The following is a 56731-nucleotide window of genomic DNA, read 5'->3' as shown; positions in this document are numbered from 1 at the left end:
TGGGCGTACTCACCGACGAGGGCGCGGCGGCCCTGCTCGGCGGACGGCCCCTCACCCACCTCGCGCGCCTCGACCTCTCGCACCACTACCTCTCGGAGGCGATGCAAGAACGCGTGCGGGCCGCGCTCGTCCCGCACGGCGTGACCGTGGTCCTCGACGAGGCGCAGACGCCGGAGGACTACGGCGACGGCGAGGTCCACCGGTACGTCGCGGTCGCCGAATGACCTCCGGCCCGCGCCCCGTGGTCGTCGGCGCCCCGGCGGACCGCCGCGTCGCGTTCTTCCAGGACGCGCTGCGGCGCGCCGGGCTGCCCGGGGCACGGGTCGTGCCCTGGTCCGACGTGCTGCGGGGCCGGGCCCGGTTCGCGGCGGGCGAGACCGTGCGCCTGGACTCGCCCGGCGGGGAGCCGGAGACCGACCGGCTGCTGCGCGGGACGGACGACCCGGCCCGGGTCGAGGGCACCGGCCGCTGGTACGGGCGGTTCACCGCCGCCGTGGCGGACCTCGCCCGGAGCGTGACGGAGGCGGGCGGGGTCCTCGTCGACGACCCGGCGGAGCTGCCGGTCCTGTTCGACAAGCGGCTGTGCCACGGCCGGCTGCGGGCGGCCGGCGTGCCGGTGCCCGAGTCGCCGACCTCGGGCGCCTCCGCGCCGGCCGTGCGCGGCTGGGCGGACCTCCGGACGCTGACGGCCGGGGCCGGGATGCGCCGGGTGTTCGTGAAGCTCGCGCACGGCTCCTCGGCCTCGGGGGTGCTCGCGGTGGAGACGAACGGCGCGGGCCGGGTCCAGGCCACCACCTCGGTGGAGCGCGGGCCGGACGGCCGGCTCTTCAACTCCCTGCGGGTACGGCGCTACACGAGCGAACGCGAGGTCGCCGCGATCGTGGACGCCCTCGCCCCCGACGGCCTGCACGTCGAGCGGTGGCTGCCGAAGGCCACCCAGAACGGGCGGGCCGCCGACCTGCGGGTGGTGGTGGTCGACGGGCGGGCCACCCACGCGGTGCTCCGGACCAGCCGCTCCCCCCTGACCAATCTGCACCTGGGCGGTGCCCGGGGCGACCTGGGCGCGGCCCGTGCCGCGATCGGCGCTGCCGGGGGGCGGTGGGCGGACGTCCTCGGGGTGTGCGAGCGGGCCGCCGCCGCGTTCCCCGGCACCCGGTGCGTGGGCGTCGACCTGCTGCCCTCGTCGGGGTGGCGCCGCTTCGCCGTGGGCGAGGTCAACGCCTTCGGCGACCTGCTGCCCGGCCTCACGGGCCTGCCCGGCGGCGGGGCCGAGGGCCTCGACACCTACGCGGCCCAGGTGGCCGCGCTGTTCCCCCGTACGCCACCCGCCTCACGCACGACAGGCACCGCCCGCACCACAGGAACGAGCACCCCGTGAACCAGCCCGACATGAACGCGATCGTCGGCAGCCACGACCTGCTCCTGGTCACCCTCGACACGCTCCGGTACGACGTGGCCGCCGAGCTGGCGGCCGAGGGGCGCATACCGAACCTGGCCCGGCACCTGCCCGGCGGGGCCTGGGAGCGGCGGCACGCGCCGGGGAGCTTCACCTACGCCTCCCACCAGGCGATCTTCGCCGGTTTCCTGCCGACCCCCGCCGCGCAGGGGCCCCATCCCCGGCTGTTCGCGGCCCGGTTCGCGGGAAGCGAGTCGACCGCCGACGGCACCTGGGTCCACGACACCCCGGACTTCGTCTCCGGCCTCGCGGCCGAGGGCTACCGGACGGTCTGCGTGGGCGGGGTGGGCTTCTTCAACAAACAGCCGCCGCTCGGCTCCGTGCTCCCCGGGCTCTTCCGGGAGAGCCACTGGGAGCCCTCCTTCGGCGTCGCCTCCCCCACCTCGTTCGAGTCCCAGGTGGCGTGCGCCGAGGAGGTGGTGGCCGGGCTGCCCCGGGAGGAACGGCTCTTCCTCTTCGTCAACGTGTCGGCGCTGCACCAGCCCAACTGGTTCCACCTGCCGGGGGCGACCCGCGAGGCGGGCGACTCCCGGGAGACGCACGCGGCGGCCCTGGAGTACGTCGACCGGCACATCGGGCGGCTCTTCGCCGCGGCGAGCCGCCGGCGCCCCTGTTTCGCGATCGTCTGCTCCGACCACGGCACCGCGTACGGGGAGGACGGATTCACCGGCCACCGGCTCGGTCACGAGGTCGTGTGGACGGTGCCGTACGCGCAGTTCGTCCTGCCGGGTCCCGACGGGGAGGGCGCCGCGTGAACACCTCCGGCGTCCCCGCCCCCCGTCCGTACCGGAGCTACGTCTACGCCTACCCGCACAAGACGGCGTACCGGAGGCTTCCCGAACGGCCCGGACTGGCCGCGCTCTGGGCCGGGGAGCCGAAGGACGCGCTCTCGCTCTACGCGCACGTGCCGTTCTGCGAGGTGCGCTGCGGCTTCTGCAACCTCTTCACCCGGATCGGCGCGCCCGGCGAGCTGACCACCCGCTACCTCGACGCCCTCGACCGGCAGGCGGTCGCCGTGCGCGAGGCCCTGGGGGACGGGGCTCCGGTGCGGTTCGCCACGGCGGCGTTCGGCGGCGGCACGCCCACCTTCCTCACCGCCGCCGAGCTGGAACGGCTCTGCGACATCGCGGAGGAGCGCACGGGGGCGGACCTGCGGGCGGTGCCGCTGTCCGTGGAGACCTCGCCCGCGACCGCGACCGCCGACCGGCTCGCGCTGCTCGTGGAGCGGGGCGCGACCCGGCTCAGCATCGGGGTGCAGAGCTTCGTGGAGGCCGAGGCGCGGGCGGCGGTCCGGCCGCAGCGCCGGCCGGACGTGGAGGCGGCGCTCGGCCGCATCCGGGACACCGGCGTCCCGGTGCTCAACATCGACCTGATCTACGGGATCGACGGGCAGACCGAGGAGTCCTGGCGCCGCTCGCTCGACGCGGCCCTGGCCTGGCACCCGGAGGAGCTGTACCTCTATCCGCTGTACGTGCGGCCGCTGACCGGGCTGGGGCGCTCGTCCGCCGCGGACGACCGGGAGTGGGACGAGCGGCGGCTGCGGCTGTACCGGTGCGGCCGGGACCACCTCCTGGAGCGCGGCTACGAGCAGGTGTCGATGCGGATGTTCCGGCGGAGCGGCGCGGCGCCGCTCGGTCCGGACGACCACGCGTGCCAGACGGACGGGATGATCGGCCTGGGCTGCGGGGCCCGTTCGTACACCTCGAAGCTCCACTACTCCTTCGACTACGCCGTGGACATGCGGGAGATCCGCTCGATCGTCGACGCCTACACGGAGACCGGGGACTTCTCGCGCGCCGAGGTGGGCCGGTGGGTCGACGCCGGGGAGGCCCGGCGCCGTCACCTGCTCCAGTCGCTGCTCCAGGCGGAGGGCATGCCGCTCGCCGGGTACGAGGAGCGGTTCGGGTCCTCGCCGTTCGCGGACTTCCCCGGCGAGCTGGCCCGGTTCGAGGCGCTCGGATGGCTGGACGGGGAGGCTCCGGAGGGGCTGCTGCGGCTCTCGCCGGAGGGCCTGGCGCACTCGGACGGGCTCGGCCCCGAGCTGTTCTCCCCCGGGGTACGGGCCGCGATGGCCGCGTACGAGCCGAAGTAGGGGGCGGTCGTGGACCTGACGCTGCTCTACCGGGGGCCGCTCTCCTCCTGCGACTACGACTGCCCGTACTGTCCCTTCGCCAAGCGCCGGGACAGCCGGGAGCAGCTGCGCGCGGACCGGGCGGCGCTCGAACGGTTCACCGGGTGGGCCGCCGCGCAGACCGGGGACCGGCTGCGGATCCTGTTCACGCCGTGGGGCGAGGGGCTGGTGCGTTCCTGGTACCGGCGGGCCCTCGTCGAGCTGTCCCGGCTGCCGCACGTCGAGCGGGTGGCGATCCAGACCAATCTGAGCTGCCGGACCGACTGGCTGGCGGAGGCGGACCGGGAGGGCGTGGCGCTCTGGTGCACGTACCACCCCGGGCAGACACCGTACGAGCGCTTCCTCGCCAAGTGCCGCGACCTGGCGGAGCGGGGCGTCCGGTTCAGCGTCGGCGTGGTCGGTCTTCCCGCGCACCTGGAGGAGGCGCGGCGGCTGCGGGACGCGCTGCCGCCGCACGTGTACCTGTGGGTGAACGCGGCCGAGGGGCACGCGTACTCCGACGCGGAGGCCGCGCGGTGGACGGAGCTCGACCCGCTCTTTCCGTACAGCCGGCATCCGCACCGTTCGGCGGGGCTGCCGTGCCGCACCGGCGAGTCGGTGATCTCGGTGGACGGCGGGGGGACGGTGCGGCGCTGCCACTTCGTCAGGGCGGAGCTGGGGAACCTGTACGACGGTTCGTACCGCGCCGCCCTGCGCCCCCGCGCCTGCCCCCTCGCCGTCTGCGACTGCCACATCGGCTACGTCCACCTGGAGACGCTGCCGCTGTACGACGTGTTCGCCGGCGGGGTCCTGGAACGGATCCCCGCCGTGCCGCCCGCTACAGGGGGATGAGGTCTCCCAGGGGCATCAGGTCGGGGCGCTTGGCCGCGACGCGGTCCCCGGAGCTCTCGCCGCGCAGCCGGCGCCCGATCCAGGGGACGAGGTGCTCCCTCGCCCACTGGATGTCGTCGCGGCGCACTTCGAGCGTGCCGCGCGGCGGGACCGGCGGCCACGCCTGGTCGGGGTCGGCGGGCACCGGGATGCCGAGGACCTGGGCGGCGCGCAGGGCGACCCGGGTGTGTCCCTCGGGCGAGAGGTGCAGACGGTCGCCGTCCCAGGCCCGCCGGTCCTGGACGGACCTCAGGGACCACAGGTCGAGGACGGGGCAGCCGTGGCGGTCCGCGATGGCGCGGACGTGCGCGGTGTAGGTGGCGATCTTGCCGCGCAGGTGCCGGAGCACGGGGACGTCGCGGGTGTCGAAGCCGGTGGTCACCATGACGGTTCCCACGGCGGAGGTCAGGTCGGCGACGGCGCGCTCGAAGCGCTCGGCCACGTGGTCGGGGTCGCTGCCGGGGCGGATGATGTCGTTGCCGCCCGCGCAGAAGGTCACCAGGTCGGGGGCGAGTTCCTTCGCCCGGGGGACCTGTTCCGCCACGATCTGGTCGAGGAGCCGTCCGCGTACGGCCAGGTTGGCGTAGCGGAAGGTGTCCTGCTCCGGCAACCGGTCGGCGAGCAGGACCGCGAAGCGGTCCGCCCAGCCGACGTACGTCCCGTTGGGGCCGGGGTCTCCGACGCCCTCGGTGAAGCTGTCACCGATCGCCGTGTACGACCCGAATGCGTTCTTGTCTCTTGATCTCGAATCGTCTGCCACGGGCGCCCATCCTTCCTTCTCGCGTGTGACCTACGCGACCGTAAGGAGGGGTTGACGACGGGTGAGATATGCCACCGATAAAGATTCCGCCAAGACGGAATACGCCGGCGGCCCGGCATTTTCGTGCCGGGCCGCCGGAAAGGGGTTTCGCCGTTGCGCGTCAGACGGAGACGCCGTGTCCGCGCAGATAGGCCAGCGGGTCGATGTCCGAGCCGTAGCTCGGCGAGGTGCGGATCTCGAAGTGCAGGTGCGGGCCGGTGGAGTTGCCGGTGGAACCGGAGAGGCCGATCTGCTGGCCGCCGGTGACGGACTGGCCGGCCGAGACCGCGAGGGAGGAGAGGTGGGCGTACTGCGAGTACTTGCCGTCCGCGTGCTTGATGACGACCTCGTTGCCGTACGAGCCGCTCCAGCCGGCGGAGACGACCGTGCCGGCGCCGACGGCGCGGACGGTGGTGCCGGAGGAGGCGATGAAGTCGACACCGGTGTGATAGCCGGAGGACCACATGGCGCCGGAGGCGCGGTACGGGGTGGAGAAGCCGCCGGTGACGGGGGCGACCCAGCCGGAGGAGGAGGCGGTGGAGGAGCCGGACGGGCCCTCGGGCGCGTCCGCGGTGGCGGCGGCCGGGGCGGCGGCGCGGCGGGTCTCGCGGGAGGCGCGCGGGGTGTCGTCGCCCTTGCCGGAACTCCGGGTGCCCGGGGCGCTCTTCGGGCCGGTGGGGGCGGAGCCCTCGGCGCCGACGGTGAGCTTCATGCCGGGCATGATGAGGGAGGGGTCCGCGCCGATGGTCCGGCGGTTGTCCTCGTAGAGCTTCCGCCAGCCGCCCGTGACGTGGTGGTCGGCGGCGATCTTCGACAGGTAGTCGCCGCGGACGACGGCGTACGTCGTCGGGGCGGCCTTCGCGGGGACGGCCTGCACGGGGGTGGCCCGCACCTGGGCGGCGGCCACGACGGCCGGGGCGGGGGCGGCGGCCGGGGCGGCCTGCTCGGCGGCGTGGGCCCCCGTGGCGCCGATGAGCGGGAGGGCCACGACGGCGCCTCCCGTACCGGCGGCGGCGAATCCGCGGGTGAGGAGGTTGTTCTTCGGGCGGCGGTGCTTACCCTTCGCGGGCATGTCGAATTCCTCTCCGGCGCCTGCGAGGTGAGCTGTCGGGTTCGGACTGGAGATGTCCGGCCGCGTTCTCACGCGACTTCACCCCGAGCCGTCCTGTGTCACGGGACCGGCGTACTTCCTGGGTCCCCCGCTCCTGCCACGCATGGGATGGGTGGAATTCCGGACGGTGGCAGGATTCGGCGGTCCGACCGGATTGACGGTGACGCTAGACGAGCGGAGTCGGCGTGAACAAGCCGTTCTTCGGTCCCGGGGATTCCGCGCTAGATCATCACGAGGCGATCACGGTCACCCTCCGTGGATGACGGTCCTTCGATTTCCCTGTGCCGTACGGAAATCACGCCGGCCTCCCGGCCACGATCCGTCACTTCTATGACGCTGCTCACGCGCCTTTCCCCATCTCACCCCAACCGGGGCTTGTCATAACCAAGGCCCTAATTCGGACAGTTCACCCATTACCGTCCGAGGGGGTGCGCCGCGCGCCTCCCGCCCGGATGATTGCCCCAGGAACCCGTCCCGCGCCGGACACCCGAACGCCGACCCCAGGAGCATCCGTGACGCAGCAGCTGCCGCAGGTCCCGCCCGCCGAAGCCGTCGAGCCCGAGCTTGCGGGGGTCCGCAACTTCCGGGACGTGGGCGGCCTGCCGACGACGGACGGGCGTGCCGTCCGCCCCGGGCGCCTCTTCCGCAGCGGCCACCTGGCCCACGCGACCGAGGCCGACGCCGCCTTCCTCGCCTCGCTGGGCCTGCACACCGTCTTCGACTTCCGCAACGAGGCCGACCGGCGGATCGAGGGCGCGGACGTCGAACTGCCCGGCGTGCGCAACGTGAACATACCGCTCAACGACCCGGCCGACGGCAAGGAGTTCTGGAGGCTGGTGCGCGACGGCGGGGTCGCGCAGCTGCGGGAGGTCCTCGGTGACGGCAGGGCGGCCGCCCGGATGTCCGATTCGTACCGGCGGATGGTGGTCGAGCGGACCGCGGAGCACAGCCGGATCCTGCACTCCATGGCGGAGGAGAGCGTGCCGGCGCTCATGCACTGCGCGGCGGGGAAGGACCGCGCCGGGCTCGCCGTCGCGATCACCCTGCTCGCCGTCGGGGTCGACCGGGCGGCGATCGAGGCCGACTACGTGAAGTCGAACGAGCCGCACCGCCGCTACAAGGTGCGCCGCGGCTCCACCGCCCCGGACGCCATGGGGCCCGAGGTGATGGAGCTGCTGAGCCCGCTCTTCGACGCGCGGGCGGAGTACCTGCGGGCCGCCTTCGAGACGATCGACACGACCTGGGGCTCGGTGGACGCCTACCTCGCCGAGGGGCTGGGCCTGGCTCCGGAGACGCGCGAGCGGCTGCGGGAGCGGCTGCTCACGGAGGCGTAGGCCGGGACCGGGCGGCGCCCGCCCCGCCGGGTTCCGTCCCCGCCGGTTCCGCCGCGCGGCCCCCGCCCTACTGGTTCTGTCCGCCCAGCACGAAGAGCAGGTAGAGGAAGCCGGCGAAGAGGTGACCGGCGATCAGGTAGGCGAAGAGGCGGAGCACCAGGCCCTTGGGGAACTTGCCTTCCCCGCGCTCCTCGCCGGTGACGGGTGCGGACTTCTCGGACATGTCAGTCCTTTCCTTGGAATGCGTCACGAAGGGCGGCGTCGGTGCGGGGTCCCGTCGCCGAGGCACAGCTCGGCGTCGGGGCTCTGCAGGAGGGTGTGGACGAAGAGCAGCTCGGCCCCGCCGGGAGTGGCGGCGCCGATCCGGTGGGGGGTGAGCGAGTCGAAGTGGGCGCCGTCCCCGGGGTCGAGGACGTGGACCGCCTCCCCGAGCGCGAGCCGCACCCGGCCCTCCAGGACGTGGATCCACTCCTCGCCCGGGTGCACGCGCACGATGTCGCCCCGGGTGGCGTACGGCACGTGGACCCGCAGGCACTGGAGGGCGCGTCCGGCGCCGCCCGCCTGGCGGTAGATCCAGCCGTCGGCCTCGACCGGCTCGGAGCGGCCGGCCCGGATCACGGGGTCCCGCTCGGGAGGCGCCTCCCCCAGGAGTTCGGAGACCGTCGTACCGTAGGTACGGGAGAGGGCGAGCAGCATCGGCAGCGAGGGCTGCCGGTTCCCCGTCTCCAGGCGCGAGAGGTGGGCCGGCGAGAGACCGGCCCGCCGGGCGGCGGCCTCCAGGGTGAGCCCCCGGCGGCGGCGCAGCGCCCGCAGTTGCGGGGCCACGTCCGGCAGGGCGTCGGGAGCGGCGGGGTCCGGGGAGGGCTCCCCGGGGACGTGGTCCATGCGTCCATTCCGCCAGGATCATGCCTCTGAGGCAAGTTTATTGCCCCGGAGGCAAAACCCGGGCGGCGCGCGTCAGCGCTGCGCGACCGCCTGCCTGACGAGCGTCCTGCCGAAGTCCCACATCAGCCCGCTCCCGCCGTGGGCGTCGTCCATGACCGCCGTGAAGGCGGTGACGAACCGGTCCACGTCCGCCTCGTCCACGACCAGCGGCGGGATCAGCTTGATCACCTCCAGGTGGTCCCCGGAGACCTGGGTGAGGATGCGGTGCCGCTGGAGCAGCGGGACGACGACCATCTGGGCGAAGAGGCCCTTGCGGGCCGCCTGGAGCATCGCCCAGCGGCCGCGGAGGCCCAGCGAGGACGGCCGGCCGAACTCGATGCCGATCATCAGGCCGCGTCCGCGGACCTCGTGGAGCAGTTCGTACCGGGGCACCAGCTCCCGCAGGCGCCCGGAGAGCAGGTCACCGATCCGGCGCGCGTGGGCGACCGTGCCCTCCTGCTCCATCACGGCGAGGACGGCGAGCCCGGCGGCCATGGCCTGCGCGTTCGACCCGAAGCTCGCGGAGTGGACCAGGACCCGGTCCATCGAGGAGTAGACCTTCCTGAAGATCCAGTCCTTGCCGAGGGTGGCGCCGACCGGCACGTAACCGCCCGAGAGCGCCTTCGCCACGCAGACCAGGTCCGGCTCGACGCCCTCCTCGTGCTGGTACGCGTAGAAGTCGCCGGTCCGGCCGAGGCCGGTCTGCACCTCGTCCGCGATCAGCAGGGCGCCGTGCCGGCGCAGCAGCTCCTGGGCCCCGCGCAGGAAGCCGGGCGGGGCCTCCTGGACGCCCTTGCCCTGGATCGGCTCCACGAGGAAGCCGGCCACGTCGCCCTTCCGCAGCTCGCGCTCCAGGGCGTCGAGGTCGCCGAGGGCGATCGCGGTGTCCGGCAGGAGCGGGCCGAAGCCGTCCCGGAAGCCGCGCTCGCCGTTGACGGAGAGGGAGCCGGTGGTGAGCCCGTGGAAGGCGTGGGCGCAGTAGACGATCCTGGGCCGCCCGGTGGCGTACCGGGCGAACTTGAGGGCGGTCTCGACGGCCTCGGTGCCGCTGTTGCCGAAGAAGACCCGGTCGAGGTGGGGGCTGTGGGCGAGCAGCCGCTCGGCGAGGAGGCCGGGCAGCGGCTGGCAGTCGAAGCGGGTGAGGTCGGCCAGCTGGGCGTCCAGGACGTCGTGGAGGGCCCGGCGGACGACGGGGTGGTGCCGTCCGAGGCCCATCACGCCGAACCCGGCGAGCATGTCGAGGTGGTCGTTCCCCTCGGCGTCCCAGAAGTGGGCCCCCTCGGCCCGCTCGTACACCTTGTCGAAGCCGAGGGTGTGGAGCATGCGCGGGAGCTGGGGGTTGAGGTGGGCGGCGTGCAGCTCGTACCGCTCGCCGCCGCGCTCGGCGAGCAGGGCCCCCAGGTCGAAGTCTTCCGTCATGCGCCGCTCACCGTCCCCCTCCGGAGACGGTCTCCCTGACCGCGCGCAGCGACTCCTTGAGGGAGCCCATGGTGGCGAGGACGGCGGTGGGTTCGTAGCCGCAGTGCGCCATGCAGTTGGCGCAGCGCGGGTCCCTGCCCCGGCCGTACTTCTCCCAGTCGGTCTCCTCGACCAGCTCGCGGTACGTGGGGACGTAGCCGTCGCTCATCAGGTAGCAGGGGCGCTGCCAGCCGAAGAGGGAGTAGTTGGGGATGGCCCAGGCGGTGCAGGGGAAGTCCGCCTTCCCCTCCAGGAAGTCCAGGAAGAGCGGCGAGTGGTTGAGCCGCCAGCGGCGCCGGTTCCCGCCGGAGAACGCCTTCCTGAAGAGTTCCCGGGTCTGCTCGACGCCGAGGAAGTGCTCCTGGTCGGGGGCCTTCTCGTAGGCGTAGGCGGGCGAGATCATCATCTCGTCGACCCGGAGGTCGTCGTTCAGGTAGTTGAGCACCTCGATGACGGTCTGCGGGGTGTCGGTGTTGAAGAAGGTCGAGTTGGTGGTGACCCGGAAGCCGCGCCGCTTGGCCTCCTTGATCGCCGCGACCGCCTCGTCGAAGACGCCCTCCTTGGCCACGGACTCGTCGTGCCGCTCGCGCAGGCCGTCGATGTGCACGGCGAAGGCGAAGTACCGGGAAGGGGTGAAGTCCTCCAGCTTCTTGCGCAGCAGCATGGCGTTGGTGCAGAGGAAGACGTACTTCCTCCTGGCCACCAGCTGCCGCACGATCTCGTGGATCTGCGGGTGCATCAGGGGCTCTCCGCCCGCGATGGACACCATGGGCGCGCCGGACTCCAGGACGGCGCCGACCGCCTGGGCGACCGGCATGCGCTGCTTGAGGACACCCGCCGGGTGCTGGATCTTCCCGCAGCCCTCGCACTTGAGGTTGCAGGCGAAGAGCGGTTCGAGCTCGACGATCAGCGGGAACTTGTCGCGCTTGCGGAGCTTCTGTTCGAAGAGGTAGGTCCCGACCCGGACGGACTGACGGAGCGGCATGGCCATAACTCGTTCACCTCCTGGGGAGCAGCAAAGAACGGTGCCATTCGAAGAAAGCGGGAAGAATGGCACGAAGGACGCGAAAGGCCGATATTCCCCCGCGAACCGTGCCAATACGGACCAGCTCATGTTCTGGAGCGTCCACGACCACCCGGACGGCCGCAACCGGGCGCGCTCCCGGCCCCTCGCCGAACGCCCCGGCGGCCCGCGCGGTGCGCAGGGTCGCCGCGGACTCCATGTCGACGGCGATCGCGCCGGTGCCCCGCAGCGCGGCCCGCTCGGGACCCCGCACCACATGGGCGGAGCCGGTCAGCGGACCGACGTGGACGGCCCGGCCGGGCACCGCCCGGGCCAGGGCCTCCACCAGCAGGTCGGTGCCGGTGCACGCGGTCGTGCCGTCGGGGCCCCGGGTCTCGTCGGCGACGATCAGGTCCCCGGGGTGCATGCCCGGGGCGAGCCCCGCGCAGAACCCGGAGGCGATCACGGCCGCGTCCCACCAGCGCCGCTGCCCCAGCGCCCGGGAGACCGCGCCGCGGGCCCGGTCGGGCCCCATGCCCGTCCGCAGCACGGTGACCGGGCCGGGGGCGCCGCCCCGGCCGCCGCTGCGCAGGGCGGCCTGCTCGATGCCGAGCGCGCAGGCGATCAGCAGCGGCGGGGCGGCGGGGCCGGGACCCGGCTCGCCGCCCATCAGCCCTCCCGGAGGAGCGCGGGGTCCCCGTACACGTAACGGCCCAGCGCCGTGAGGGGGAAGACCAGCCGGTAGAGGTGGTAGTTGATGGAGAAGTCCCAGGGGAAGCCGGTGCCGGTGAAGTACGGCTCGTCCCACGAGCCGTCCGGGAGCTGGGTCGCGGCGAGCCAGGCGACGCCCCGGCGCACCGCCTCGGACTCCCGCTCGCCCGCCGCGAGGAGGGCGATCAGCGCCCAGGCGGTCTGGGAGGCGGTGGAGACGCCGTGCCCGATCCACTCCGGGTCCCGGTACGAGCGCAGGTCCTCGCCCCAGCCGCCGTCCTCGTTCTGCACGGAGCCGAGCCAGGCGACGGCGCGGCGGACGGCCGGGTGGGAGGAGGGGAGGCCGGCGGCGGCGAGCGCGGGGAGCACGGAGCCCGTCCCGTACACGTGGTTGACGCCCCAGCGGCCGAACCAGGCACCGTTCGGCTCCTGTTCGGAGAGCAGCCACTCGATTCCCCGGCGGGTGCGGGGGTCGTGGGCCAGGCCCTCGTGGGCGAGCATCTCCACGACGTGGGCGGTGACGTCGGCGGAGGGCGGGTCGATCACCTCGCCGAAGTCGCAGAAGGGCAGCTTGTTGGGGAGGGCGCTGGTGTTGTCGGCGTCGAAGGCGCCCCAGGCTCCGTTGCGGGACTGCATGCCGAGGGTCCAGCGGACGCCCCGGGCGACGGACGCCTCCAGCCGGGCCGGTTCGGGGTGCCGGACCCGGCGCAGGGCGAGCAGGACCTCGGCGGTGTCGTCGGTGTCGGGGTAGTTGTCGTTGTGGAACTCGAACGCCCAGCCGCCCGGCGGGAGCTCGGGACGGCGCACCGCCCAGTCCCCGGAGCGGGTGACCTCCTCGCCCAGCATCCAGTCGACGGCCTTCACCAGGGCCGGGTGGTCGGGGGCGAGTCCTGCGTCGGCGAGGGCGATGGTGGCGAGGCAGGTGTCCCAGACGGGCGACTGGCACGCCTCGACCATCCGGGAGCCGTCCCCGCGCCGGACGGCGAACCGGTCGAGCGACTCCAGGCCGGCCCGCATGACGGGGTGCTCCAGGTCGTAGCCGAGGAGGTGGAGGGCGATGACCGAGTAGACGGCGGGGGGCTGGATGCCGCCCCAGCAGCCGTCGTTCTCCTGGCGCTCCACGATCCACCGGGCGGCGAGGTTCATGGCCGCCCCGCGCACCGGGCGCGGCGCCACCCGGTGGTAGAGGCGCAGCGCCTTGTCGAGCCGCTGGAAGATCCCGTCCCAGCCGGTCACCGGGGCGAGGGGGCGGGGCGGGTTCGGGCGGGCCGGGTCGGTGTGCAGCTCGTCCAGCGGGAAGGGGGCGGGGCGGACCGGGCGCTTCGCGGAGACCACGGTGAGCGGCACGATCGTCTGCCGGGCCCAGCAGCCGAAGTCGTAGATGTTCAGCGGGAACCACTTCGGCAGGAAGAGCAGTTCCGGGGGCAGTTCGGGCAGGTCGTCCCAGCGCCACCAGCCGAAGAGGGCCAGCCAGATCCTGGTGAAGACCCGGGTGGCGGCGATGCCGCCGCGGGCGCGGACCCAGGCGGAGGCGCGGGCCATGTGCGGGGCGTCGGGCGGGTCTCCGGCGAGCCGCAGCGCCACGTACGCCTCGACGGTGGCGGAGAGTTCGCCCGGTCCGCCGTAGAAGGTGGCCCAGGCGCCGTCCTCGCGCTGCTCGCGGCGGATGTGGAGTGCGGCGGCCCGGGTGGTGTCCGGGTCGAGGATGCCCAGGAACCGGCGGAGCAGCAGGTCCTCGGCGTCCATGGTGACGTTGGTCTCCAGGTCGCCCTTCCACCAGCCGGCCGGGTCCTGCCGGGCGAGCAGGTGCTCGGCGGCCCGTGCCGCCGCCCGCGCGGCGGTGGCGTCGAGTCTCTCGGGCCCGGTGACGGTCCCCGCCGGCGGCGGGAGGGTGTCGGTCGTCTCGTTCGCCGCGGCCGTCCGGGGGCTCACGGCCCCGGCGCTTCCGTCGGTCGTCGCTGTCATGGCTTCCCCTTCGCGCAGTCCGTTTCCTTCTGCTCCTGCGGGTCTGCCGTCGGGGGGGGCCGGGGGGGGGGGCGCGGCGCCCCCCCGCCCAAAAAAAAGGGGTTGGGGGGGTATAATAAGGAAAACCAACACGAAGGGCGCGGGGGGGGGGGGGGGCTCCGGCCCCGGGCGTTCCGGTGGGTGGTCGTTTTTTTGGCTCCCCCTGCGCCCCGTCGTTTAAATTAGCCACGGGGGGGGGGGGGGGGGGGGGGCGGGGGGGGGCGCGGCCCGGCGACCGCGAACTCATATCAGGGTGATGGCGATCATCTCTTCCGTACGACCACGAAGTCGGCCAGGGCGGTGAGCTGGTCCCGCACCCGGGCGGGCATGTCCACCTCGTTCAGGGCGTCGATCGCGACGGTGTGCTGGCGGCGGGCCTCCTCGGAGGTCCACTCGCGTCCTCCGGCCTTCTCGATGAGGGCCGCCCTGACGGCGAACTCCTCCTCGGAGAAGGTGTCGAAGTCGTGGGACTTGGCGTCCGCGGCGAGCAGTTCGCCGAGCCGCTCGGAGGCCGGTCCCCCGGCGGCGAGGGCGGCGACGACGGGGAGGGACTTCTTGCGCTGGCGCAGGTCGCTCCAGGTCTGCTTGCCGGTGGCCTCCGGGTCGCCCCAGATGCCGAGCAGGTCGTCCACGGCCTGGAAGGCGAGGCCGAGGTGGTAGCCGTACTCCTCCAGCTTGTCGGCGGTCCGGTCGTCGGCGCCGCCGAGGACGGCGCCGATGGAGACTGCGCAGGCGAGGAGGGCGCCCGTCTTGTTGCCCTCCATCTCCAGGCACTCCTCGACGGTGACCCGCTCGCGGTGCTCGTAGGAGATGTCCTGGGCCTGCCCGTCGATGAGCTTGCGGGTGGCCGTGGTGAGCCGGCGGGTGGCCCGTCCCGCCTCGACGGTGCCGAGTTCGAGCAGCAGTTCGTTGGCGAGGGCGAAGAGGGCGTCGCCGACGAGGATGGCCTGCGCCGGGCCGTGCACCTTCCACACCGTGTCGCGGTGGCGGCGCTGCTCGTCGCCGTCCATCAGGTCGTCGTGGAGCAGCGAGAAGTTGTGGACGAGTTCCACGGCGACGGCGCCGGGCACCCCGACCTCGGGCGCGGCGCCCGCGGCCTCGGCCGACAGCAGGGCGAGCGCGGGGCGGACGGCCTTGCCGCCGTCGCCGTCGGCGGGGTTGCCCTGCGCGTCGATCCAGCCGAAGTGGTAGGCGGCCACGGTGTCCATGGGGGGCGCGAGGCGGCCGACGGCCGCCCGCAGTACGGGGGTGGACAGGGTCCGTCCCCGCTCCAGCAGTGCGGACACGTCCGCGGTGTCGACGGCCGGGTGTCCCGGCGGCGCTGTCGGCACGGTCTCTCCTCTTGTTCCGGTACTCACACTCATACCGCCTCCTGCAGCGGATGGTCATGGCGGCGGCCGAGGGCGGAGAGCGCGGCGCCGGCGGCGCTGAAGCCGCTGCGGACCGCCCCCTCCATGGTCGCGGGCCAGCCGGTGGCGGTCCAGGCCCCGGCCAGGTAGAGGCCCGGTGCCCGGGTGCGGGCGCCGGGGCGGAGCCGGCCGACGCCCGGGGCGGGGTCGAACGTCGCCGTCCGCTCCCTGGTGACGAAGAAGTCGCGCACCCCGGCGCCGCGGGCGGCGGGCAGCAGCCGCTCCAGCTCCGGGAGGTAGCGCTCGCGCAGGACGGCGACGGGTTCGTCGATGTCGGCCTGCGCGGCGGACTGGGAGACGGCGAGGTACTGGCCGCCGCCCTCCAGTCCGGAGGTCCGGGTGCGGTCGAAGACCCACTGCACCGGGGAGCCGAGCGCGGTGAAGAAGGGCTGCCTGAGCACCTTGCGGTCGTAGACGACGTGCAGGTTGAGGATGGGGGCGGTGCCGATGTCGAGGAGCCGGCCGGGGTCGTCGAGCGCGCCCTCGGGCAGCAGGGCGTGGGTCTCGTGCTGCGGTACGGCGAGGACGACGGTGTCGGCGTCGATCGTCTCGCCCGGCACCTCCACGGTCCAGCGGCCGCCGTCGGTGCGGGAGATCCGCTCGGCCTTGGTGCGCAGCGCGACGCGGACGCCGAGGGCGGTGAGGGCCTTCGCGGCCAGGGTGTCGTGGAGTTCGCCGAGCGGGACGCGGGCCCAGCCGATGTCGGCGGCGCCGGGCTCGGAGAGGAGACCGGTCTTGAAGACCATGGCGGCGAGGCCCATGGAGGCGTTCGGGGCGGTGGCGTTGAGCGTGGCGACGCCGACGAGGTCCCACAGGGCCTCGACGGCGCGCGGGGACTGCCCGTGGCGGCCGAGCCAGGTCGCGAAGTCGATGCCGTCGAGGGCCGGGTCGGCGGGGTCGAGACGGTTCAGGGCGAGCGCGGCCCGGCCGACCGCCACGCGCTCGGCGGCACCGAGGTGCGGGTAGGTCGCCAGGCTCCGGGCGAGGTGGAACGGGACGGGCAGGTCGTCGCGGCGCAGGCGGCCGAGGCGGGGTCCGCGCCGGTGGCCGACGTCGAGGACGGGGACGTCGAGCCGGTCCTGCACGGGGGCGAGGTGGGCGCCGCCGATCCGGTCGAGGAACCAGCGGTAGGCGGTGCAGCAGCGCAGGTACACGTGCTGGCCGTTGTCGACGGACAGTTCGCCGCGCCGGAAGGAGAAGGCGAGGCCGCCGAGCCGGGGCCGGCCTTCGAGCAGGGTGACGCGGACGCCCGCGTCGGCGAGCTGGAGCGCCGCGGTGACCCCGGCGATCCCGCCGCCGACGACGACGGCGTGGGACTGCGGGGCGCTCCGCCCGGTTCCTTCGTGGGTCACGCGGCCTCCGGTCGGTTCGTCTTCGTCGCGGTCGGGACGGCCGGGAACGGCCGGTGCGCGGCCGGGACCGCCGGTCCCGGGAGGGTTGCCGGTCCCGGGAAGGCCGCCGCGGCCGGCACCGGCAGGGACGCCGGAACCGGGGCGCGGGTTGCCCCGGGAGCGGGGGCGGTCCCCCGGGCGGGGGCGTACGGGCCCATCAGGAGTGCCTCCTGACGTCGCGCCGGGCGACGTGGCGGGTGTCGAGGCCGGAGAGGCCGCGCACCGCGACGTACGCCTTCTCGCGGCCCGGCAGCGAGACGCGGCCGCGCAGGACGGCCCCGGGATCGCGTTCGATCCGGTCGAGGAGCCGCCGGTAGATGCCCGCCATGGCGGCGACGCAGGCGCCGCTGCGCCGGTCGAGCAGGGGCAGCAGCCGGTAGCCCTCGGCGAACAGGGCGCGGGCGCGCCGCACTTCGAAGTGGACGAGGCCGGCGAAGTCGGATCCCTCGGGCGGGGTGGCGCTGCCGAAACCGTCCCCGCAGCCGAACTTGGCGAGGTCGTCGGCGGGCAGGTAGGTGCGCCCGTTGCCGGCGTCCTCGCGTACGTCCCTGAGGATGTTGGTGAGTTGGAGCGCGAGCCCCAGGGTGTCGGCGTACTCGGGGGCCCGGTAGGCGCCGGGGGCGCCGGGGTGGGTGCCGAAGACGCCGAGGGAGAGGCGGCCGATCGCACCGGCGACGCAGCGGCAGTAGACCTTGAGGTCGTCCCAGGTCTCGTAGGTCGCGCCGTGGACGTCCATGAGGACGCCGTCGATGAGTTCGTCGAGACCGTCGAGCGGGATCGGGAAGCGGCCGGCGGAGTCGGCGAGGGCGACGGCGACCGGGTCGGTGTCGTCCTCCTCGATCTTTCCGGCGCGGATCCGGTCGAGCAGGTCCCTGGTGGCTTCGAGCCGTTCCCGCTTGGCGGCGGGTCCGAGCGTGCCGTCGCCGATGTCGTCCACGCGCCGGGAGAAGGCGTAGAGCGCGGACATCGCCTGGCGCTTCTCGGTCGGCAGGAGCCGGATCCCGTAGGCGAAGTTGCGGGCCTGCTGCCCGGTGACCGCCTCGCAGTAGCTGTAGGCGGCCTGCACCGGTGCGGACGGCTGGTGCTGTCCTTCCACGGTCACGCTCACCCCTCTCTCTCTCCGCGCCCGGAGCAGAACCGCTCCCGCCTGGCGCATCAGGCTCGGCTTGGTGGACCTCGGCGGGCCGGCCAGCACGTCGTACCCCGCGTCCGTGATCGCGTCGAGCGCCGCGAGTCCCCCGGCGGTGAATCCGGCGAGGAGGAGGCGGAGCCGGCCGTGGACGCTGCCGACGAGCGGGGTGCCCGCGTGGAGGAGCGTCCGGGCCCGCTCGGCCTCGAAGGCGATCAGGGCGCGGACCGAGGCCCCGGCGGTGGGCCGGGCGAGGTCGTCCTCGGTGACGTGGAACCGCTTGAGGTCCTCGGCGGGCAGGTAGACCCGGTCGCGGCCGAGGTCCTCGGCGACGTCCTGGAGGTGTTCGACGATCTGGAGGGCGGTGCAGATCTCGTCGGAGCGCCGGACGCGCTCGGGGGTGTCGGTGCCGGTGATCGCGAGGACGAGCCGGCCGACGGGGTTGGCGGAGAGTTCGCAGTACGCGAGGAGGTCGTCGTACGTCTCGTACCGGGCGACGAGCTGGTCCTGGCGGTTGGCGGCGATCAGGGCGAGGAAGGGCTCGGGGGTGAGCCCGCACCGCCGGACGACCGGTTGGAGGGCGCGCAGCAGGGGGTGGCGCGGGGCGGAGTCGAAGACGCGGCGGAGGTCGGCCTCGAAGGCGTCGAGGAGGACGAGCCGGTCCCCGGCCTCCTCGGGGCCGACGCCCAGGTGGCGGGCGTCGGCCCCGCCGGGGGCGAGGTCGCCGTCGCCGATGTCGTCGACGAGCCGGGCGAAGCCGTAGACGGCCATGAGGTCGTCGCGCCGGGCGCGGGGCAGGAAGAAGGGGGCGACGGGGAAGTTCTCGTCCGCGGCCTTGCCGAGTGTGGCGCGCGAGGTGGCGTCGGGGCGCGCCCGCCGGAGGTCCGTCACCGGGCGCTGCCCGACGGAGGGACGGCGACACCCTCGTGGAGCTGGAGATTCTGCGTCATGGCCGTCACGTCTCCCGTTCTACACTGCTGACCCAATCCATCCCATTTCGGACACGCCGCCGACCCCTGCCCGTAGGGCCGTCGCCCGGAGGCCCGATGACCGTGGGGTATCGCCCTACTTGCCGCGAAACAGACCGGTCCAGCTTACGTCGTACGACGTCCGCCGCCATTCCGGGGTGGCGGGCGCCGGGCGCCTCCTCCGTCCGCCCCCGTCAACCCGCCTTCTCCACAGGGCCGTTCGTTGCGACACGCGGGCCCCCGGGGCGCGTCCCGGTGACGGACGGGCCCGGCGGCGGCGTTCCCGCGCCGCGTCCGAGGGCGGCGGGAAGCGCCTCCCACCAGGGAGGGTGACACACGGTGAACGCCCCCGCGACGGAAACGCCCCCGTCGCGGCGCGACGGGGGCGTGGCCGGTCCGAGGGATCCGGGCGGGTTCTAGCGGGCGGTCTCCCGCTCGTACGCCTTGAGGACCTCGTCCGTGGGGCCGTCCATGAGGAGCTGACCCTTCTCCAGCCAGAGCACCCGGTCACAGGTGTCCCGGATGGACTTGTTGCTGTGGCTCACCAGGAAGACCGTGCCGGCCTCCTTGCGCAGCTCGCGGATGCGCTCCTCGGAGCGGATCTGGAACTTGCGGTCACCGGTGGCGAGCGCCTCGTCGATGAGGAGGACGTCGTGGTTCTTGGCGGCCGCGATGGCGAAACGGAGGCGGGCGCCCATGCCGGAGGAGTACGTGCGCATGGGCAGGCTGATGAAGTCGCCCTTCTCGTTGATGCCGGAGAAGTCGACGATGTCCTGGTAGCGCGAGCGGATCTCCTCGCGGCTCATGCCCATGGCGAGGCCGCCCAGGATGACGTTGCGCTCGCCGGTGAGGTCGTTCATCAGGGCGGCGTTGACGCCGAGGAGCGAGGGCTGGCCGTCGGTGTAGACCCTGCCCCTCTCGGTGGGGAGCAGACCGGCGACGGCGCGCAGCAGCGTGGACTTGCCGGAGCCGTTGGAGCCGATGAGGCCGATGGCCTCGCCCCGGTAGGCGGTGAAGGTGACGCCGCGGACCGCGTGGACCTCGCGGACGCCCCGGGTGACCTCGGCCTTGCCCCGGCCGACGATCCGGCTGAGCGCCGCCGTGGCGCTGCCCCGGCCCGCGCCGCCGGTGTTGACCCGGTAGACGATGTGGACGTCGTCGCAGATGACGGTGGGGATGCTGGACTGGTTCGGGTCAGCCACGGCCGTACCTCTCCTCGGCCTTCCAGAAGTAGACGAATCCGCCGATGCCGAAGACCAGGGCCCAGCCGAGGGCGGTCATCCAGACGTGGGACGGAAGGTTCTGCGCGCCGTAGCCCTCGATGAGGGAGAACCGGATCAGGTCCATGTAGACGGCCGCCGGGTTGTACATGAGGACGTCGGCGATCCAGGCGGGCTTGTCGGAGAGCATCGCGGGGATCGAGAACATGACGCCGGAGGCGTACATCCAGGTGCGCATGACGAACGGCATCAGCTGGGCGAGGTCGGGCGTCCTGGCGCCCATCCTGGCCATGATCATGGCCAGGCCGACGTTGAACACGAACTGCAGGAACAGCGCCGGGACCAGCAGCAGCCAGCGGGGCGAGGGATAGCTGCCGAAGGCGATCGCGATCGCCACGAGGACGATCATCGAGAACAGCAGCTGCTGGAGCTGCTGGAGCGAGAAGGAGATCGGCAGCGAGGCGCGCGGGAAGTGCAGCGCCCGGACGAGGCCCAGGTTGCCCGAGATCGCCCGGACGCCGGCCATCACCGAGCTCTGGGTGAAGGTGAACACGAAGATGCCGGTGACCAGGAACGGGATGTAGACGTCCTTGCTCATCCCCCTTCCGGCACCCAGGATCAGGCCGAAGATCAGGTAGTAGACCAGGGCGTTCAGGAGCGGGGTCGCCACCTGCCACACCTGGCCCAGCTTCGCCTGGCTGTACTGGGCGGTCAGCTTGGCGGAGGAGAAGGCCAGGATGAAGTGGCGCCTGCTCCACAGCTCCCGGACGTACTCGAACAGGCCGGGCCGGGCGCCACTGACCGAGAGACCGTACTTCGCGGCCAGCTCGGCCGGAGCCAGGCCCTCGTCGACGGACGGGGGGGCGCTCGTCGCGACCGCTCCGCCCTGGTGTGTGTCACTCACAGTCGAAACTTTCGTGTTCAAGATGCGCGGCACGGGGGGTACCACGATGTCGGACGACCGGGGGGCGATCCAGCCGGGTCGGCGGCCACACCGTACGCCACCCCGGGGGGCGGCGCGGTCCGCAGGGGGCGTCGGGCCCGCGCGGGGAGCGGGGGCCGCCGCCGGGCCGGGGTGTCCCGGTCGGCGGCGGCGCCCGCCCCGTGGGGCCCGGCCGCCGCCGGCCTCATTTCAGCCTGCTGGAGACCATGATCGACACCAGGTGCAGCAGGGTCTGGAGCAGGGCGATGCCCGCGAGGACGGCGACGCCGAGCCGGGAGAAGAAGAGGTCGCCCCTGATCTGGTCCGCGACGGCGAGGACCAGGATGAGCAGGGACGCCTCGATCCCGAGGACCAGCCGGTGGAACTTGAGCGCGGCGGCGGCCCGGCGCGCCAGCGCCATGCCGGAGGAGCGCGGCTCGGAGGCGGACTCCTTGACCGGCGGAAGGCCGCCCTGGTGCCGGGCGACGCCGACGAGGTCGGTCTCGGCCTTGATCAGAATGGCGCCGAGGGCGGCGAGGGTGCCCAGGAAGGCCCACAGCCAGTCGATCCGGCCGGTGCCCCACAGGTCGGCGGCGCGCAGGCCGAAGCCGACGAGGACCGCCGCGTCGCACAGGTAGGCGCCGACCCGGTCCAGGTACACGCCGCCGAGGGAGAACTGCTTCTTCCAGCGGGCCACCTCGCCGTCGACGCAGTCGAGCAGCAGGTAGAGCTGGACCATGAGCACGCCGAGGACGGCGCCCGGGACGCCCGGCACGAGCAGCGCCGGGGCGGCGAGCACGCCGAAGACGGTCATCAGGTAGGTCAGCTGGTTGGGCGTGACCCGGGTGGTCACCAGCTGCCGGGTGATCCGCAGCGAGATCTCCCGCATGTACAGGCGGCCGCCCCAGTGCTCGCCGCTCCGCCGGTCCTTCACGCCCGGGGGGTGGACGACCGGTCGGAGCTCAGCTACCGATGGCTTGTGCATAGTCGGCGTACGCGTCCCTGATCTCGTCGTCGGACAGGTCGAGGTGTTCCAGGATGGTGAAGCGGCCCGGCCGGGTCTGCGGCGCGAAGGACACCGCCCGGACGAACTCGTCCACGGTGAAGCCCATCTCCTCCGGCCGGACGGGCAGCCCGTGCCGGCGCAGGGTCTCGACCATCAGCGCGGAGCCCTCCCGGGCGCCGCGCAGGTGCATGGCGAAGGCCGCCCCGAGGCCGCACTGCTCGCCGTGGCTGGCGGCACGGTCCGGGAAGAGCAGGTCGAAGGCGTGGCTGATCTCGTGGCAGGCGCCCGAGGAGGGGCGGCTGTCCCCGCTGATCGACATGGCGATGCCGGACATCACCAGGCCCTCGGAGAGGGTGACGAGGAAGTCGTCGTCGCCGATGCCGCCGGGGTGGCGGAGCACGGCCTCGCCGGCGCTGCGGGCCATGGCGGCCGCCAGGCCGTCGACGGGCTCGCCGTTCTCCAGGTGGGACAGCTCCCAGTCCGCGATGGCGGAGAGGTTGGAGATCGCGTCGCCGATGCCGGAGCGGACGAAGCGGGCCGGCGCGTCCCTGATCACGTCCAGGTCGATGACGAGGGCGATCGGGGTGGGGACGCCGTAGGAGCCCCGGCCGTTGTCGTTGTCCAGGGTCGAGATCGGGGAGCAGATCCCGTCGTGCGACAGGTTGGTGGCGATGGCCACCAGCGGCAGCCCGACCCGGGCCGCCGCGTACTTGGTCACGTCGATGATCTTGCCGCCGCCGAGGGCGACCACCGCGTCGTACCGCTTGCCGCGCATGGCGTCGGCCAGCTTCACGGCCTCGTCGATGGTGCCCCCGGCGACCGGGTACCAGTCGGCTCCGGGCAGCTCGGCGGCGAACCGGTCGCGCAGCTTGAGGCCGGAGCCCCCGCTGATGGCGACGGCGATCTTGCCGTTGCTGGAGATCCGCTGGTCCGCGAGGAGCGCGGACAGGTCCTCCAGCGCTCCCCCGCGGATGTCGACGACGACCGGCGACGGGATCAGCCGGGTCAGTACTGGCACGCGATCTCACGGCCCTTCGCGAGGTCGTCGTGGTTGTCGATCTCGACCCAGCTGACGTCGCCGATGGGGGCCACGTCGACGGTGAAGCCGCGGTCGACCAGCTCCTGGTAGCCGTCCTCGTAGTAGAGGTCGGGGTCGCGCTCGAAGGTGGCCTTGAGCGCGTCGGCGAGCTCCTCGGCGGCCTCGGCCTCGATCAGGGTGACGCCGATGTACTCGCCGGTGGCGGTCGCCGGGTCCATGAGCTTGGTGATGCGCCGGACGCCCTCGCCCTCGGCGGTGATGACCTTCATCTCCTCGTCGGCGAGGTTCTTCACCGTGTCGAGGGCGAGGATGATCTTCTGGCCGTTGCCGCGGGCGGCGAGCAGGGTCTTCTCGACGGAGACCGGGTGGACGGTGTCCCCGTTGGCGAGGATCACGCCGCGCTTGAGGACCTCACGGGCGCACCACAGGGAGTAGGCGTTGTTCCACTCCTCGGCCTTGTCGTTGTCGACGAGGGTGAGCTTCAGGCCGTACTTCGCCTCCAGCTCCTCCTTGCGGGCGTAGACGGCCTCCTTGCGGTAGCCGACGACGATCGCGGCCTCGGTGAGGCCGATCTCGGCGAAGTTCTTCAGGGTCAGGTCGAGGACGGTGGTGTCCCCGTCGACCGGCACGAGGGCCTTCGGAAGGGTGTCGGTGTAGGGGCGCAGACGCCGTCCGGCACCGGCTGCCAGTACGAGACCGATCATGCTGTTTCTCCTTCGTCGTGAACGGCGGGTGCTCCGGCGGAGACCCAGAAGCGGATGGACTCCACGAGCACCACCAGCGCGACGGCGACCGCGAGGACGGTCAGTGCCAGGGTGAAGCCGTCGCCGCGGCCCGCGAGGAGGGCGGCGAGGACGGTCACCAGGAGCGTGCGCCCCTCGTGTCCGCCGATGACGCGCACCAGCCGGGCGGGCGGCGCGCCGGTGCCGCCGCGGATGCGGTACACCGTGTCGTAGTGATGGTAGGCGACCGCCGCGACCAGCCCGAACGCCGCCGGGAGGGCTCCCGGGGAGTCGGAGCGGGCGGCCAGGACGAGGACGGTGGTGTACTCGGCGGCGCGGAAGAGCGGCGGTACGAGCCAGTCGAGGGCGCCCTTGAGGGGGCGGGCGACGGCCGCGCCGGCGAGGACCGCGTAGCCGATGGCGGCGATCACGGTCTGCCGGTCGCCGAACGGCTGCGCGAGGACGGCGAAGAGGAGGCCCGCCGTCGCGACGGCGGCGAAGACGACGCCGGCTCCGGGGGCTCCCGTGCGGCCGAGGACCCGGGCCGCGAGCTGGGCGAGCGGGCCGGAGTCCGCCAGGTCCGCGAGCGCGCGGGCGGCCCGGTCGGTCCTCTTCGCCCTGCGGGTCAGGGAACGCAGCACGCGGCCCGCCGTGGTGTAACAGGCGCCGAAGGCGCAGCCGACGATCAGGGCCCAGAAGACGGTCCGGGGGGTGGTGACGGCGGTGAGGACCGCGATCATCGCCCAGCGCTCGCCGATCGGCAGGATGATCATGCGGCGGGCCCAGACGGTCCAGCCGAGGCTGTCGAGCCGGTCGGAGAGGGCCAGGCCGGTCTTCGCGGTGACGCCCGTGCTCTCGGCGTTGGCCTCGTTGAAGGAGAAGTCCACGACGTGCCGGCAGGTCATGAGGATCATGGCGCCGAGCGCGAGGGCCCACACGTCGTCGCCGTCGCGGGCGGCGCCGAGGGCGAGGCCCGCGTAGAAGGCGTACTCCTTGGCGCGGTCGAAGGTGGCGTCGAGCCAGGCGCCCATCGTCGAGTACTTCAGCGCGTAGCGGGCGAGCTGCCCGTCGGTGCAGTCGAGGACGAAGGAGAGGAGGAGCAGGACACCGGCGGCGACGTAGCCGCCGCGCTCGCCGGTCGCCGCGCAGCCGGCCGCTATCAGGGCGGTGAGCAGCGAGGCGGTGGTGACCTGGTTGGGGGTCAGTCCGCGCCGCGCGCACCAGCGGGCGATGTAGCGCGAGTACGGGCTGATGAAGAAGGTGGTGAAGAAGCCGTCGTGGGCCTTCACGGCCGAGCGGAGGCGTACGGCCTCGTCGTCGACGGCCTCGACGGCGGCGCGCGCCGCGTGGCGGGCCTCGGCGTCGGTGGGCACGGCGGCGACGAGGGTGCCGAGCCGGGGCCGGTGCACGGTGACGCCCTCGGCGTCGAGGGCGTCGGCGAGGGCGCCCGTGAGGTCGTCGGAGGCGGCGGCCGCACCGAGCGCGCGGGCCAGCGCGGGACGGGCCCCGCCCTGCGCGGTGAGCGCGCCGGGCGCGGCGGCGGCCGGGAAGCGCGGATCGGTGAGGGCGAGGCGCAGCGCGTGCAGGTGGCCGACGAAGCGGGGGTCCACGAGCGCGACGCGCTCACCCGCCGGGACGGCGGCCAGCAGGGCGCCGGTCTCCTCGGCGCCGGAGGCGATCCGGACGTCGAAGCCGAGCGACCGCAGATCCCCGTCGAGCGAAGATCCGGGTGCCGGGGGGCCGGTGAGGATGGCGGTCGACAGACGAACTCACTCCTTGGAGCTGGCGGAGGGACCGGCGGGGCCCATGGCGGCCCGGGCACGGCGGTGCGGCCCGGCACCGGGCGGCGACACGTCGACTGAGGCTATCGGATGAACGAAGGGCGGGTTCACCGAGGCCGCGCGGGCGGGAACCCCTTCCGGCCCGCCCGGGTCCGCGCGGTCACGTGCGGTTCCGCGAAGATCGTCGCGGGTCACCGGCGGCCCCGTTCGGGCCCGCGTCCGGGCGGATGCGCGGGGCTCTTGGCGGGTGACTGCCGCCGCGCCCGGACGTTCCCTCATCGCCGCAGGTCAGAGCATATGACAACGGTGTTCAGTGCCGTGTTGCGCATACCCCCCACCCGTAGTTGACTTGCGCCTCGGGGCATACGGACGACACGACCGGGAGGCCACGTCATGGGGGCTGGACACGACCACGGGCACAGCCACGGGGGTCCGCCGCCGACGGGCACCGCGGGGGCCGCTTACCGGGGCCGGCTGCGGATCGCACTCGGCATCACGCTCTCCGTGACGGTGATCGAGATCATCGGCGGCGTGGTCGCGGACTCGCTCGCGCTGGTCGCGGACGCGGCCCACATGGCGACCGACGCGGTCGGCCTCGCGATGGCGCTCCTCGCGATCCACTTCGCCAACCGGCCGCCCTCGGGGAACCGCACCTTCGGCTACGCGCGGGCCGAGATCCTGGCGGCGCTCGCGAACTGCCTGCTGCTGCTCGGCGTGGGCGGCTACGTGCTCTTCGAGGCGATCCACCGGTTCGTCGAGCCGGCCGGGACCAAGGGCGGGCTCGCCCTCGCGTTCGCGGCGGTCGGCCTGGTGGCGAACGTGGTCTCCCTGTCGCTGCTCATGCGCGGCCGGAAGGAGAGCCTGAACGTGCGGGGCGCCTACCTGGAGGTGCTGGCGGACGCCCTGGGATCGGTCACCGTGATCGTCGCGGCCGGGATCGTCCTGCTCACGGGCTGGCAGTACGCCGACCCGATCGCCTCGCTCGTGATCGGCCTGATGATCGTCCCCCGCACGGTCGGGCTGCTGCGCGAGACCCTGGACGTGCTCCTGGAGGCGGCTCCCAAGGGGGTGGACATGGCGGAGGTGCGGGCGCACATACTGGCCCTGCCGGGGGTCGAGGACGTGCACGACCTGCACGCCTGGACGATCACCTCGGGAATGCCGGTCCTCTCCGCGCACGTGGTCGTCGACCAGGGGGCCCTCGACTCGGTGGGGCACGAGAAGATGCTCCACTCCCTCCAGGGGTGCCTGGGCTCCCACTTCGACGTGGAGCACTGCACCTTCCAGCTGGAGCCGGCCGGCCACGCCGAGCACGAGGCGAAGCTGTGTCTCTAGGAAGCCCCCGGACGGTGTCTTCGCATGATCCCGGCCGGTGGTCCATGGTGTTGTGAGGCGTCGCCACGAACGGTCCGACGTCAAGCGTGAGGTCGTTCGGCCGCTGCTGCCGGGGGCGTCGCGGGGGCGGAAGCGGCTCACCGGCGACCCGGGCCCGCCTTCGGTACCCTGCCGCCGCCGGCGGCGGACCTCGCGGGGCCGCCGGCCCGGCTCCTGGTCCGGTCCCGCCGCCCCGGGCCCGGCGGTCCGTCACCCCTGCGCGCCGGTGCCGAGGCTCGCGCGGAGCAGCGCCGCCTCCTCGTCGAGGTGGCGCAGGAGGGCTTCGAGGGCGGGGGTGCGGGTGCGGTGGGCGGCCTCGGTGACGCCCACCGTGCGGCCCACCGAGGGGAGCTCGACCGGCAGCGCGGCGAGGTGCTCGTCGTCGCGCAGGACCAGTGCGGGCAGGAGCGCCACCATGTCGGTCTGGAGGAGCAGGGCCCGCATGGTGAGGATGGAGGTGCACTCCACCCGGTCGGCGGGGAGCGGCAGCCCCCGGTCGACGAAGAGGGCGCCCAGTTCCTGGCGCAGGGCGGTCTGTTCGACCGGCAGGATCCACGGGTGGGCGAGCGCGTCGGTGAGCGCGACGGCGCCCCCGGCCGGTCCTTCCGCCAGGAGCGGGTGCCCGGCGCGGACGGCGAGCCGGATGGGCTCGCGGTAGAGCATCCGCTGCCGCAGCGCGTCGCCGTCGCCGGGGGCGGGTCCCACCCGGCCGACGATGAGGTCGAGTTCGCCGCCGAGCAGGGCCGGGTGGAGGACGTCGGGGGTGCCCTCGCGGACCACGACGGTGAGCCGGGGGCGCTCCTTCTTGAGGCGGGCCACGGCCCGGGGCAGCAGGACGTTGGCGCCGGCGAGCAGGGTGCCCACGGTGACCGTGCCGTCCTGGCCCTGGCGCAGTCCGGTGAGGTGCTCCTTGGCCCGCCGGACCTCGGCGACCACCGCGCGGGCGTGGCCGACGAGCGCCTCGCCGTAGACGGTGGGCCGCATGCCGCGCGGGACGCGGACGAAGAGCGGGAGTTCGGCGATGGCCTCCAGTTCGCGCAGGGTGCGGGTGGCGGCGGGCTGGGTGAGGTGGAGGCTTTCCGCCGCCCGTATGACGCTTCCGTGGTCGTACACCGCGATGAGCAGGGTCAGGTGCCGGAACTTCAGCCGGCCGTCCAGGAGGTCCATCGCCGGGGCTCCTTCCGGGGGGAAGCGGTGGCGCGCCCGGGGCGGGGCCGTACCGCGACATACCAGGATCGCTATGTCTCTCTTACCGATCGGCATTGGATCGGCATAGCTGGGTGGGCGCACTATACCGGCATGCCCCGGGGGTGAGTTTCGGACAGTCCCCGGCTCAGCAACGGAGGTCTGCAAGGTGAGTTCACCCGTGCGGCATTACGTAGGAGGCGGGTTCGACGCGTCCGGCGTGCCGTTCCCGCTCGTCGACCCGGTCACCGGGCGCACCGCCGGCGCGGTGCCGGAGGCGTCGCGGGAGCTGGTCGACCGGGCGGTGGGGGCGGCCCGCGAGGCGCTGCGCGGGCCGTGGGCCGCGTGGAGCCCGGCGGAGCGCTCGCGGCTGTTGCACCGGATCGCCGACGGGATCGAGGCGCGCTTCGAGGAGTTCACCGCCGCCGAGTGCGCCGACACGGGCAAGCCCCGGGAGCTGGCCTCGACGGTGGACATCCCGCGCGCGGTGGCCAATTTTCGCTCCTACGCGGATCTGCTGGCCGCGCGGAGCGAGAGGTCCTGGCACACCCCGACGCCCGACGGGCGGGGCGCGCTGAACTACACGGTGCACAAGCCGCTCGGCGTCGTGGCGGTGATCTCGCCGTGGAACCTGCCGCTGCTGCTGCTCACCTGGAAGGTCGCGCCGGCCCTCGCCACCGGCAACACGGTCGTCGCCAAGCCGTCCGAACTCACCCCCGGCACGGCCTGCCTGCTGGCCGAGGTGATGGCCGAGGCGGGCGTCCCGGCGGGCGTGTTCAACCTGGTGCACGGGCGGGGCGCGGACGCGGCCGGCCAGTGGCTGACCGAGCACCCCGGGGTGGACGCCATCGCCTTCACCGGCGAGTCCCGCACCGGCTCCACGATCATGCGGGCGGCGGCGGCCCGGCTCGCGCCGGTCTCCTTCGAGCTCGGAGGCAAGAACGCCGGCCTCGTCTTCGCCGACGCGGACCTGGAGGAGGCGGTGGCGGGCACGCTGCGGTCGTCCTTCACCCACAGCGGTCAGGTCTGCCTGTGCACCGAGCGGGTGTACGTGGAGCGGCCGGTGTTCGACGCGTTCGCCGCGGCGCTGGCCGCCGGGGCGAAGGAGCTGTCCGGCTACGGCCCGATGGTGTCGGCCGCCCACCGCGACAAGGTCCTGGGCCACCTGGAACGGGCCGCCGCCGACGGCGGCGAGGTGCTGGCGGGCGGCGGGGTGCCGCGCTTCGGCGACGAGCGGGACGGCGGCTTCTGGGTGGAGCCGACCGTGCTGACCGGCCTGCCCGAGGACCATCCGGCGGTACGGGACGAGATCTTCGGCCCGGTCGTGCACCTGGCGCCGTTCGACACCGAGGAGGAGGCGCTCGCCCTCGCCAACGCCGGTCCGTACGGCCTGGCCGGCACGGTGTGGACCGGCGACGTGCGCCGCGCCCACCGGGTCGCCCCGGCGCTCGACGTCGGCATCGCCTGGGTCAACACCTGGAACCTGCGCGACCTGCGCACCCCGTTCGGCGGGGTGAAGGCGTCCGGCATCGGGCGCGAGGGCGGCGACCACTCCCTGGACTTCTTCTCCGAGCCGATGAATGTGTGCGTGAAGCTGTGAAGAGCCCCGAGAACACGGTGGTGGAGGCCGCCGCCGAGCGCCTGGACCGGGCCCGGCGCACCGGCGTGCCGTGCGCCCCGGTGCGGGACCTGCTGCCGGCGGGCGACCTGGACGCGGCCTACGCCGTGCAGTCCCTGCTGACCGAACGCCGGCTGACCGGGGGCCGCCGGATCACCGGCTGGAAGGTCGGTCTGACCTCGCCCGCCGTGCAGCGGCAGCTGGGCGTCGACACCCCGGACTTCGGGGCCCTGTTCGACGACACCGCCGTGCCGGACGGCGCGGAGCTGCCCTGGGGGGCGGTGCTCCAGCCGAAGGCCGAGGCCGAGGTGGCGCTCGTCCTGGAGCAGGACCTCGGGCACGAGCGGCACACGGTGGCCGACGTGATCCGGGCGACCGCCTTCGCGCTGCCCGCCGTCGAGGTGGTCGGCAGCCGGATCCGCGACTGGGACATCACCGCCGTGGACACGATCGCCGACAACGCCTCCAGCGGGGCGTACGTCCTCGGCACCCGTCCGGTGCTCCTGCGGGACGTGGACCTGCGGACCGCGGGGATGGCCCTGGAACGGCGGGGCGAGCCCGTCTCCACCGGCGCGGGCGTCGCCTGCCTCGGTCACCCGCTGCACGCCGCCGTCTGGCTGGCCGACACCCTCGTCCGGCTGGGCCGGCCGCTGCGGGCCGGGGACACCGTGCTCACGGGGGCGCTCGGGCCGATGACGGCCGTGGCGCCGGGCGACGTGCTGGAGGCCCGTATCGACGGGCTCGGTTCGGTGCGCGCGGCCTTCGGGCGCGCCACCGGGGAAGGAGACCCCCGATGAACCCGACGGACGCGGCGGCGCTGGCGGAGGCGCTGGACACGGCCGCCCGGGAGGCGCACCCGCTGCCCGGCGGCGGCAGCGGCCTGACCGACCCGGCGGAGGCGTACGCCGTGCAGGAGGCGCTGCTGGCGCGGCGGTACGCCCGGGGCGAGCGGCCCACCGGCGTGAAGCTGGGCTTCACCAGCGCCGCGAAGATGCGGCAGATGGGCGTCTCCGACCTGATCCACGGGCGGCTGACGGACCGGATGGAGATCCCGGACGGGGGGCGGTACGACGTCTCCGGTCTGATCCACCCCCGGGTGGAGCCCGAGATCGCCTTCCTGCTCGGCTCGGTCCTCGCCCCCGGCGGCGATCCGGCGGCGGCGGTCGCGGCCGTCGCCCCCGCGCTGGAGGTCATCGACTCCCGCTACGACGGCTTCCGCTTCTCACTGCCGGAGGTGATCGCGGACAACACCTCCGCCGCCGGGTACGCGCTCGGCCCCTGGACCCCGGCGGCCGGGCTGGGCGGCCTGCGGTCGCTGGCCAACCTGGGCGTGGTGCTGGAGGTGGACGGCCACCCGGCCGAGACCGGTTCGACGGCCGCGATCCTCGGCGACCCGCTGCGCGCGCTGGCCGCCGCCGCCCGGCTGGCCGGCCCGCTCGCCCCGGGGACGGTCGTCCTCGCCGGGGCGGCGACCGCCGCCGTACCGCTGCCGCCGGGGACGCACGTGCGGGCCGCAGTGGCCCGGCTCGGCTCCGTCGGCCTCACCACCGGGGAGGCGGCGTGATCGTCCCCGGCGCGGCCCCGCCGCGCGGCCGGTTCCCGCACCTGCGGCGCGCGGGCGACCTGGTCTTCGTCTCCGGTACGAGCTCCCGCCGCCCGGACGGCGGCTTCACCGGGGCGAGCGCCGACCCGATGGGCGTCACCGACCTCGACATCCGGGCCCAGACCCGGGCGGTCCTCGACAACATCGCGGCCATCCTGGCCGCCGCCGGCGGCGGTCTGGACGACCTGGTGTCGGTGACCGCCTACCTGGTCAGCATGAACGACTTCGGCGGCTACAACGAGGTCTACGCCGAGTACTTCGACGAGACCGGGCCGACCCGGACCACCGTCGCCGTCCACCAGCTCCCCCATCCCCACCTGCTGATCGAGATCAGCGCGGTGGCCCATCTCCCGCAGGACAAGGAACAGCAGCGATGACGATGAGACCGTTCAACCTCCAGGCGTGGATCGAGGAGCACCGCCACCTGCTGAAGCCGCCCGTCGGCAACGTGCAGATCTGGCAGGACGCCGACCTGATGGTGACGGTCGTCGGCGGCCCCAACCGCCGCACCGACTTCCACGACGACCCCATCGAGGAGTTCTTCTACCAGCTCAAGGGCGACATGGTGCTCCGCGTCATGGAGGAGGAGGGCCGGCCGCCGCGCGACATCCACATCCGTGAGGGCGACGTCTTCCTCGCCCCGGCGCACCTGCGGCACTCCCCGCAGCGGCCGGAGGAGGACAGCGTCGGCCTGGTCGTCGAGTTCGCGCGGCCGCAGGGCCACCGCGACGCCTTCGAGTGGTACTGCATCGAGTGCCACCACCTGGTGCACCGCAGCGAGGTGCGGCTCACCTCGATCGTGGACGACCTGCCGCCGGTCTTCTCCGCCTTCTACGCCGACGAGGCCGCCCGCACCTGCGGGCACTGCGGCGCCCTCCACCCGGGCAAGGACTGGCCCCAGGGGCTGCGGCCCCGCACCCGGCGCGACGAGGCGGGCGGCGCATGACCGTCGTCGACGTCCACGCGCACGTCTTCCCCGAGATCGGCCGCGCCGAGTCGCGCCGGATCACCGGCTCCGAGGACGGCCCGTGGCTGCGCACCACGGACGGCCCCGACGCCGGAATGATGATGGCCGGGGCCGCCGAGTACCGGCCGGTGCGCCGTACCCTGTGGGACCCGGCCGCCCGGGTCGCCGACCTCGACCGGCTCGGGGTGGACGTGCAGGTGCTGTCCAGCACGCCGCTGCTGTTCGGCTACGGCCTGGAGGCGGCGCGGGCCGCCGACTGGTGCCGGAGCGTCAACGGGCACCTGCTGCGGTACGCCGCGCACGCCCCCGGCCGGCTGGCCCCGCTGTGCCAGGTGCCGCTCCAGGACACCGAGGCGGCCTGCGCGATGGTCACCGAGGCGATGCGGGAGGGCTTCCACGGCGTCCACATCGGCAACCACCTCGGCGACCGCGACCTCGACGACGGCGCCCTCCTCGAATTCCTCGCGCACTGCGCGCACGAGGACGCGGCCGTCCTGGTCCACCCGTGGGACCTGCCGGCCGGGCCGCGCCACTCCCGCTACATGCTGGCCTGGCTGGCGGGGATGGCGGGCGAGACGCACCTGACGATCCTGTCGCTGATCCTCTCCGGCGCCTTCGAGCGGCTCCCGGCGTCGCTGCGACTGCTGTTCGCGCACGGCGGCGGCAGCTTCCCGTACCTGCTGGGCCGGGCGGAGAACGCCTGGCACCGGCGGGACATCGTGCGCGCCGACAGCCCGCACCCGCCGTCGTACTACACCGAGCGCTTCGCCGTGGACTCGGCCGTCTTCGACCCGGGGGCGCTGCGGCTCCTGGTGGACGTGATGGGCGCGGAGCGGGTGCTGCTCGGCTCCGACCACCCGTTCCCGCTGGGCGAGGAGTCCATCGGCCGGCTGGTGCGGGAGAGCGGCCTGGCCCCCGCCGAGCGGGAGGCCGTCCTCGGCGGCAACGCCGTCCGCTTCTTCGGACTGACCCCCCTGCTGAAGGAGGCCGTGCGGTGAAGGCCGCCGTCATCGGATCGGGCAACATCGGCACCGATCTCCTCATCAAGATGATCCGCGGCTCGGGGCTCGTGACCGCCGCCGCGATGATCGGCATCGACCCGGACTCGGACGGGCTCGCGCGGGCCCGCCGGCTCGGCGTGCCGACCAGCTCCGACGGCGTCGCCGGGCTGATCGCCATGGACGGCTTCGACGGGATCGACGTCGTCTTCGACGCCACCTCGGCCGCCGCCCACCACCGCAACGCCGCCGCGCTCGCCCCGTACGGGAAGACCCTGATCGACCTCACCCCGGCGGCCATCGGCCCGTACGTCGTCCCGCCCGTCAACCTCGACGAGCACCTGGACGCGAAGAACCTCAACATGGTCACCTGCGGCGGGCAGGCCACCGTGCCGGTCGTCGCCGCCGTCGCCGCCGTCACCCCCGTGCACTACGCGGAGATCGTCGCCTCGATCGCCTCCCGGTCCGCCGGGCCGGGTACCCGGGCCAACATCGACGAGTTCACCGAGACGACCTCCCGCGCCCTGGAGCGGGTCGGCGGCGCGGCCCGGGGCAAGGCGATCATCGTCCTCAACCCGGCCGAACCGGCGCTGCTCATGCGGGACACCGTGCACTGCCTCGTCGACGACGCCGACACCGGCCGGATCGCCGCGTCGGTGCGCGCGACGGCCGCCGCCGTCGCCGCGTACGTCCCCGGCTACCGGCTCAAGCAGGAGCCGCAGTTCCGGACGCTCGCCGCCGACGACCCGCTGGTCCGGCTCGGCGGCGGGGCCCGCCTGCTCGTCTCCGTCTACCTGGAGGTCGAGGGCGCCGCCCACTACCTCCCCGCCTACGCCGGGAACCTCGACATCATGACCGCCGCCGCGCTGCGCACCGCCGAGCGCCTGGCCGAACGGAGCACGGGCCGATGACCCGGGTCTACGTCCAGGACGTCACCCTGCGGGACGGCATGCACGCCGTATCCCACCGCTACACCCTCGACCAGGTACGGGCGATCGCCGCCGCCCTGGAGGCGGCCGGCGTGGATGCCGTGGAGGTCGCCCACGGCGACGGCCTCTCCGGCTCCTCCGTCACCTACGGCCCCGGCGCCCACACCGACTGGGAGTGGCTGGAGGCGGCGGCCGAGGTCCTCGACCGGGCCCGGCTCACCACTCTGCTGCTGCCCGGCATCGGCACCGCCGCCGACCTGCGCCGCGCCCACGCGCTCGGCGTCACCTCCGTCCGCGTCGCCACCCACTGCACCGAGGCGGACGTCTCCGCCCAGCACATCGCGCTCGCCCGCGAACTGGGCATGGACGTCTCCGGCTTCCTGATGATGTCCCACCTCGCCCCGCCCGCCGAACTGGCCGTGCAGGCACGGCTGATGGAGTCGTACGGCGCGCACTGCGTGTACGTCACGGACTCCGGCGGCCGGCTGACGATGGACGGCGTGCGGGACCGGGTCCGGGCCTACCGCGACGCGCTCGACCCGGCCACCGAGATCGGCATCCACGCCCACCACAACCTCGGCCTCGGCGTCGCCAACAGCATCGTCGCGGTGGAGGCCGGCGCCCACCGCGTCGACGCCTCCCTCGCCGGGCAGGGCGCGGGCGCGGGCAACGCGCCGCTGGAGCCGGTGGTGGCGGTCCTCGACCTGATGGGCCTGGAGCACGGCTGCGCGCTCTTCCCCCTGATGGACGCGGCCGAGGAGCTGGTCCGGCCGACCCAGGACCGACCCGTGCGGGTCGACCGGGAGACGCTGACGCTCGGCTACGCGGGGGTGTACTCCAGCTTCCTGCGGCACGCGGAGACGACGGCCGCCCGCCACGGCCTGGACACCCGGGACCTCCTCGTCGAGGCGGGCCGACGGCGGCTGGTCGGCGGGCAGGAGGACCTGCTCACCGACATCGCCCTCGACCTCGCCCGGACCGCCGCCTCTCCCTCCCCCGACCACGGAGCTCCCGCATGCTGACCGACCCCATCCGCCCCACCGGCCTCACCACCCGTGCCGCCGCCCTGGACGCCTCCGACCCGCTCGCCGCCGTCCGGGACCGCTTCCTCCTCCCCGACGGGGTCGTCTACCTCGACGGCAACTCCCTCGGCGCCCTGCCCGCCGCCGTCCCGGCGGCCGTCGAGGACGCCGTGCACCGCCAGTGGGGCACCGACCTGATCCGCTCCTGGAACGGCAACGGCTGGTGGGAGGCGCCGGTGCGGACCGGCGACGCGATCGGCCGGCTGGTCGGCGCCGCCCCCGGGCAGGTCGTCGCCGGGGACTCGACCAGCGTCCAGCTCTTCAACACCCTGCTGGCCGCCGCCCGGCTGCGCCCCGGCCGCCGACTGCTGCTGACCGACCCGGACCACTTCCCCACCGACCAGTACATCGCCGACTCGGTGGGCCGGCTCCTCGGCCTCGACGTCCGCCGGGTGCCGGCCCGGGACGCCGCCGCCGTGCTCGCCGCCGAGACGGGGAACGTCGCCGTCGCCGCGTACGCGCCGGTCGACTACCGCACCGGCGAGCTGTACGACATGGCCGCGCTCACCGCCGCCGCGCACGCCGCCGGGGCCCTGATGCACTGGGACCTGTGCCACGCGGCGGGCGCCCTGCCGGTCGGACTCGACGCGGTGGAGGCCGACTTCGCGGTCGGCTGCGGCTACAAGTACCTGTCGGGCGGGCCGGGCGCCCCGGCGTTCGCGTACGTCGCCCACCGCCACCAGGAGGGCTTCGACCATCCGCTGACCGGCTGGCACGGGCACGCCGAACCGTTCGCGATGGCGGGGACGTACACCCCGGCGGCGGACATCACCCGGGCCCGGATCGGCACGCCCGCGCTGCTCTCCCTGATCGCCCTGGAGGCCGCGCTCACCGCCTTCGACGGGGTGGAGATGGCCGACGTCAGGAAGAAGAACCTGTCCCTGACCGGCTTCTTCCAGGAATGTGCCGACGCCCTCCTGGACGGCCTCGGCTTCACCGCGGCCACGCCGCGCGAGCCGGAGCGCCGGGGGAGCCAGGTCGCGCTGCGCCACCCGGAGGCGTACCCGCTGGTCGCCGCGCTCACCGCGCGGGGTGTGATCGGCGACATGCGTGCCCCCGACCTGCTCCGCTTCGGCTTCAACGCCCTGTACGTGTCGCACGCCGACGTCCTGCGCGCGGTGGTCGAGCTGCGCGACGTCGTCACCTCCGGGGCCCATCTCGCGCCCGTGTTCCAGCAGCGTCCCACCGTCACCTGAGCCCTCGCCGCCCCCTCCCTCCCCGCCCCCGAAAGGACCGTCCGATGCGCTTCACCCGCAGGAACACGGCTCTCGCCACCGTCGCCGCGGCCGCCGTCACCGCCGGCCTGCTCGTCCCCGGCGCGTCCGGCGCGGACACCGCGACCGCCGCCGCCACCGACCCGAACGTCCTCGCGGTGTGCGCCGACCGCCGACCCGGGCAGGCCGACCCGGGCGCGTACGGGATGCAGCTCGACGGCACGTTCCGCCACCCCGCCCTCACACCGGTCGACGAGGAGTCCGAGCACCCCTTCCCGGGGCGCAGGGCGGAGTACGACACCCGCTCGTACATCAAGAACATGAAGGTCGAAGCGGCCTACGAGGGCGCCGGATTCACCCCCGACTACTTCCACACCTGGCAGAACGTCGTCGACTTCGACGGGCGCCGCTACCTCTTCCAGTACGACCGCTCCGAGGGCCGCGTCTACGACATCACCGACGTGCGGAAGGTGAGGGTCGTCGAGAAGCTGAGCCGCGAGGACGTCGGCGGCGACGAGAGCCGGGCCAACGGCGACTGGGCGGCGCACGACTACTGGGGCGCTTCCACCATCCAGTGGAACAAGAAGCTGAACGCGTACGTCATGGTGCAGAGCTTCGAGAGCAAGCGGCAGATCTCCGAACTCTCCGACCACCCGCCGCTCGACAAGTACAACAACCCCGAGGGCGTGCGGAAGCTGCGGGAGAAGCCGGGGCTGAAGGGCTTCAAGGTGTACCGCCTGGACGGCCCGCGCAAGAAGGACTGGAAGCTCCTGGCGACCGTCTCCACCGACTCCACCCAGGCCGACCCGCTGCGCAGCGACCCGGCGTCGGCGCAGCAGGGCTCCGGGTCGATCGACGTGCCGTACTGGACGGGCGAGAAGTACATGTTCATCGCCACGGCGCCGGACGACACGTACTCCGGCACCGAGTACCCCACCAACCTGCACTCGGCCGGCTACCAGTCCTGGGACATGACCGACCCGGCGCACCCGAAGCTCCTCGACACCTGGCACCTGCCGGGGCAGCGCACCGGGGAGGACGCGGCGTACCGGAAGAACCCGCGCTGCGGCAACCGCACCAGCTGGATGGGGGCCCGGATGCCGCTCTTCCTCCCCAAGCCCGTGGAGAAGGGCGGGCGGTACGCCTTCGCCGCGATGGGCGGCTACGGCCTGACGGTCCTCGACGTCTCCGACCCGTCGAACCTGCGGACCGTGAGCCACCTCGACCTGCCGGCGTCGGTCTCGGGCACCGAGGGCGACAACATCGACGTCTCCCAGTACGAGAAGACCGGAATGATCTACTACTCCGGCTACCCGCTCACCGAGGACTGCTACGAGCCCTACAAGGACGTCTACCAGATCGACGCCAAGGACCCGAAGAACCCCCGCGTCGTCGGCGTCCTCCCCCGCCCGGTGCCGCCCAAGTCGGCCGGTTTCACGGACTACTGCCAGCGGCGCGGCAGCTTCGGCCCCAAGCGGACCGGCTACTACACCAACCCGGGCAAGCACGACGCCGGCGTCCTCGGCTACGGCTTCTACAACGCGGGCGTGCAGTTCTTCGACGTGTCGGACCCGGCCGACCCGGAGATCTCCGCGTACTTCGTGCCGAAGGCGTACGGCCGCGACACGGCGGACTACGCGTACGGCAACCAGACCCACGGGGTCTACGTGGAGTGGGACCGGAACATCGCCTGGGTCCTGACCAACCACGGCATCTACGCCCTGTCGTCGAAGGTCCTGGGCAAGCCCGACCTCGACGCCCCCGCCAAGCCGTTCCGCACCAGCGAGTTCTGACCCGCCCCCCGTTGCCCACCCCCGTGCAGAAGGGCCCCACCGCCATGGCCTCACCCAGCGACTCCGCACCCCCCGCGGCCGCCGACGGAGCCAGACCCACTCCCGACTCCGGCTCCGGCTCCGGCAAGGGGCTGGTCCGCTCGCTCACCCACCGGCAGACCACCATGATCGGGCTGGGCTCCGCGCTCGGCACCGGCCTCTTCCTGGGCTCCGGCTCGGCGATGTCCGTCGCCGGGCCCGCCGTGATCGTCTCGTACGTGATCGGGGCGGTCCTCGTCGCGATCATCGCCGTGCTGCTCGGCGAGATGTCCGCCGCCCACCCCGTCCAGGGCTCGTTCGGCACCATCGCCCGCCGCTACCTGGGCCCCTGGGCCGGCTTCCTCAGCAGCTGGCTGTACTGGTTCAGCGCCGTCGTCGTCATCGGCACCGAGGTCGTCGCCTCCGCGCTCTACATCCGCTGGTGGTGGCCGGCGGTGCCGATGTCGGTGGCGATCCTCGCCGTCGCGGCGATCGTCCTCGCGGTCAACGTGATCAGCGTGAAGTCCTTCGGCACCACCGAGTTCTGGCTCTCCAGCGTCAAGGTGACGGCCCTGTGCGCCTTCATCCTCTGCGCGGCCCTGCTGGTCCTCTTCGGGCTGCCGGACACCGAGGCCACCGGCTTCGCGCACCTCACCGACGACGGCGGCTTCCTCCCCCACGGCTTGAGCTCGATCTGGCTGGCCATGTCCGTGGTGATGTTCGCATACGCCGGCTTCGAGGTCGTCGCCATCGCCTCCGCCGAGGCGGCCGATCCACAGCGCACCATACGCACCGCGATGCGCCAACTGGCGTGGCGACTCAGCTTCTTCTACCTGCTCTCCATCACCCTGGTGCTGGCCCTGATCCCGTGGCGCCGGATGGCGGACGGCGACGGCAGCGTCGAGGCGAGCCCCTTCGTCCGGGTCTTCTCCGAGATCGGCGTGCCCGCCGCCGCGACCGTCACCAACGCGGTCGTGCTCATCGCCGCCATGTCCGCCGCCAACGCCCACCTGTACGGCGCATCCCGGCTGCTCCACTCGCTCGGCGACGACGGCCTCGCGCCGAAGCCGCTGGCCCGGCTCAACCGCCGGGGCGTCCCGGTGGTCGCGATCGCCGCGTCCACCCTGGGCATCGCGGCCGCGGCCCTGCTCGCCTTCTACGACGTCAGCGGCCTCTTCGGCATCATGATGTCGATCGCGATCTTCGCAGTGATGCTGGTGTGGCTGCTGATCCTGGCCTCGTACGTCGCCTTCCGGCGCCACCGCGCCGCGCACCCCGGGGAGTTCACCGGCTTCTCCGTCCGGGGCGGCGACAAGCTCGCGGTCGTCGCGGGGCTCGGCGTCCTCGCGGTCGCGGCGACGGCGGTGAAGGTACCCGACATGCGGCAGGCGGCCGTCATCGGCCTCGCCTTCACCCTCGCCCTCCTCGCCTGCTACGCCCTGACGGCACGGCGGCGGCGCTCCTAGACGGTGCCTTCAGGTGATCGCGGCTGGTGGATCACGGCGACATGCCACCCGACCATGATCCTCGACCGAAGATCACTTGACGACAGACCCCAGGAACCGCGGGAACCGTCCGGACGGTGCGCCCGGGGGCCGCCCGGCCGCGATCCGCCGGGCGGCCCCCGGGCCTCTGTTAGTCTTCTCGCCCGAACGCGCGTCGAGAGGAGCTGAGGCGGATGACCGTCGCGATGGAGGCCGCCCCCGTGCGGCCGCACCCGGTCGTCCCTCAGCCTCCGGGTCTCCGGCTGACCTGATCCCGGTCCTCGCACCGGTACGTCACGTCGTCGGCCGGGACCCCTCCTCAAAGGGTTTCCCACGTTGTCCGACAACGCTCTGCACGACGCCTTCTTCGCCCTGCACCACGGCCTGCCGCGCCAGGGCCCCGGCTCCGACACCACCACCCGCCGGCTCCTCGCGCTCGCGGGGCCGCTCCCGGCCCGTCCGCGCGTGCTCGACCTGGGCTGCGGCCCGGGCCGTTCCGCGCTGCTCCTGGCCGCCGAGGCGGGCGCCGAGGTGACCGCCGTCGACACCCACGAACCGTTCCTGGCCGAACTGCGGGGCGCCGCCGCCGCGCGCGGTCTCGACGGCCCCGCCCGCGGGGGCCGCGGTGCGGTGCGCGCGGTCCGTGCCGACATGGGCGCCCCGCCGTTCGCCGACCGCGCCTTCGACCTCGTCCATGCCGAGAGCTCGGTCTTCGTGCTCGGCTTCGACCGGGCGCTGGCCGCGTGGCGCCGCCTCCTCGCGCCCGGCGGCACCCTCCTCCTCACCGAGTGCGTGTGGACCACCGGAGAGCCGGGCCCGGCGGCCCGCGCCTTCTGGGACGAGCACTACCCGCTCCGCACCGTCGCCGGGAACACGGCGGCGGCGGTCGCGGCCGGTTACCGCGTCCTGGGCACCTTCACGCAGCCGGAGAGCGACTGGGACGAGTACTACGGCCCCCTGGCCGCGCGCGCCGAGGCGGCGGACACCGCCGTCCCCGGCATGGCCGAGGCGGTCGCCGCCGCCCGCGCCGAGATCGCGCTGCGGCGCGAGCACGGTTCCGACTACGGGTACGCCGGTTTCGCGCTCCGGCCCGCCGCGCCGCACGGGCGCGCCCGCCCCGTCCCCGGACCCGGTCCGGCCGCGGGCTGAGGCGGGGCACCCGAGCGGACCCGTCCGGGGGAGGGCGGCCCCCGGGCGGGTTCGCACGGGTGTCCGCGTACGGGATCAGGCCATGTTCCGAGGACCGGGGGGACCGCCCCTCCGGGAGGAACCGGGTCCCCCGTCCGCCGCTCACGGCCCGCCCGCACCCTCGTCCCCACCGGCCCGCCCCGCCTCTTCCGGGGTCCCGCGTCCCGGCCGGTCCCTTCCGTGCCCACCGTGCCGGACCAATACTCCGGTGCGGTGGGCACGGCCCCGTCCGGCCGCCGAAGTACGGACAAGCCGCTTTTGTGCGGCAGACTGAGGGGGCCCCACCGGGCCGAGGACCGAAGCGAAGGATGGGTATGCCGACCACACCAGCCCCCGCGGCTCAGATCTCGCAGGAGATCGCGCCGAACGGCGTCCAGCCGTCCGGAGACCCGGCCCCGATCATGCTCGAACTGGTCGACGAGGACGGGACGACCATCGGCACGGCGGAGAAACTGGCCGCCCACCGGGCCCCGGGGCTGCTCCACCGCGCCTTCTCCGTCTTCCTCTTCGACGGGTCGGGCCGGTTGCTCCTCCAGCGGCGGGCGCTCGGCAAGTACCACTCCCCCGGCGTGTGGTCGAACACCTGCTGCGGCCACCCCTACCCGGGCGAGGCGCCGTTCGCGGCGGCGGCCCGGCGCACCTTCGAGGAGCTGGGCGTCTCGCCGGCGCTCCTCGCGGAGGCCGGCACGGTCCGCTACAACCATCCGGACCCGGCCTCGGGCCTGGTGGAGCAGGAGTTCAACCACCTCTTCGTCGGCCTGGTGCGGACCGAGCCGCGCCCGGACCCGGAGGAGGTCGGGGACACCGCCTTCGTGACCGCCGCCGAGCTGGACGAGCGCCACGCCGAGGCGCCGTTCTCCGCCTGGTTCATGACGGTCCTCGACGCGGCGCGTCCGGCCATCAGGGAACTGACGGGTCCGTCCGGGGGCTGGTGACCGGGCTCGGCACGTCCCCGGGGGCCCCCGGTGCGGCCCCCCCTCCCCGCCTCGGCACGGCGTCCGGCACCGGCGCCGCCGGGGCCAGGGGCATCGCCGCCCAGATGATCTTGCCGCCGCTCGCGGTGTGCTCGACGTCGCAGGCGCCGCCGGCCTCCTGGGCGATCTCGCGGACCAGGAGCAGGCCCCTGCCGCCGGTCTGCCCCGCGTCCGCCTCCAGGGCCTTGGGGCGGTAGGGGTGGTTGTCCTCGACGGACACCCGGATCCACTCGGGGCCGATCGCCACCTCGACCGCTATCTCGGGGGACAGCAGCGCCGCGTGCCGCACGGCGTTGGTGACCAGCTCGGAGACGATCAGCAGCAGACCGTCCATGATCTCGTCGTGGAGGGGGACGCCCTGGCGGACCAGCAGGTCGCGCACGGCGTGCCGGGCCTGCGGGACGGAGACGTCGACCGCGGCAGCGGTGAAGCGCCAGACCCCTTCGTAGGAGGGGTGACGGGCGGGGCCGCCCTCGCGGGTCCCCACGGTCCGATTTCCACCCTCGTGCTCGATTCTCGCCACGGATCGAGTCTTGGCACTGCACGGGGACGGCCCGGCCTACTGACCAGAAGTCAATACTTATCGGTCGCCTTCTGATCGCTTGCGCATGCCGATGTCAGTTGTTCGACTGATCGCGCGCGTTTTCTGGGGATTCTGAAAATGGGCCGGAAACCGACGCGGGCGGGCCCGTCACGGGCGGACCCCATCGGTCCGTACGCCGGCCGCCGCGCCCGGGGCGGCCCTTCCCGACCGCGTGTTCGGACGGGCCGGATAGCATCCGGCCCATGGAGCCGCAGCTGAGGCACAGCGTCACGGACGGGGTCGCCACCGTCGTCATCTCCCACGCCGCCAAGCGCAACGCGATGACCGCCGGCATGTGGCGCGCGCTGCCGGACGTCCTGGACCGGCTCGCCGCCGACCCGGCGGTCCGGGTCCTGGTCCTGACCGGCGAGGGCGACACCTTCTGCGCCGGGGCGGACATCTCGTCGCTGCGCCGGCCCGGGGACGAGCAGCAGAGCCTCGCGGTACGGGCGGAGGAGGCGCTGGCCGCCTTCCCCAAGCCGACCCTGGCGGCCGTCCGGGGCTTCTGCGTCGGGGGCGGCAGCCAGCTCGCCGCCGCCTGCGACCTGCGGTTCGCCGAGGAGGGTGCGCGCTTCGGGATCACCCCCGCGAAGCTCGGCATCGTCTACCCGTCCTCGTCGACGCGCAGGCTGACCGCCCTCGTGGGCCCCTCGACCGCCAAGTACCTGCTGTTCTCCGGCGAGCTGATCGACGCGGAGCGGGCCCTGCGGACCGGGCTCGTGGACGAACTCCACCCGGCGGACGCGCTGGACGAGCGGGTGGACGCGTTCTGCCGGGTGCTCGCCTCACGCTCGCTGCTGACCCAGGCGGCCGCCAAGGAGTTCGCCGACGGACGCCTGGACCGGGACGCCCACTGGGCCGAGCGGGCGCGCGCAAGCGACGACACGGCGGAGGGGGTCGCCGCCTTCCTGGAGCGGCGCGCGCCCCGCTTCACGTACGGGCTCTGACCCCGGTACGGCCCGCCCGGCCGCCCCCGCGCCCCTTCACGCCGGTCCCGGCCGGGGTTTTCGAGGGCCCGGGCCCGTTCCCGTCGTACCGACCAGTCGGTAACGTTCAGGACATGACGACTGCCCTGCCTCCGCGCGCCGGACGCCGCTGCCACAACGCGTTGAACCCGCTGCACTCCACGCTCTACTTCTCCCCGGACCTGGACCGCGAACTCGCCGCCCTCGGCCTCACCGACCCGAACGCGACGCGGCTCGCCGCCCGGAGCGCCCCCCTGGGCGCGGTGGGGGCGGGCACGGTCGCCGCGGCCTTCTACAACTACAACCACGAGCTGCTCGCCCGGCACCTGCCCTCCGTCTGGGAGACCGCCTCTCCCGCCGAGGTCCTGGCCGCGCGGCTGCGCGCCGCCGACGCGACCCTGCGCCGGCTGCTCGGCGAGGACACCGTCGCCTCCCCGGAGATGGCCGAGGCGGCGGAGCTCGCGCTGCGCGCCGCCGAGGCGTGCACCCGGCACGCCCGGCCCCTGTACTCGGCCAACGCCGACCTGCCGGTCCCCGAGGAGCCCCACCTCGCCTACTGGCACGCCGCCACCCTGCTGCGCGAGCACCGGGGCGACGGCCACCTGGCGGCCCTGCTCTCCGCCGGACTCGATCCCGTCGAGGCCCTCGCCTCCCACACCGCCACCGGCAGGGGCATGGCGCCCCGCTGGGCCCTCGGCTCCCGGGGCTGGCGGCGCGTCGACTGGGACGGGGCGGTGGCCCGGCTGCGCGACCGCGGCCTGATCGACGCCGAGGGGGAGCTGACCGAGGCCGGGACGGCGCTCCGTGCCGACCTGGAGGAGCACACCGACCGGCTGGACTCGGCCCCGTACGAGCACCTCGGCGCGGCCGGCGTCGAACGCCTCACCGAGCTGGGACGCGGCTTCCTCTTCGCGGCCGCCGCCGCGGGCGCCTTCCCCGCGGACCTCGTCGGCAAGGACTGACCCCCGGGGCGGCCGGGCCCGGCGCGGGACGCGCGGAGCGGGCCGGTTGCCGCGTCCGGGTGACCGACCCGGCACAATGCAGTCGCAAGCTTGAGGGCACGAGAAGGCGAGTCGGGACACCGTGACGACGTCCATCGAAGCAAGGATCGCCGAGGAACTCGGCGTACGCGAGCGACAGGTGCGGGCCGCCGTCGAACTCCTCGACGGCGGTTCGACCGTGCCGTTCATCGCGCGCTACCGCAAGGAAGCGACCGAGACGCTCGACGACGCGCAGCTCCGCACCCTGGAGGAGCGGCTGCGCTACCTGCGCGAACTGGAGGAGCGCCGGTCGGCGGTCCTCGACTCGGTGCGCGAGCAGGGCAGGCTGACGGAGGAGCTGGAGGCCCGCATCCGGGCCGCCGACACCAAGGCGCGCCTGGAGGACATCTACCTGCCCTTCAAGCCGAAGCGCCGGACCAAGGCGCAGATCGCCCGCGAGGCCGGTCTCGGACCGCTGGCGGAGGGGCTGCTCTCCGACCCGTCCGTGGATCCGGCCGCCGCGGCGGCGGCCTTCGTGGACGCGGACAAGGGGGTGGCGGACGCGGCGGCGGCCCTGGAGGGCGCGCGGGCGATCCTCGCGGAGAGGTTCTCCGAGGACGCCGACCTCATCGGCGAGCTGCGCGAGCGCATGTGGGGCCGGGGGCGGCTCGTGGCGAAGGTCCGCGAGGGGCGGGGCGACAGCGAAGAGGGGCCGGGAGCGAAGTTCGCCGACTACTTCGACTTCGCGGAGCCGTTCACGGCGCTGCCCTCGCACCGGGTGCTCGCCATGCTGCGCGGCGAGAAGGAGGAGGTCCTCAGCCTGGACCTGGAGCCGGAGGAGCCCGTCGAGGGCCCTTCCTCGTACGAGGGGATCGTCGCGCACCGCTTCGGCGTCGCCGACCGGGGGCGCCCCGGGGACAAGTGGCTCCAGGACACGGTCCGCTGGGCCTGGCGGACCCGCATCCTGGTCCGTCTCGGGATCGACCTGCGGCTGCGGCTGCGGACGGCCGCCGAGGACGAGGCGGTCCGGGTCTTCGCGGCGAACCTGCGCGACCTGCTCCTCGCCGCGCCGGCCGGCACCCGGACGACGCTCGGCCTGGACCCCGGTTTCCGCACGGGCGTGAAGGTCGCCGTCGTCGACGCGACCGGCAAGGTCGTGGCCACCGACACGATCCATCCGCACGTCCCCGCCAACAAGTGGGACCAGTCCCTGGCGACGCTCGCGCGGCTCGCGAAGGACCACGCGGTCGAGCTGGTCGCGATCGGCAACGGCACGGCCTCCCGCGAGACCGACAGGCTGGCGGCCGAACTCCTCTCCCGGCACCCCGAGCTGAACCTGACCAAGGTGATGGTCTCGGAGGCCGGCGCCTCGGTCTACTCGGCCTCCGCGTACGCCTCGCGGGAACTGCCCGAGCTGGACGTGTCGCTGCGCGGCGCCGTCTCCATCGCGCGGCGGCTCCAGGACCCGCTGGCCGAGCTGGTGAAGATCGACCCGAAGTCGATCGGCGTCGGCCAGTACCAGCACGACCTGGCCGAGGTGAAGCTCTCGCGCTCGCTGGACGCGGTGGTGGAGGACTGCGTGAACGGCGTCGGGGTGGACGTCAACACCGCCTCCGTGCCGCTGCTCTCGCGCGTCTCGGGCATCAGCTCCGGTCTCGCCGAGAACATCGTCGCGCACCGGGACGCCCACGGTCCCTTCCGCTCCCGCCGGGCGCTCAAGGACGTGGCCCGGCTGGGCCCGAAGGCGTACGAGCAGTGCGCGGGCTTCCTGCGCATCCGGGGCGGCGACGATCCGCTCGACGCCTCGGCGGTGCACCCGGAGGCGTACCCGGTGGTGCGCCGGATGGCGAAGACGACGGGCGGCGAGGTCGCGGCGCTGATCGGCGACACGGCCACGCTCCGCTCGCTGCGGGCGGACGACTTCGTCGACGAGACCTTCGGTCTGCCGACGGTGGTGGACATCCTGCGCGAGCTGGAGAAGCCGGGGCGCGACCCGCGTCCGGCCTTCCGGACGGCCACCTTCAAGGAGGGCGTCGAGAAGATCGGGGACCTGGCGTCCGGAATGGTCCTGGAGGGCGTCGTCACCAACGTGGCCGCGTTCGGGGCGTTCGTGGACGTCGGTGTGCACCAGGACGGTCTGGTGCACGTGTCCGCGCTGTCGAAGACCTTCGTGAAGGACCCGCGCGACGTGGTGAAGCCCGGTGACGTGGTGAAGGTGAAGGTCCTCGACGTGGACGTTCCGCGCAAGCGGATCTCGCTGACGCTGCGCCTCGACGACGAGCCGGGCGCGGAGGCGGCGGGCGGACGCGGCCGGGGCGAGCGCGGTGACCGGGGCGAGCGCTCCGGCCGGCCGCCGCGGCAGCGGCAGGGCGGGGGCGGCGACCCCCGCCGGGCCGAACGCGGCGACCAGGGCGGCCGGGGCGGCAACGGCCGGGACCGCGGCGCGGCCCCGGCGCCCGCCAACAGCGCCATGGCCGACGCCCTCCGCAAGGCGGGCCTGCTGGGCGAGGGCGGCGGCAAGCGCCGTTAGTGTCCGGTCGGCGGAAGGGGCCGTGGTCCGGACGGACCACGGCCCCTTCTCCCCGTATGGGCGGCGTTACGGCAGGAAGCGCAGGGCCCAGTCGGCGCGGTGGGCCACGGCGAGGTCGTCGTCGTCCGTCAGGGGCCGGAGGAGGCCCTCGGCCTTCTTCGGGTCCGCCTGGACCAGGTCGACGATCTCGGCGGCCAGGCCGTCCTGGTCGTCGCCGAGGTCGACGGCGGAGGCCCGCACCAGGACCGGGAGGCTGCCGGTGCCGCCGACGCCCGCGACGACGCCGCCGAGCAGCTCGCGGGCGTACCCGTCGCGCTCCTCGACCGCCCGGCCGAGTTCGGCCTCCAGGCGCGGCAGCAGCTCAGGACCGCCCGTCGCCACGATCTCGTCGGCGAGGCCGATCGTCGCGTCGACGTCCGCGTCGGGGTCGTCCAGCATCGCGAGGAGCCGGGTGATGCCGTCGTCGGTCATGTGGTGCCTCCTGAAGAGTGCCGTCCGCGGGGACGGGGCCGGCCGCGCCCCGCGGAGAGCCGTCGTGCGTACAGTTCACGGCCCGGGTCGCGCCCGTGCAAGACGGGCGGCCCGGGCCGGGGGGTGTCTCAGAGTTCGGTGACCCTGCCGTTCGCGACCTCGACGCGGCGGGTGGTGCGGACGGCGTCGAGCATGCGCCGGTCGTGGGTGACGAGCAGCAGCGTGCCGGTGTACGAGTCGAGGGCGGACTCCAGCTGCTCGATCGCCGCCAGGTCCAGGTGGTTGGTCGGCTCGTCCAGGACGAGCAGGTTCACGCCCCGGCCCTGGAGGAGGGCGAGCGCGGCCCGGGTCCGCTCCCCCGGCGAGAGGGAGCCGGCGGGCCGCAGCACGTGGACGGCCTTCAGGCCGAACTTGGCGAGCAGGGTGCGGACCTCGGCGGGCTCGGTGTCGGGCACGGCCGCGCAGAACGCGTCCAGGAGGGTCTCGTCGCCGTGGAAGAGCCTGCGGGCCTGGTCGACCTCGCCGACGACGACTCCGGAACCGAGCGCCGCGTCACCGGAGTCCAGCGGGAGGCGGCCGAGGAGGGCGGCGAGCAGGGTCGACTTCCCGGCGCCGTTGGCGCCGGTGACGGCGACCCGGTCGGCCCAGTCGATCTGGAGGGTGACGGGCCCGAAGGAGAAGTCGCCGCGTCGCGCCGCGGCCTCGCGCAGGGTCGCGACGACCGAGCCGGAGCGCGGGGCGGCGGCGATCTCCATCCGCAGCTCCCACTCCTTGCGGGGTTCGTCGACGGTGTCGAGCCGTTCGATCATGCGCTGGGTCTGCCGGGCCTTCGCGGCCTGCTTCTCGCTGGCCTCGCTGCGGGCGTTGCGGCCGAGCTTGTCGCCGTCCGTGGCCTTGCGGCGGGCGTTCCTGACGCCCTTGTCCATCCAGGACCGCTGCATGTGGCCGCGCGCCTCCAGGGCCGCCTTCTTCCCGGCGTACTCCTCGAACTCCTCGCGCGCGTGGCGCCGGGCGGTGTCCCGTTCCTCCAGGTACGCCTCGTAGCCGCCGCCGTAGAGCGTGATCCGCTGCTGGGCGAGGTCGAGTTCGAGGACCTTGGTGACGGTGCGGGCGAGGAACTCGCGGTCGTGGCTGACGACGACCGTACCGGCCCGCAGCCCCTTCACGAAGGACTCCAGGCGCTCCAGGCCGTCGAGGTCCAGGTCGTTGGTGGGCTCGTCCAGGAGGAAGACGTCGTAGCGGGAGAGGAGGAGGGAGGCCAGTCCGGCGCGGGCGGCCTGGCCCCCGGAGAGGGAGGTCATCGGCCGGTCGAGGCCGACGGTGAGGCCGAGGGAGGCGACGACCTCCTCGGCGCGCTCGTCGAGGTCGGCGCCGCCGAGGCCGAGCCAGCGCTCCAGGGCGACGGCGTACGCGTCGTCGGCGCCGGGGGTGCCGTCCACGAGGCCCTGGGTGGCCCCGTCCATCGCGGCCTGGGCGGCGGTGACGCCGGTGCGCCGGGCGAGGAACTCCCGCACGGTCTCCCCCGCGCGCCGCTCCGGCTCCTGCGGGAGGTGGCCGACGGAGGCGGTGGGCGGGGAGAGCCGCAGCTCGCCCTCCTCCGGGGCGTCGAGCCCGGCGAGCAGCCGCAGCAGGGTCGACTTCCCGGCGCCGTTGACGCCGACGAGGCCGATGACGTCGCCGGGGGCGACGACCAGGTCGAGCCCGGCGAAGAGGGTGCGTTCGCCGTGGCCGGCGGCGAGGTCCTTGGCGACGAGGGTTGCAGTCATCAGGGGACGCATCCTAGGCGACGGAGGGACCCGCCGAGGGGGGCGGGTCCCGGGGCCCGCGCCGGTCAGCGCCCGGCCGGTGCCCGGTCCGTTCCCGGCCGGCCGGCGGCGGCGCCCGCCGGGACCGGCGCCGGCGCGGAGCCGGGGGCGGGGGCGGCGGCGAGGAGCCGGAGGAGCACGGACCGGTGGGCGGCCGCGGGGAAGCGGTACGGGCCGGTGCCGGGGTAGCCGTCGCGGGCGAGGTCCGGCGCGGGGCCGGTCCACCAGGCGAAGTCGCGCCAGACGACGTCGTCGCCGTCGCGTTCCACGACGGCCGTGACGGCTCCGCAGCCGGGCTCGTCGCACGCGGGACAGGAGTGGAACACGTACCGCCCGCCCGGGAGGCCGCGGCCGCCCGCGTCCAGGAGGCGGCGGACGTGCTCGGCGCGGAGGACGGGCGGGAGGTCCGCCGCGAGGGGGGAGACCGTGTCCGCGCCGTCGGCCCCGTCGAGCCGGTGGAGCAGCGGTCTGCCGTCGACCAGGAGGTCGGCGGGGCCGTGAAGGGTTGCGGGGGTGAGGTCGAGGCTGGTGTACGCGGACGGCATGTCACGAGTATTTCGCCGCGGACGGCCTCGTTCCATGGCCGGTCCGTCCCGGAAATGTCCCGGTACCGGTACGGTCCCGCCCATGGAGAACGACGTGATCGTGGTGGGGGGCGGGATCGTCGGCCTGACGACGGCGACGGTCCTGGCGGAACGCGGCCTGCGGGTGCGGGTCTGGTCGCGGGACGACGTGACGGCGACGACCTCGGCGGTGGCGGGCGCCCTGTGGTGGCCCTACCGGATCGGGCCGGAGGCGGAGGCGGGGCCCTGGGCGCTCGCCTCGCTGCGGGTGTACGGGGAGCTGGCCGCCGACCCGGAACGGACGGGGGTGCGGTGGGTGCCGGGGGTCCACGCGGGCGTGGACCCGGAGCGGCTCGGACCCTGGGCGAGGGAGGTGCCGGGGCTGCGGCGTACGGCTCCGGAGGAGGTGCCGGAGCCGTACGGGGCGGGGCTCGCGGCCCGGCTGCCGCTGATCGACATGCCGGTCCATCTGTCCTGGTTGCGGGCCCGGTTCGAGGCGGCGGGCGGGGTGTTCGAGCGGCGGACGGTCACCGGTTTCGGGGAGGCGGCGGCGCGGGCCCGGACGGTCGTGAACTGCGCGGGCACGGCGGCGCGGGAGCTCGTCCCGGACGCCGGGCTGCGTCCGGTGCGGGGGCAGCTGGTCCTGGTGGAGAACCCGGGGATCGAGGAGTGGTTCGTCTCGGCGGACTCCGGGGCGCGCGAGACCGTGTACTTCTTCCCGCAGCCGGGGCGCCTGGTGCTCGGCGGGACGGCCGAGGAGGACGACGAGGGGCTCGTGCCCGATCCGGCGACGGCGGAGGCGATCGTGGCGCGGTGCGCGCGGGTGCGGCCGGAGATCGCGGGGGCGCGGGTCCTGGGGCACCGGGTGGGGCTGCGTCCCGCGCGGGCGGGCGGCGTGCGGCTGGAGGCGGTGGCGCTGCCGGGCGGGGGACGGCTGGTGCACCACTACGGGCACGGGGGCGCGGGGGTGACGGTGGCCTGGGGGTGCGCGGAACGGGCGGCGGACCTGGCCGCCGCGTGAGGGAGCCGCCGGCCGGGCCGGCGGTCACCCGCCCGGTCGTCCGGCGGTGCGGTGCGGAGCGGGGGCGGCGGGACGCGGCGGGGGTCCGGGGGGCGGACGGGCCGCTCCGGCCCCGGGCCGGAAGCCCGCGTCCGGAGCCGGGGCGGCGCCGGCCGGTCGCCCCGCCCGGGCGGACGCCGCTGTCCGCGCGGGGCGTCGCGCGTCCACGGGGCCGTCAGCACGTCTCCACGGGTTTCCCGGCGACGAGGTGGTGCGCGGCCCGTCCGTCCAGCAGCAGCGGGACGAGCGCGCGCTGCGACTGCCGCAGCGGGACGAACGCCCCCGCGCCCTCCCGTCGCACGACGACCCCGTGCAGGGCGAGTTCGTCGCCCGTCCCGGCGTACTGGGCGGCGTCCAGGCGGTAGCCGCACGGCGGGTCGGCGAGGACCTCGCCGGGCTCCGGGGGGTCGTTGTCGGCGCCGCCGAGGAAGACCGGGCCCCGGTCGGCGAGGCCGGCGAGCCGGGCACGGGCGGTGGCCGCCGTCAGCCGGTCGCGCCGCTCGTCCAGGTAGGCGAACACCCCCTTGAGGGCGGCGTGCTGGGTGGCGACCCGGCGCCGGTGGTTGCGGGCGGGGTCGTCCCGTTCGGCCGGGTCGAGCGCGTCGGTCCGGGTCTCCACCAGCAGGCCGGCCGCGTGTTTGACGCCGGCCGTGTTGCGCAGGATCCGCTCCTGGCCGTCGCCCGCGACCTGCCGGACCGGTTCGCCGGTGAGGGGGTCGGTCCAGATGCCGTAGACGCCGGTGCTGTGGCCGGCGAGCCGGGCGGCGGGTCCGGCGTAGGACTCGAAGAGGGTCCGGGACTCGTCGCGGACGTGCGGGTCGGCGTCGAGGGTGCGGGGCCAGAGGGCGAGCAGGTCCTTCTCGTAGTACCGGGGGGTGGCGTCGTACTCGTGCAGGTCGTGAACGAGGTGGGGGCGCCGGTCGCGGAGGACGGCGGCGATCGCCCGCGCCTCGGCGGTCCGCAGGGCGAGGTGGTCGCGGTTGACGTCGATCCCGGCGGCGTTGCCCCGGGTGCCGGCCTCCCGGCCGTCGGGGTTCGCGGTCGGGACGACCAGGAGGGTGGTGCGGTCGAGGAAGCGCAGGGTCTCCCGGTCCCGGGCGAACGCGAGGTCGCGCACCGTGCTCAGACACGCCTCGCGGCCGGCGGGCTCGTCGCCGTGCTGGCTGCAGACGAGGAGCACGGTCGTACCGCCCCGGGCGGCGCCGAGGGTGACGAGCCGGAGGGGGCGGCCCTGCGCGGTGGTACCGATCTCGCGCAGCGACACCCGGTCGCTCGCCCGGTCGACGGCCGCGAGGAAGTCCCGCTCCTCGGCCCCGGTGGTCCACCGGGCGCCCCCGGCGGTCTCGAACCCGGTGCGCGGCGCCTGCCGCCCGAGGGCGCCGCCGGCCGTTCCGGCGGGGACGGCGACGAGCGGCAGGGCGAGGACGGCCGCGCCCGCCACCAGGGCGAGGGCGCGCCGTGAACCCCGGCGCGCGGTACGGGTGTTCACCGGGCCGCTCCCTCCTCGCGTGCGCGCCGCGGACTTGGGTGCGCGCCGGGGCTCCCCGTCGGATGGCCCCCGCTCCGGACGGCCGCGGCGTCCGGCGGGGGCGCCGCCGGGGCGGTCCGGTACGGCGGTCGGGCTCCGCGAACGGTCCGCTCTCGCATCGGCATGGGGCGGAAGGTACCCCGGCCGGCACCCGCGCGAAAGGGTGCCGGAGGGAATCGGGGGTGCCCCGGGAGGTGGGGAGGTTCGGGGTGGCCCCGGGGAGGGAGGGGTGCGGGGTGCCCCCGGGGAGGAGGGGTTCGTGTCGGCCGAATGGCGATCGTGTGACAGGGGCCCTCTGGACGTGACGGGGCGTCGGAACGCTGAATAGTGTCCTCGGCAAGGACCGACGACCACCCGCGCGTCTTACGTTTCTTATGACTTGGGGAGCATCCGTGCACCGCAGAATCATCGTTCCGAGCGCCCTCGCCGCCTCCTTCCTGCTGGCGATCCCGGCATCGGCGGCCGACTACGTCCCCGGCGCCCCGGGCATCGGCGACTCCTACTACCCCACCAGCGGCAACGGCGGTTACGACGTCTCGCACTACGACCTGCGCCTGAGGTACCAGCCGGCGACGGACCTGCTCGAAGGGACCGCGACGATACTCGCGACCACCCGGCAGAACCTCTCCCGGTTCAACCTCGACCTCGGCCTGAAGGTCAGCGAGGTGCGGGTGAACGGCCGCGTCGCGAAGTTCACCGCTTCGGGCGACCACGAGCTGGAGGTCACCCCCGCCGTCCCGCTGGAGAAGAACAAGGAGATCTCGGTCGTCGTCCGCTACGCGGGCAAGCCCTCCGAGTTCAAGGTCGACGGCTGGTCGGCCTGGGCCCGCACCCCGGACGGCGCCGTCGCCGCGCAGGAGCCGGACTCGGCCGCCTGGTGGTTCCCGTCCAACGACCACCCGCTGGACAAGGCCACCTTCGACGTCTCGGTCTCGGTGCCGGCCGGTCACCAGGCCATCAGCAACGGCGTGCTGCAGTCGCAGTCCACGGCGCTGGGCTGGACCCGCTTCAACTGGCGCTCCGACAAGCCGCAGGCGACCTATCTGGCCACGCTCGCCGTCGGGAAGTTCGACATCACGACGGACCGCACGGCGAACGGGCTGCCGGTCCTCAACGCGTACAGCAAGGACCTGGGCGCCAACGCCGGTTCGGCGCGCGCCTCGATCGAGCGCACGACCGAGGTGGCGGAGTGGCTGGAGTCGGTCTTCGGGCCGTACCCCTTCAACGCCCTCGGCGGTTACGTGCCGAACGTGACCAGCGGTTTCGCCCTGGAGACGCAGACCCGGCCGTTCTACAGCCCCCGGCAGTTCGCCAACGGCGCGAACGTGTCGGTGGTCGTCCACGAGCTGGCGCACCAGTGGTACGGCGACAGCGTCTCCGTGCGGGACTGGAAGGACATCTGGATCAACGAGGGCTTCGCCCGTTACGGCCAGTGGCTGTGGTCGGAGAAGGAGGGCGAGGGCACGGCGCAGGAGCTGGCCGACTACGTGTACGCGCTGCGGGGTGCCGACGACCCGTTCTGGACGGTGAAGCCGGGCGACCCGGGCCCGGAGAACCAGTTCCACGGCGCCGTCTACGACCGGGGCGCGCTGGCGCTCCAGGCGCTGCGCAACGAGATCGGCGACGAGGACTTCTTCGCGGTCCTGAAGGGCTGGCCGCAGCAGTTCGCGTACGGCAACGCGCGGGTGGCCGACTTCGTGCGGTACGCGGAGCGGGTCTCCGGCAAGCCGCTGGCCGAATTGTTCGACACCTGGCTGTACCAGCCGTCGAAGCCGGCCGCTCCGGCGGCGGCCGCGGCCGGGCTGTCCGTCCCGGCGCCCGCCGCGCGGGGGGCCGCTCCGGAGCCGGTGCGGCCGAAGTCGTGGAAGAAGATCGCGGCGACGAACACGGTCCACGACCACGAGCGCGGGGGTCGCGGCGGGCACTGAGCCGCGCGGTGGGTCCCGGGGGCCGTCCGTCAGCGCTTCGCGCGGCGGGCGGCCCTCCGCGCCTTCCGGGCCAGGGGCAGGTAGCGCAGCCGTTCGGGCAGGACGGGGACCACGGCCCGGAGGGTCCGCCCGAGCCGGCGCAGGGCGCGCTCCTGGCCGTCCGTCCACTCCAGGCCGAGGGCCTCGCGGGCGTCCGGCGGCATCAGGCCCACGGTGAGGAAGGCGCGCAGGCGCAGGACGGGGCGGCGCAGGACGGGCCAGAGGGGACGGAGGACGAGCCGGAGCGGCAGCGGTCCCCGGTCGGGCGCGGGGACGGGCAGGTCGGGGTCGAGGAGTTCCCGTACGACGACGGTGGCCTCCAGCTCCTCGGCGAGGACCTTCCGGTAGTACGGCCAGAACTCCTCGACGGTCTGCGGCATGTCCCGGTCGTGGATGCCGAGGACGCGGCCGACCTGGAGCCACTCGGCGTACAGCTGCCGCTCCTGGGCCTCGGTGAGGGGGCGGGCGAGCAGGCGCAGGCCGTGCCGGTAGACGGGGAAGCCGGTGGCGTGCACCCAGGAGTAGTGGGCGGGGGTGAGGGCGTGGTAGCGGCGTCCGCGGGTGTCGGTGCCCCGGATCGCGCGGTGCAGCTCCCGGAGCCGGCGGCCCTCGCGCGCGGCCTCCTCGCCGCCGTAGACCCAGAGCTGGGCCGAGCGCAGGGAGCGTTCGGCGCGGCCCCAGGGGTCGGTGCGGAAGACGGAGTGCTCGTCGACGCCGGCGCCGATCGCGGGGCGGGCGACCTGCAGGGCGAGGGCGGCGGGCAGCATGAGGAGCCCCCGGACGTCCCCGGCGACGCTCCACAGCACCCCGCCGACGGGCGGCGGCGCGGGATCGGCGGGCTTCGCGCGTTCCACGGTTCTTCTCCTCGCGGTCTCCGGGCCGGGCCCGGGGCCCGTGCTCCCGGCCGGGCCGGGCCTCGTGTTCTCGCGGCGCGTACCGGCCGGGGCGTGCCGCGCTCCCCGTCTCCAGGGTGCACCACCCATGACGAAGGGGCCGTCGCGCGGGCGACGGCCCCTTCCGGGTGCGTACGGGGTCAGACGCGGTCGGCGCCGACCGGCTCGCCGACGATGCGGGCGGCGAGGGCGTGCGCCCAGGCGTCGACGTCCGCGTTGAGCTCGCGCTCGGCGGCGGCGCGCTCCTCGGCGATCTTCGCGGCACCGGCGGCGAGGAGGGCGTCGCGCTCGGCGGAGCCCTCGGCGCGGGCGGCGGCGATGGCGGCCGAGCCCTCCTCGACGGCCTTGGAGCGGATGCGGGCGGCCTCGTGGCGGGCCTCGGCGAGCTCGGACTCGTACTGCTCGCGGATCCGCGCGGCCTCGGCGCGCAGGTCGTCGGCGCGCCCGGTGCCGCCGTCGATGGCGTCCTCCCGCTCGTCGAGCGTGCGCTTGACCTTCGGCAGGACGCCCTTCGCGAGGATGAGGAAGGTGATACCGAACAGCACCAGGCCGAGGATGAGCTCGGCCCAGACGGGGTTGAGCGGACCGAGGTCCATCTTGAAGATCTGTGCGTTCGCGAGGGTCATGCGCGCATTCTACCTGGTTCAAATGGGTGTAAATACGACACCGGGAGGAGAGTTGGCACGCTCGTGCGAGCGCGGACAGATTCCCGGCACCTAGAGGCTACCGGAAGGTAACCACAGCTGATTGTATGTGCCGCGCCAGCCCAATCCCCCACGCCCCCACGGGAGTTCACGTGCCGTTCGCCGTGTCCCGCCGCGCCTCCGGCGCCGCCCTCGGTCTCGCGCTCGCCGCCGCCACCCTGGCGTCCACCGCCCCGGCCGCGTCCGCCGCCCCCGCCGCCGGGACCCCCCGGCTGAAGGTGCTCACGTACAACACGTTTCTCTTCTCGAAGACCCTCTACCCGAACTGGGGGCAGGACCACCGGGCGAAGGCCATCCCCGCCGCCCCCTTCTTCCAGGGGCAGGACGTCGTGGTCCTCCAGGAGGCGTTCGACAACTCCGCCTCGGACGCCCTCAAGGCGAACGCCGCCGCGCAGTACCCGTACCAGACCCCGGTCGTGGGCAGGAGCAGGAGCGGGTGGGACGCCACCGGCGGGTCCTACTCCGCGACCACGCCCGAGGACGGCGGTGTGACGATCCTCAGCAAGTGGCCGATCGTCCGCAAGGAGCAGTACGTCTACAAGGACGCCTGCGGCTCCGACTGGTACTCGAACAAGGGCTTCGCCTACACCGTCCTGGACGTGAACGGCAGCCGGGTGCACGTCGTGGGCACCCACGCGCAGTCCACCGACCCGGGCTGCTCGGCGGGCGAGGCGGCGCAGGTGCGCAGCCGCCAGTTCAAGGCGCTCGACGCCTTCCTCGACGCCAGGAACATTCCGGCCGACGAGCAGGTGGTCGTCGCCGGTGACATGAACGTCGACACCCGCACCCCCGAGTACGGCACGATGCTCGCCGACGCGGGCCTGGTGGGGGCCGACGCCCGCACCGGCCACCCCTACTCCTTCGACA

The 56731-nt window shown here is 74.1% G+C and carries 49 protein-coding genes, 4 pseudogenes and 1 riboswitch (2 of these 54 cut by a window edge); of the genes and pseudogenes, 26 read left to right on the top strand and 27 right to left on the bottom strand.

Translation table 11 applies throughout. The annotated features are described in order from the left end of the window. The 5 genes in view from ACFYZY_RS23110 to ACFYZY_RS23090 are tightly spaced (at most 11 nt apart) and all read left to right on the top strand, a layout consistent with a single transcriptional unit that may run on beyond the window. Positions 1-224, top strand: partial view of an STM4015 family protein gene (locus ACFYZY_RS23110; RefSeq protein ID WP_388697202.1) — the 3' portion only. The gene continues 736 nt to the left of window position 1, outside the view; only the last 224 of its 960 coding nucleotides appear in the window; the start codon falls outside the window, past its left edge; its stop codon occupies positions 222-224. Then, complete coding sequence (locus ACFYZY_RS23105) at positions 221-1378, top strand: STM4014 family protein (protein ID WP_388697201.1); 1158 nt, start codon at positions 221-223, stop codon at positions 1376-1378. Before ACFYZY_RS23110 ends, ACFYZY_RS23105 begins: the two co-directional genes overlap by 4 nt. An 11-nt stretch (positions 1379-1389) precedes the next feature. After that, positions 1390-2211, top strand: coding sequence for an STM4013/SEN3800 family hydrolase (locus ACFYZY_RS23100; protein WP_388697305.1), 822 nt, complete (start codon positions 1390-1392; stop codon positions 2209-2211). Further along, complete coding sequence (locus ACFYZY_RS23095; protein ID WP_388697199.1) at positions 2208-3548, top strand: STM4012 family radical SAM protein; 1341 nt, start codon at positions 2208-2210, stop codon at positions 3546-3548. Before ACFYZY_RS23100 ends, ACFYZY_RS23095 begins: the two co-directional genes overlap by 4 nt. A gap of 9 nt (positions 3549-3557) precedes the next feature. Next, complete coding sequence (locus ACFYZY_RS23090; RefSeq protein WP_388697197.1) at positions 3558-4418, top strand: STM4011 family radical SAM protein; 861 nt, start codon at positions 3558-3560, stop codon at positions 4416-4418. On the opposite strand, the gene ACFYZY_RS23085 is transcribed toward ACFYZY_RS23090, so the two are convergent. Beyond that, entirely contained in the window at positions 4405-5217 is an 813-nt protein-coding gene (locus ACFYZY_RS23085) for an SGNH/GDSL hydrolase family protein (RefSeq protein WP_388697195.1), read from the bottom strand. The two genes, ACFYZY_RS23090 and ACFYZY_RS23085, sit on opposite strands and share 14 nt — an antisense overlap. 160 nt (positions 5218-5377) lie before the next feature. After that, on the bottom strand, positions 5378-6328 hold the full coding sequence (locus ACFYZY_RS23080) for a peptidoglycan DD-metalloendopeptidase family protein (RefSeq protein WP_388697192.1): 951 nt from the start codon (positions 6326-6328) through the stop codon (positions 5378-5380). A 4-nt stretch (positions 6329-6332) separates the two neighbouring features. Further along, positions 6333-6492: riboswitch (cyclic di-AMP (ydaO/yuaA leader) on the bottom strand. Between the two features lie 387 nt (positions 6493-6879). Here ACFYZY_RS23080 and ACFYZY_RS23075 point away from each other — a divergent pair. Next, positions 6880-7701, top strand: coding sequence for a tyrosine-protein phosphatase (locus ACFYZY_RS23075; RefSeq protein WP_388697190.1), 822 nt, complete (start codon positions 6880-6882; stop codon positions 7699-7701). Positions 7702-7768: 67 nt separating this feature from the next. Here ACFYZY_RS23075 and ACFYZY_RS23070 read toward each other — a convergent pair whose 3' ends face one another. The 17 genes and pseudogenes from ACFYZY_RS23070 to ACFYZY_RS22990 form a co-directional block, all read right to left on the bottom strand. Beyond that, complete coding sequence (locus tag ACFYZY_RS23070) at positions 7769-7924, bottom strand: DUF6126 family protein (RefSeq protein WP_388697188.1); 156 nt, start codon at positions 7922-7924, stop codon at positions 7769-7771. Positions 7925-7947: 23 nt separating this feature from the next. Then, on the bottom strand, positions 7948-8586 hold the full coding sequence (locus ACFYZY_RS23065; protein ID WP_388697185.1) for a helix-turn-helix domain-containing protein: 639 nt from the start codon (positions 8584-8586) through the stop codon (positions 7948-7950). A gap of 72 nt (positions 8587-8658) precedes the next feature. Continuing rightward, positions 8659-10044 carry an aspartate aminotransferase family protein gene (locus ACFYZY_RS23060; protein ID WP_388697182.1) on the bottom strand — a complete coding sequence of 462 codons (1386 nt, stop codon included), beginning with the start codon at positions 10042-10044 and terminating at the stop codon, positions 8659-8661. 7 nt (positions 10045-10051) lie between these two features. Continuing rightward, entirely contained in the window at positions 10052-11074 is a 1023-nt protein-coding gene (hpnH, locus tag ACFYZY_RS23055) for an adenosyl-hopene transferase HpnH (RefSeq protein WP_388697181.1), read from the bottom strand. Positions 11075-11081: 7 nt separating this feature from the next. After that, positions 11082-11756, bottom strand: coding sequence for a 1-hydroxy-2-methyl-2-butenyl 4-diphosphate reductase (locus ACFYZY_RS23050; protein WP_388697179.1), 675 nt, complete (start codon positions 11754-11756; stop codon positions 11082-11084). After that, on the bottom strand, positions 11756-13762 hold the full coding sequence (shc, locus tag ACFYZY_RS23045; protein WP_388697176.1) for a squalene--hopene cyclase: 2007 nt from the start codon (positions 13760-13762) through the stop codon (positions 11756-11758). Before shc ends, ACFYZY_RS23050 begins: the two co-directional genes overlap by 1 nt. Positions 13763-14064: 302 nt before the next feature. Further along, positions 14065-15165 carry a polyprenyl synthetase family protein gene (locus ACFYZY_RS23040; RefSeq protein WP_388697173.1) on the bottom strand — a complete coding sequence of 367 codons (1101 nt, stop codon included), beginning with the start codon at positions 15163-15165 and terminating at the stop codon, positions 14065-14067. Next, positions 15162-16625 (bottom strand): annotated as a pseudogene (gene hpnE, locus ACFYZY_RS23035) (hydroxysqualene dehydroxylase HpnE); the annotation flags it as partial. The gene ACFYZY_RS23040 and the pseudogene hpnE, both read right to left, overlap by 4 nt. A gap of 133 nt (positions 16626-16758) precedes the next feature. Next, positions 16759-17709 (bottom strand): presqualene diphosphate synthase HpnD, encoded by a 951-nt coding sequence (gene hpnD / locus ACFYZY_RS23030; RefSeq protein ID WP_388697302.1) that lies wholly within the window; start codon positions 17707-17709, stop codon positions 16759-16761. A gap of 42 nt (positions 17710-17751) precedes the next feature. Further along, a pseudogene (hpnC, locus tag ACFYZY_RS23025) lies at positions 17752-18621 on the bottom strand (squalene synthase HpnC); the annotation flags it as partial. A gap of 493 nt (positions 18622-19114) precedes the next feature. Beyond that, on the bottom strand, positions 19115-19900 hold the full coding sequence (locus ACFYZY_RS23020) for an ABC transporter ATP-binding protein (RefSeq protein WP_388697171.1): 786 nt from the start codon (positions 19898-19900) through the stop codon (positions 19115-19117). Continuing rightward, positions 19893-20822, bottom strand: a complete 930-nt coding sequence (locus ACFYZY_RS23015; RefSeq protein ID WP_388697170.1) for an ABC transporter permease — start codon at positions 20820-20822, stop codon at positions 19893-19895. The genes ACFYZY_RS23020 and ACFYZY_RS23015 overlap by 8 nt, the downstream gene beginning before the upstream one ends. 52 nt (positions 20823-20874) lie before the next feature. Continuing rightward, positions 20875-20961: pseudogene (locus tag ACFYZY_RS23010) on the bottom strand (glycosyltransferase family 2 protein); the annotation flags it as partial. Positions 20962-21045: 84 nt separating this feature from the next. Beyond that, complete coding sequence (locus ACFYZY_RS23005; RefSeq protein WP_388697168.1) at positions 21046-21825, bottom strand: CDP-alcohol phosphatidyltransferase family protein; 780 nt, start codon at positions 21823-21825, stop codon at positions 21046-21048. Then, the gene (locus ACFYZY_RS23000; protein WP_388697165.1) at positions 21803-22864 is read right to left on the bottom strand and encodes an iron-containing alcohol dehydrogenase family protein; all 1062 of its coding nucleotides are present in this window, start codon (positions 22862-22864) and stop codon (positions 21803-21805) included. Before ACFYZY_RS23000 ends, ACFYZY_RS23005 begins: the two co-directional genes overlap by 23 nt. After that, on the bottom strand, positions 22852-23589 hold the full coding sequence (locus ACFYZY_RS22995) for a sugar phosphate nucleotidyltransferase (protein WP_388697162.1): 738 nt from the start codon (positions 23587-23589) through the stop codon (positions 22852-22854). The genes ACFYZY_RS23000 and ACFYZY_RS22995 overlap by 13 nt, the downstream gene beginning before the upstream one ends. Continuing rightward, a complete protein-coding gene (locus ACFYZY_RS22990) occupies positions 23586-25370 on the bottom strand; it encodes a DUF5941 domain-containing protein (RefSeq protein ID WP_388697300.1) in 1785 nt (594 codons plus the stop codon). The genes ACFYZY_RS22995 and ACFYZY_RS22990 overlap by 4 nt, the downstream gene beginning before the upstream one ends. A gap of 411 nt (positions 25371-25781) precedes the next feature. Between ACFYZY_RS22990 and ACFYZY_RS22985 the strand changes: the two genes are divergently transcribed. Beyond that, positions 25782-26723 (top strand): cation diffusion facilitator family transporter, encoded by a 942-nt coding sequence (locus tag ACFYZY_RS22985; protein WP_388697159.1) that lies wholly within the window; start codon positions 25782-25784, stop codon positions 26721-26723. Positions 26724-26972: 249 nt separating this feature from the next. Here ACFYZY_RS22985 and ACFYZY_RS22980 read toward each other — a convergent pair whose 3' ends face one another. After that, complete coding sequence (locus ACFYZY_RS22980) at positions 26973-27929, bottom strand: LysR substrate-binding domain-containing protein (RefSeq protein WP_388697157.1); 957 nt, start codon at positions 27927-27929, stop codon at positions 26973-26975. Positions 27930-28128: 199 nt separating this feature from the next. Between ACFYZY_RS22980 and ACFYZY_RS22975 the strand changes: the two genes are divergently transcribed. The 13 genes and pseudogenes from ACFYZY_RS22975 (at position 28129) to idi (ending at position 41776) form a co-directional block, all read left to right on the top strand. Then, entirely contained in the window at positions 28129-29547 is a 1419-nt protein-coding gene (locus ACFYZY_RS22975; protein WP_388697155.1) for a 2-hydroxymuconic semialdehyde dehydrogenase, read from the top strand. After that, on the top strand, positions 29532-30362 hold the full coding sequence (locus tag ACFYZY_RS22970) for a 2-keto-4-pentenoate hydratase (protein ID WP_388697152.1): 831 nt from the start codon (positions 29532-29534) through the stop codon (positions 30360-30362). The genes ACFYZY_RS22975 and ACFYZY_RS22970 overlap by 16 nt, the downstream gene beginning before the upstream one ends. Then, positions 30359-31129, top strand: coding sequence for a 2-keto-4-pentenoate hydratase (locus tag ACFYZY_RS22965; protein ID WP_388697150.1), 771 nt, complete (start codon positions 30359-30361; stop codon positions 31127-31129). Before ACFYZY_RS22970 ends, ACFYZY_RS22965 begins: the two co-directional genes overlap by 4 nt. Then, positions 31126-31545, top strand: coding sequence for a RidA family protein (locus ACFYZY_RS22960; RefSeq protein WP_388697147.1), 420 nt, complete (start codon positions 31126-31128; stop codon positions 31543-31545). Before ACFYZY_RS22965 ends, ACFYZY_RS22960 begins: the two co-directional genes overlap by 4 nt. Continuing rightward, a complete protein-coding gene (locus ACFYZY_RS22955) occupies positions 31542-32114 on the top strand; it encodes a 3-hydroxyanthranilate 3,4-dioxygenase (protein ID WP_388697144.1) in 573 nt (190 codons plus the stop codon). Before ACFYZY_RS22960 ends, ACFYZY_RS22955 begins: the two co-directional genes overlap by 4 nt. Then, complete coding sequence (locus ACFYZY_RS22950) at positions 32111-33133, top strand: amidohydrolase family protein (protein WP_388697141.1); 1023 nt, start codon at positions 32111-32113, stop codon at positions 33131-33133. Before ACFYZY_RS22955 ends, ACFYZY_RS22950 begins: the two co-directional genes overlap by 4 nt. After that, the gene (locus tag ACFYZY_RS22945) at positions 33130-34044 is read left to right on the top strand and encodes an acetaldehyde dehydrogenase (acetylating) (protein ID WP_388697139.1); all 915 of its coding nucleotides are present in this window, start codon (positions 33130-33132) and stop codon (positions 34042-34044) included. Before ACFYZY_RS22950 ends, ACFYZY_RS22945 begins: the two co-directional genes overlap by 4 nt. After that, positions 34041-35084 (top strand): 4-hydroxy-2-oxovalerate aldolase, encoded by a 1044-nt coding sequence (dmpG, locus tag ACFYZY_RS22940; RefSeq protein WP_388697136.1) that lies wholly within the window; start codon positions 34041-34043, stop codon positions 35082-35084. Before ACFYZY_RS22945 ends, dmpG begins: the two co-directional genes overlap by 4 nt. Then, positions 35078-36340, top strand: coding sequence for a kynureninase (kynU, locus tag ACFYZY_RS22935; RefSeq protein WP_388697134.1), 1263 nt, complete (start codon positions 35078-35080; stop codon positions 36338-36340). The genes dmpG and kynU overlap by 7 nt, the downstream gene beginning before the upstream one ends. A gap of 44 nt (positions 36341-36384) precedes the next feature. After that, the gene (locus ACFYZY_RS22930) at positions 36385-38151 is read left to right on the top strand and encodes a hypothetical protein (protein WP_388697131.1); all 1767 of its coding nucleotides are present in this window, start codon (positions 36385-36387) and stop codon (positions 38149-38151) included. 44 nt (positions 38152-38195) lie between these two features. Next, complete coding sequence (locus tag ACFYZY_RS22925; RefSeq protein ID WP_388697128.1) at positions 38196-39635, top strand: amino acid permease; 1440 nt, start codon at positions 38196-38198, stop codon at positions 39633-39635. 354 nt (positions 39636-39989) lie between these two features. Next, positions 39990-40772 (top strand): annotated as a pseudogene (locus ACFYZY_RS22920) (class I SAM-dependent methyltransferase); the annotation flags it as partial. A 383-nt stretch (positions 40773-41155) separates the two neighbouring features. Then, entirely contained in the window at positions 41156-41776 is a 621-nt protein-coding gene (gene idi / locus ACFYZY_RS22915; protein WP_388697126.1) for an isopentenyl-diphosphate Delta-isomerase, read from the top strand. Here the strand turns inward: idi and ACFYZY_RS22910 are convergent. Beyond that, positions 41742-42302 carry an ATP-binding protein gene (locus ACFYZY_RS22910; protein WP_388697124.1) on the bottom strand — a complete coding sequence of 187 codons (561 nt, stop codon included), beginning with the start codon at positions 42300-42302 and terminating at the stop codon, positions 41742-41744. The two genes, idi and ACFYZY_RS22910, sit on opposite strands and share 35 nt — an antisense overlap. A 299-nt stretch (positions 42303-42601) precedes the next feature. Between ACFYZY_RS22910 and ACFYZY_RS22905 the strand changes: the two genes are divergently transcribed. The 3 genes from ACFYZY_RS22905 (at position 42602) to ACFYZY_RS22895 (ending at position 46873) form a co-directional block, all read left to right on the top strand. After that, the gene (locus ACFYZY_RS22905; protein WP_388697121.1) at positions 42602-43345 is read left to right on the top strand and encodes an enoyl-CoA hydratase/isomerase family protein; all 744 of its coding nucleotides are present in this window, start codon (positions 42602-42604) and stop codon (positions 43343-43345) included. A 113-nt stretch (positions 43346-43458) separates the two neighbouring features. Further along, positions 43459-44325: a hypothetical protein gene (locus tag ACFYZY_RS22900; protein WP_388697119.1), complete on the top strand. Its 867-nt coding sequence runs from the start codon at positions 43459-43461 to the stop codon at positions 44323-44325. A 121-nt stretch (positions 44326-44446) separates the two neighbouring features. Further along, the gene (locus ACFYZY_RS22895; protein ID WP_388697116.1) at positions 44447-46873 is read left to right on the top strand and encodes a Tex family protein; all 2427 of its coding nucleotides are present in this window, start codon (positions 44447-44449) and stop codon (positions 46871-46873) included. A gap of 66 nt (positions 46874-46939) precedes the next feature. Here the strand turns inward: ACFYZY_RS22895 and ACFYZY_RS22890 are convergent, their stop codons facing one another. The 3 genes from ACFYZY_RS22890 to ACFYZY_RS22880 all read right to left on the bottom strand — a co-directional run bounded on the left by ACFYZY_RS22890 (position 46940) and on the right by ACFYZY_RS22880 (position 49694). After that, the gene (locus ACFYZY_RS22890) at positions 46940-47344 is read right to left on the bottom strand and encodes a hypothetical protein (protein ID WP_388697115.1); all 405 of its coding nucleotides are present in this window, start codon (positions 47342-47344) and stop codon (positions 46940-46942) included. Between the two features lie 128 nt (positions 47345-47472). Next, entirely contained in the window at positions 47473-49110 is a 1638-nt protein-coding gene (locus ACFYZY_RS22885; RefSeq protein WP_388697112.1) for an ABC-F family ATP-binding cassette domain-containing protein, read from the bottom strand. 65 nt (positions 49111-49175) lie between these two features. Beyond that, complete coding sequence (locus tag ACFYZY_RS22880; RefSeq protein WP_388697111.1) at positions 49176-49694, bottom strand: hypothetical protein; 519 nt, start codon at positions 49692-49694, stop codon at positions 49176-49178. 82 nt (positions 49695-49776) lie between these two features. Between ACFYZY_RS22880 and ACFYZY_RS22875 the strand changes: the two genes are divergently transcribed. Continuing rightward, complete coding sequence (locus ACFYZY_RS22875) at positions 49777-50733, top strand: NAD(P)/FAD-dependent oxidoreductase (RefSeq protein ID WP_388697110.1); 957 nt, start codon at positions 49777-49779, stop codon at positions 50731-50733. A 214-nt stretch (positions 50734-50947) separates the two neighbouring features. Here ACFYZY_RS22875 and ACFYZY_RS22870 read toward each other — a convergent pair whose 3' ends face one another. Continuing rightward, a complete protein-coding gene (locus tag ACFYZY_RS22870; protein ID WP_388697107.1) occupies positions 50948-52261 on the bottom strand; it encodes a M14 family metallocarboxypeptidase in 1314 nt (437 codons plus the stop codon). 431 nt (positions 52262-52692) lie between these two features. Between ACFYZY_RS22870 and ACFYZY_RS22865 the strand changes: the two genes are divergently transcribed. After that, on the top strand, positions 52693-54228 hold the full coding sequence (locus ACFYZY_RS22865) for a M1 family metallopeptidase (protein ID WP_388697105.1): 1536 nt from the start codon (positions 52693-52695) through the stop codon (positions 54226-54228). A 29-nt stretch (positions 54229-54257) separates the two neighbouring features. On the opposite strand, the gene ACFYZY_RS22860 is transcribed toward ACFYZY_RS22865, so the two are convergent. After that, entirely contained in the window at positions 54258-55121 is an 864-nt protein-coding gene (locus tag ACFYZY_RS22860; RefSeq protein ID WP_388697103.1) for an oxygenase MpaB family protein, read from the bottom strand. Positions 55122-55300: 179 nt separating this feature from the next. Then, positions 55301-55786 (bottom strand): hypothetical protein, encoded by a 486-nt coding sequence (locus tag ACFYZY_RS22855; protein WP_388697100.1) that lies wholly within the window; start codon positions 55784-55786, stop codon positions 55301-55303. A gap of 125 nt (positions 55787-55911) precedes the next feature. On the opposite strand from ACFYZY_RS22855, the gene sph reads away from it, so the two are divergent. Next, positions 55912-56731: the 5' portion of a sphingomyelin phosphodiesterase gene (gene sph / locus ACFYZY_RS22850; RefSeq protein WP_388697098.1), read on the top strand. Its footprint extends 209 nt past the window's final position; 820 of the gene's 1029 nt are visible here — the first part of the coding sequence; its start codon is at positions 55912-55914; the stop codon falls past the right edge of the window.

It is taken from the genome of Streptomyces sp. NPDC001744 (genome assembly GCF_042892575.1).
Classification (GTDB): domain Bacteria; phylum Actinomycetota; class Actinomycetes; order Streptomycetales; family Streptomycetaceae; genus Streptomyces.
This window is presented reverse-complemented; position numbering and strand designations above follow the sequence as displayed.

Coding starts and splice junctions, on each gene's coding strand:
- ACFYZY_RS23105 (WP_388697201.1), top strand. CDS start 221: ATGACCTCCGGCCCGCGCCCCGTGGTCGTCGGCGCCCCGGCGGACCGC.
- ACFYZY_RS23100 (WP_388697305.1), top strand. CDS start 1,390: ATGAACGCGATCGTCGGCAGCCACGACCTGCTCCTGGTCACCCTCGAC.
- ACFYZY_RS23080 (WP_388697192.1), bottom strand. CDS start 6,328: ATGCCCGCGAAGGGTAAGCACCGCCGCCCGAAGAACAACCTCCTCACC.
- ACFYZY_RS23070 (WP_388697188.1), bottom strand. CDS start 7,924: ATGTCCGAGAAGTCCGCACCCGTCACCGGCGAGGAGCGCGGGGAAGGC.
- ACFYZY_RS23065 (WP_388697185.1), bottom strand. CDS start 8,586: ATGGACCACGTCCCCGGGGAGCCCTCCCCGGACCCCGCCGCTCCCGAC.
- ACFYZY_RS23060 (WP_388697182.1), bottom strand. CDS start 10,044: ATGACGGAAGACTTCGACCTGGGGGCCCTGCTCGCCGAGCGCGGCGGC.
- hpnH (WP_388697181.1), bottom strand. CDS start 11,074: ATGGCCATGCCGCTCCGTCAGTCCGTCCGGGTCGGGACCTACCTCTTC.
- ACFYZY_RS23050 (WP_388697179.1), bottom strand. CDS start 11,756: ATGGGCGGCGAGCCGGGTCCCGGCCCCGCCGCCCCGCCGCTGCTGATC.
- shc (WP_388697176.1), bottom strand. CDS start 13,762: ATGACAGCGACGACCGACGGAAGCGCCGGGGCCGTGAGCCCCCGGACG.
- ACFYZY_RS23040 (WP_388697173.1), bottom strand. CDS start 15,165: ATGAGTGTGAGTACCGGAACAAGAGGAGAGACCGTGCCGACAGCGCCG.
- ACFYZY_RS23005 (WP_388697168.1), bottom strand. CDS start 21,825: ATGCACAAGCCATCGGTAGCTGAGCTCCGACCGGTCGTCCACCCCCCG.
- ACFYZY_RS22995 (WP_388697162.1), bottom strand. CDS start 23,589: ATGATCGGTCTCGTACTGGCAGCCGGTGCCGGACGGCGTCTGCGCCCC.
- ACFYZY_RS22985 (WP_388697159.1), top strand. CDS start 25,782: ATGGGGGCTGGACACGACCACGGGCACAGCCACGGGGGTCCGCCGCCG.
- ACFYZY_RS22980 (WP_388697157.1), bottom strand. CDS start 27,929: ATGGACCTCCTGGACGGCCGGCTGAAGTTCCGGCACCTGACCCTGCTC.
- ACFYZY_RS22965 (WP_388697150.1), top strand. CDS start 30,359: ATGAACCCGACGGACGCGGCGGCGCTGGCGGAGGCGCTGGACACGGCC.
- ACFYZY_RS22955 (WP_388697144.1), top strand. CDS start 31,542: ATGACGATGAGACCGTTCAACCTCCAGGCGTGGATCGAGGAGCACCGC.
- ACFYZY_RS22950 (WP_388697141.1), top strand. CDS start 32,111: ATGACCGTCGTCGACGTCCACGCGCACGTCTTCCCCGAGATCGGCCGC.
- dmpG (WP_388697136.1), top strand. CDS start 34,041: ATGACCCGGGTCTACGTCCAGGACGTCACCCTGCGGGACGGCATGCAC.
- kynU (WP_388697134.1), top strand. CDS start 35,078: ATGCTGACCGACCCCATCCGCCCCACCGGCCTCACCACCCGTGCCGCC.
- ACFYZY_RS22930 (WP_388697131.1), top strand. CDS start 36,385: ATGCGCTTCACCCGCAGGAACACGGCTCTCGCCACCGTCGCCGCGGCC.
- ACFYZY_RS22925 (WP_388697128.1), top strand. CDS start 38,196: ATGGCCTCACCCAGCGACTCCGCACCCCCCGCGGCCGCCGACGGAGCC.
- idi (WP_388697126.1), top strand. CDS start 41,156: ATGCCGACCACACCAGCCCCCGCGGCTCAGATCTCGCAGGAGATCGCG.
- ACFYZY_RS22905 (WP_388697121.1), top strand. CDS start 42,602: ATGGAGCCGCAGCTGAGGCACAGCGTCACGGACGGGGTCGCCACCGTC.
- ACFYZY_RS22900 (WP_388697119.1), top strand. CDS start 43,459: ATGACGACTGCCCTGCCTCCGCGCGCCGGACGCCGCTGCCACAACGCG.
- ACFYZY_RS22890 (WP_388697115.1), bottom strand. CDS start 47,344: ATGACCGACGACGGCATCACCCGGCTCCTCGCGATGCTGGACGACCCC.
- ACFYZY_RS22885 (WP_388697112.1), bottom strand. CDS start 49,110: ATGACTGCAACCCTCGTCGCCAAGGACCTCGCCGCCGGCCACGGCGAA.
- ACFYZY_RS22880 (WP_388697111.1), bottom strand. CDS start 49,694: ATGCCGTCCGCGTACACCAGCCTCGACCTCACCCCCGCAACCCTTCAC.
- ACFYZY_RS22875 (WP_388697110.1), top strand. CDS start 49,777: ATGGAGAACGACGTGATCGTGGTGGGGGGCGGGATCGTCGGCCTGACG.
- ACFYZY_RS22855 (WP_388697100.1), bottom strand. CDS start 55,786: ATGACCCTCGCGAACGCACAGATCTTCAAGATGGACCTCGGTCCGCTC.